At 36.9% G+C, this 57671-nt stretch carries 65 protein-coding genes and 1 riboswitch (2 of these 66 cut by a window edge); of the genes, 53 read left to right on the top strand and 12 right to left on the bottom strand.

The window, feature by feature from the left end; translation table 11 throughout:
* Positions 1-125: the 5' portion of an MltG/YceG/YrrL family protein gene (locus BN986_RS27820; RefSeq protein WP_040985276.1), read on the bottom strand. 505 nt of this gene lie to the left of the window's left edge; 125 of the gene's 630 nt are visible here — the first part of the coding sequence; the start codon lies at positions 123-125; the stop codon falls past the left edge of the window.
* 12 nt (positions 126-137) lie between these two features.
* Complete coding sequence (locus tag BN986_RS24635) at positions 138-368, bottom strand: hypothetical protein (protein WP_040985419.1); 231 nt, start codon at positions 366-368, stop codon at positions 138-140.
* Positions 369-606: 238 nt separating this feature from the next.
* On the opposite strand from BN986_RS24635, the gene rpmG reads away from it, so the two are divergent.
* The 8 genes from rpmG (at position 607) to BN986_RS24670 (ending at position 8754) form a co-directional block, all read left to right on the top strand.
* The gene (gene rpmG, locus BN986_RS24640) at positions 607-756 is read left to right on the top strand and encodes a 50S ribosomal protein L33 (protein ID WP_040985278.1); all 150 of its coding nucleotides are present in this window, start codon (positions 607-609) and stop codon (positions 754-756) included.
* A 69-nt stretch (positions 757-825) separates the two neighbouring features.
* Positions 826-1395 (top strand): 5-formyltetrahydrofolate cyclo-ligase, encoded by a 570-nt coding sequence (locus BN986_RS24645; protein ID WP_040985280.1) that lies wholly within the window; start codon positions 826-828, stop codon positions 1393-1395.
* Between the two features lie 92 nt (positions 1396-1487).
* Positions 1488-1658: a hypothetical protein gene (locus tag BN986_RS27245; protein WP_157037105.1), complete on the top strand. Its 171-nt coding sequence runs from the start codon at positions 1488-1490 to the stop codon at positions 1656-1658.
* A gap of 201 nt (positions 1659-1859) precedes the next feature.
* Positions 1860-3404, top strand: coding sequence for a rhomboid family intramembrane serine protease (locus BN986_RS24650; RefSeq protein ID WP_052401151.1), 1545 nt, complete (start codon positions 1860-1862; stop codon positions 3402-3404).
* A gap of 513 nt (positions 3405-3917) precedes the next feature.
* Positions 3918-5363: a spore germination protein gene (locus BN986_RS24655; protein ID WP_040985283.1), complete on the top strand. Its 1446-nt coding sequence runs from the start codon at positions 3918-3920 to the stop codon at positions 5361-5363.
* Between the two features lie 67 nt (positions 5364-5430).
* Entirely contained in the window at positions 5431-5643 is a 213-nt protein-coding gene (locus BN986_RS24660; RefSeq protein ID WP_040985285.1) for a YqgQ family protein, read from the top strand.
* Positions 5636-6595 (top strand): ROK family glucokinase, encoded by a 960-nt coding sequence (locus BN986_RS24665; protein ID WP_040985288.1) that lies wholly within the window; start codon positions 5636-5638, stop codon positions 6593-6595. The genes BN986_RS24660 and BN986_RS24665 overlap by 8 nt, the downstream gene beginning before the upstream one ends.
* A gap of 221 nt (positions 6596-6816) precedes the next feature.
* On the top strand, positions 6817-8754 hold the full coding sequence (locus tag BN986_RS24670) for an LTA synthase family protein (RefSeq protein WP_040985290.1): 1938 nt from the start codon (positions 6817-6819) through the stop codon (positions 8752-8754).
* Positions 8755-8855: 101 nt separating this feature from the next.
* Here the strand turns inward: BN986_RS24670 and BN986_RS24675 are convergent, their stop codons facing one another.
* Positions 8856-9059 (bottom strand): YqzE family protein, encoded by a 204-nt coding sequence (locus tag BN986_RS24675; RefSeq protein ID WP_040985292.1) that lies wholly within the window; start codon positions 9057-9059, stop codon positions 8856-8858.
* 207 nt (positions 9060-9266) lie between these two features.
* On the opposite strand from BN986_RS24675, the gene comGA reads away from it, so the two are divergent.
* The 8 genes from comGA to BN986_RS24715 all read left to right on the top strand — a co-directional run bounded on the left by comGA (position 9267) and on the right by BN986_RS24715 (position 13727).
* Entirely contained in the window at positions 9267-10262 is a 996-nt protein-coding gene (gene comGA, locus BN986_RS24680) for a competence type IV pilus ATPase ComGA (RefSeq protein ID WP_040985294.1), read from the top strand.
* Positions 10234-11274 carry a type II secretion system F family protein gene (locus BN986_RS24685; protein WP_052401152.1) on the top strand — a complete coding sequence of 347 codons (1041 nt, stop codon included), beginning with the start codon at positions 10234-10236 and terminating at the stop codon, positions 11272-11274. Before comGA ends, BN986_RS24685 begins: the two co-directional genes overlap by 29 nt.
* 13 nt (positions 11275-11287) lie before the next feature.
* Positions 11288-11593: a competence type IV pilus major pilin ComGC gene (gene comGC / locus BN986_RS24690; RefSeq protein ID WP_040985296.1), complete on the top strand. Its 306-nt coding sequence runs from the start codon at positions 11288-11290 to the stop codon at positions 11591-11593.
* Entirely contained in the window at positions 11580-12011 is a 432-nt protein-coding gene (gene comGD, locus BN986_RS24695) for a competence type IV pilus minor pilin ComGD (protein WP_040985298.1), read from the top strand. The genes comGC and comGD overlap by 14 nt, the downstream gene beginning before the upstream one ends.
* A complete protein-coding gene (locus tag BN986_RS24700) occupies positions 11995-12333 on the top strand; it encodes a hypothetical protein (RefSeq protein ID WP_040985299.1) in 339 nt (112 codons plus the stop codon). Before comGD ends, BN986_RS24700 begins: the two co-directional genes overlap by 17 nt.
* On the top strand, positions 12284-12751 hold the full coding sequence (comGF, locus tag BN986_RS24705) for a competence type IV pilus minor pilin ComGF (RefSeq protein ID WP_040985300.1): 468 nt from the start codon (positions 12284-12286) through the stop codon (positions 12749-12751). Before BN986_RS24700 ends, comGF begins: the two co-directional genes overlap by 50 nt.
* Positions 12723-13091, top strand: coding sequence for a hypothetical protein (locus BN986_RS24710; protein ID WP_040985301.1), 369 nt, complete (start codon positions 12723-12725; stop codon positions 13089-13091). Before comGF ends, BN986_RS24710 begins: the two co-directional genes overlap by 29 nt.
* A 393-nt stretch (positions 13092-13484) precedes the next feature.
* The gene (locus BN986_RS24715) at positions 13485-13727 is read left to right on the top strand and encodes a DUF2626 domain-containing protein (protein ID WP_040985302.1); all 243 of its coding nucleotides are present in this window, start codon (positions 13485-13487) and stop codon (positions 13725-13727) included.
* A gap of 70 nt (positions 13728-13797) precedes the next feature.
* Here BN986_RS24715 and BN986_RS24720 read toward each other — a convergent pair whose 3' ends face one another.
* Positions 13798-14427, bottom strand: a complete 630-nt coding sequence (locus BN986_RS24720; RefSeq protein WP_040985303.1) for an MBL fold metallo-hydrolase — start codon at positions 14425-14427, stop codon at positions 13798-13800.
* A 142-nt stretch (positions 14428-14569) separates the two neighbouring features.
* On the opposite strand from BN986_RS24720, the gene BN986_RS26575 reads away from it, so the two are divergent.
* A complete protein-coding gene (locus BN986_RS26575) occupies positions 14570-14743 on the top strand; it encodes a DUF2759 family protein (protein ID WP_074435748.1) in 174 nt (57 codons plus the stop codon).
* 226 nt (positions 14744-14969) lie between these two features.
* Here the strand turns inward: BN986_RS26575 and BN986_RS24725 are convergent, their stop codons facing one another.
* Positions 14970-15758 carry a YqhG family protein gene (locus BN986_RS24725; protein ID WP_040985304.1) on the bottom strand — a complete coding sequence of 263 codons (789 nt, stop codon included), beginning with the start codon at positions 15756-15758 and terminating at the stop codon, positions 14970-14972.
* Positions 15742-17406, bottom strand: a complete 1665-nt coding sequence (locus BN986_RS24730) for a DEAD/DEAH box helicase (RefSeq protein WP_040985305.1) — start codon at positions 17404-17406, stop codon at positions 15742-15744. Before BN986_RS24730 ends, BN986_RS24725 begins: the two co-directional genes overlap by 17 nt.
* A 218-nt stretch (positions 17407-17624) precedes the next feature.
* Positions 17625-17714: riboswitch (glycine riboswitch) on the top strand.
* Between the two features lie 203 nt (positions 17715-17917).
* On the opposite strand from BN986_RS24730, the gene gcvT reads away from it, so the two are divergent.
* The 3 genes from gcvT (at position 17918) to gcvPB (ending at position 21915) form a co-directional block, all read left to right on the top strand.
* Positions 17918-19021 carry a glycine cleavage system aminomethyltransferase GcvT gene (gene gcvT, locus BN986_RS24735; protein ID WP_040985425.1) on the top strand — a complete coding sequence of 368 codons (1104 nt, stop codon included), beginning with the start codon at positions 17918-17920 and terminating at the stop codon, positions 19019-19021.
* Between the two features lie 91 nt (positions 19022-19112).
* Positions 19113-20462, top strand: coding sequence for an aminomethyl-transferring glycine dehydrogenase subunit GcvPA (gene gcvPA / locus BN986_RS24740; protein WP_040985306.1), 1350 nt, complete (start codon positions 19113-19115; stop codon positions 20460-20462).
* A complete protein-coding gene (gene gcvPB, locus BN986_RS24745) occupies positions 20455-21915 on the top strand; it encodes an aminomethyl-transferring glycine dehydrogenase subunit GcvPB (protein ID WP_040985307.1) in 1461 nt (486 codons plus the stop codon). Before gcvPA ends, gcvPB begins: the two co-directional genes overlap by 8 nt.
* Before the next feature lie 106 nt (positions 21916-22021).
* Here the strand turns inward: gcvPB and BN986_RS24750 are convergent, their stop codons facing one another.
* Positions 22022-22396, bottom strand: coding sequence for a rhodanese-like domain-containing protein (locus BN986_RS24750; RefSeq protein ID WP_040985308.1), 375 nt, complete (start codon positions 22394-22396; stop codon positions 22022-22024).
* Positions 22397-23009: 613 nt separating this feature from the next.
* Between BN986_RS24750 and BN986_RS24755 the strand changes: the two genes are divergently transcribed.
* Positions 23010-25574, top strand: coding sequence for a vitamin B12-dependent ribonucleotide reductase (locus tag BN986_RS24755; RefSeq protein WP_040985309.1), 2565 nt, complete (start codon positions 23010-23012; stop codon positions 25572-25574).
* A gap of 44 nt (positions 25575-25618) precedes the next feature.
* On the opposite strand, the gene BN986_RS24760 is transcribed toward BN986_RS24755, so the two are convergent.
* Both BN986_RS24760 and BN986_RS24765 read right to left on the bottom strand, forming a co-directional pair.
* A complete protein-coding gene (locus tag BN986_RS24760) occupies positions 25619-26392 on the bottom strand; it encodes an ABC transporter permease (RefSeq protein WP_040985310.1) in 774 nt (257 codons plus the stop codon).
* A complete protein-coding gene (locus tag BN986_RS24765; RefSeq protein ID WP_040985311.1) occupies positions 26379-27353 on the bottom strand; it encodes an ABC transporter ATP-binding protein in 975 nt (324 codons plus the stop codon). The genes BN986_RS24760 and BN986_RS24765 overlap by 14 nt, the downstream gene beginning before the upstream one ends.
* 301 nt (positions 27354-27654) lie before the next feature.
* On the opposite strand from BN986_RS24765, the gene mntR reads away from it, so the two are divergent.
* Together mntR and BN986_RS24775 are read left to right on the top strand one after the other, a co-directional pair.
* Positions 27655-28074: a transcriptional regulator MntR gene (gene mntR / locus BN986_RS24770; protein ID WP_040985312.1), complete on the top strand. Its 420-nt coding sequence runs from the start codon at positions 27655-27657 to the stop codon at positions 28072-28074.
* 194 nt (positions 28075-28268) lie between these two features.
* Entirely contained in the window at positions 28269-29159 is an 891-nt protein-coding gene (locus tag BN986_RS24775) for a patatin-like phospholipase family protein (RefSeq protein WP_040985314.1), read from the top strand.
* 168 nt (positions 29160-29327) lie between these two features.
* Here BN986_RS24775 and BN986_RS24780 read toward each other — a convergent pair whose 3' ends face one another.
* Positions 29328-29711: an SA1362 family protein gene (locus tag BN986_RS24780; RefSeq protein WP_040985316.1), complete on the bottom strand. Its 384-nt coding sequence runs from the start codon at positions 29709-29711 to the stop codon at positions 29328-29330.
* Between the two features lie 300 nt (positions 29712-30011).
* Here BN986_RS24780 and BN986_RS24785 point away from each other — a divergent pair, with 300 nt between their 5' ends.
* From BN986_RS24785 to spo0A, 24 genes are all read left to right on the top strand, one after another.
* The gene (locus BN986_RS24785) at positions 30012-30518 is read left to right on the top strand and encodes a YqhR family membrane protein (RefSeq protein ID WP_052401153.1); all 507 of its coding nucleotides are present in this window, start codon (positions 30012-30014) and stop codon (positions 30516-30518) included.
* An 82-nt stretch (positions 30519-30600) separates the two neighbouring features.
* Positions 30601-31662 (top strand): M24 family metallopeptidase, encoded by a 1062-nt coding sequence (locus BN986_RS24790; RefSeq protein ID WP_040985318.1) that lies wholly within the window; start codon positions 30601-30603, stop codon positions 31660-31662.
* Positions 31663-31700: 38 nt separating this feature from the next.
* On the top strand, positions 31701-32258 hold the full coding sequence (efp, locus tag BN986_RS24795) for an elongation factor P (protein WP_040985320.1): 558 nt from the start codon (positions 31701-31703) through the stop codon (positions 32256-32258).
* Positions 32259-32643: 385 nt separating this feature from the next.
* Positions 32644-33597 carry a stage III sporulation protein AA gene (spoIIIAA, locus tag BN986_RS24800; protein ID WP_040985322.1) on the top strand — a complete coding sequence of 318 codons (954 nt, stop codon included), beginning with the start codon at positions 32644-32646 and terminating at the stop codon, positions 33595-33597.
* Entirely contained in the window at positions 33560-34078 is a 519-nt protein-coding gene (spoIIIAB, locus tag BN986_RS24805) for a stage III sporulation protein SpoIIIAB (RefSeq protein WP_244445098.1), read from the top strand. The genes spoIIIAA and spoIIIAB overlap by 38 nt, the downstream gene beginning before the upstream one ends.
* 33 nt (positions 34079-34111) lie before the next feature.
* Entirely contained in the window at positions 34112-34312 is a 201-nt protein-coding gene (gene spoIIIAC, locus BN986_RS24810) for a stage III sporulation protein AC (RefSeq protein WP_040985326.1), read from the top strand.
* Between the two features lie 11 nt (positions 34313-34323).
* Positions 34324-34716 carry a stage III sporulation protein AD gene (gene spoIIIAD, locus BN986_RS24815; protein ID WP_040985328.1) on the top strand — a complete coding sequence of 131 codons (393 nt, stop codon included), beginning with the start codon at positions 34324-34326 and terminating at the stop codon, positions 34714-34716.
* 364 nt (positions 34717-35080) lie between these two features.
* Complete coding sequence (gene spoIIIAE / locus BN986_RS24820) at positions 35081-36265, top strand: stage III sporulation protein AE (protein ID WP_040985429.1); 1185 nt, start codon at positions 35081-35083, stop codon at positions 36263-36265.
* 7 nt (positions 36266-36272) lie between these two features.
* Positions 36273-36899, top strand: a complete 627-nt coding sequence (gene spoIIIAF / locus BN986_RS24825; RefSeq protein ID WP_244445101.1) for a stage III sporulation protein AF — start codon at positions 36273-36275, stop codon at positions 36897-36899.
* A complete protein-coding gene (spoIIIAG, locus tag BN986_RS24830) occupies positions 36896-37534 on the top strand; it encodes a stage III sporulation protein AG (RefSeq protein WP_040985330.1) in 639 nt (212 codons plus the stop codon). The genes spoIIIAF and spoIIIAG overlap by 4 nt, the downstream gene beginning before the upstream one ends.
* Before the next feature lie 13 nt (positions 37535-37547).
* Positions 37548-38201, top strand: a complete 654-nt coding sequence (locus BN986_RS24835) for a SpoIIIAH-like family protein (RefSeq protein WP_081922329.1) — start codon at positions 37548-37550, stop codon at positions 38199-38201.
* Positions 38202-38661: 460 nt separating this feature from the next.
* Positions 38662-39147, top strand: a complete 486-nt coding sequence (gene accB, locus BN986_RS24840) for an acetyl-CoA carboxylase biotin carboxyl carrier protein (protein ID WP_040985332.1) — start codon at positions 38662-38664, stop codon at positions 39145-39147.
* A gap of 13 nt (positions 39148-39160) precedes the next feature.
* Positions 39161-40534: an acetyl-CoA carboxylase biotin carboxylase subunit gene (gene accC, locus BN986_RS24845; RefSeq protein ID WP_040985334.1), complete on the top strand. Its 1374-nt coding sequence runs from the start codon at positions 39161-39163 to the stop codon at positions 40532-40534.
* A 12-nt stretch (positions 40535-40546) separates the two neighbouring features.
* A complete protein-coding gene (locus tag BN986_RS24850) occupies positions 40547-40930 on the top strand; it encodes an Asp23/Gls24 family envelope stress response protein (protein WP_040985336.1) in 384 nt (127 codons plus the stop codon).
* A gap of 310 nt (positions 40931-41240) precedes the next feature.
* On the top strand, positions 41241-41621 hold the full coding sequence (nusB, locus tag BN986_RS24855) for a transcription antitermination factor NusB (RefSeq protein ID WP_040985337.1): 381 nt from the start codon (positions 41241-41243) through the stop codon (positions 41619-41621).
* Positions 41622-41635: 14 nt separating this feature from the next.
* On the top strand, positions 41636-42490 hold the full coding sequence (gene folD, locus BN986_RS24860) for a bifunctional methylenetetrahydrofolate dehydrogenase/methenyltetrahydrofolate cyclohydrolase FolD (protein ID WP_040985339.1): 855 nt from the start codon (positions 41636-41638) through the stop codon (positions 42488-42490).
* The gene (gene xseA, locus BN986_RS24865; RefSeq protein ID WP_040985341.1) at positions 42487-43857 is read left to right on the top strand and encodes an exodeoxyribonuclease VII large subunit; all 1371 of its coding nucleotides are present in this window, start codon (positions 42487-42489) and stop codon (positions 43855-43857) included. Before folD ends, xseA begins: the two co-directional genes overlap by 4 nt.
* Positions 43835-44077, top strand: a complete 243-nt coding sequence (locus tag BN986_RS24870) for an exodeoxyribonuclease VII small subunit (protein WP_040985344.1) — start codon at positions 43835-43837, stop codon at positions 44075-44077. The genes xseA and BN986_RS24870 overlap by 23 nt, the downstream gene beginning before the upstream one ends.
* A 4-nt stretch (positions 44078-44081) precedes the next feature.
* Complete coding sequence (locus BN986_RS24875) at positions 44082-44966, top strand: polyprenyl synthetase family protein (protein ID WP_040985346.1); 885 nt, start codon at positions 44082-44084, stop codon at positions 44964-44966.
* Between the two features lie 40 nt (positions 44967-45006).
* Positions 45007-45816: a TlyA family RNA methyltransferase gene (locus tag BN986_RS24880; protein WP_040985348.1), complete on the top strand. Its 810-nt coding sequence runs from the start codon at positions 45007-45009 to the stop codon at positions 45814-45816.
* Between the two features lie 35 nt (positions 45817-45851).
* The gene (ahrC, locus tag BN986_RS24885) at positions 45852-46301 is read left to right on the top strand and encodes a transcriptional regulator AhrC/ArgR (RefSeq protein WP_040985350.1); all 450 of its coding nucleotides are present in this window, start codon (positions 45852-45854) and stop codon (positions 46299-46301) included.
* A 24-nt stretch (positions 46302-46325) separates the two neighbouring features.
* Complete coding sequence (recN, locus tag BN986_RS24890; protein WP_040985351.1) at positions 46326-48020, top strand: DNA repair protein RecN; 1695 nt, start codon at positions 46326-46328, stop codon at positions 48018-48020.
* A 247-nt stretch (positions 48021-48267) separates the two neighbouring features.
* Positions 48268-49467, top strand: coding sequence for a SpoIVB peptidase (gene spoIVB, locus BN986_RS24895; RefSeq protein ID WP_081922330.1), 1200 nt, complete (start codon positions 48268-48270; stop codon positions 49465-49467).
* Between the two features lie 323 nt (positions 49468-49790).
* Entirely contained in the window at positions 49791-50573 is a 783-nt protein-coding gene (spo0A, locus tag BN986_RS24900; RefSeq protein ID WP_040985353.1) for a sporulation transcription factor Spo0A, read from the top strand.
* Between the two features lie 334 nt (positions 50574-50907).
* On the opposite strand, the gene BN986_RS24905 is transcribed toward spo0A, so the two are convergent.
* The gene (locus tag BN986_RS24905) at positions 50908-51171 is read right to left on the bottom strand and encodes a hypothetical protein (RefSeq protein ID WP_040985355.1); all 264 of its coding nucleotides are present in this window, start codon (positions 51169-51171) and stop codon (positions 50908-50910) included.
* A 175-nt stretch (positions 51172-51346) separates the two neighbouring features.
* Positions 51347-51967: a transcriptional repressor LexA gene (gene lexA / locus BN986_RS24910; RefSeq protein ID WP_040985357.1), complete on the bottom strand. Its 621-nt coding sequence runs from the start codon at positions 51965-51967 to the stop codon at positions 51347-51349.
* Positions 51968-53272: 1305 nt separating this feature from the next.
* Between lexA and BN986_RS24915 the strand changes: the two genes are divergently transcribed.
* The 6 genes from BN986_RS24915 to BN986_RS24940 form a co-directional block, all read left to right on the top strand.
* On the top strand, positions 53273-53923 hold the full coding sequence (locus BN986_RS24915; RefSeq protein ID WP_040985360.1) for a YneB family resolvase-like protein: 651 nt from the start codon (positions 53273-53275) through the stop codon (positions 53921-53923).
* A gap of 188 nt (positions 53924-54111) precedes the next feature.
* The gene (locus tag BN986_RS24920; protein ID WP_040985361.1) at positions 54112-54345 is read left to right on the top strand and encodes a DUF896 domain-containing protein; all 234 of its coding nucleotides are present in this window, start codon (positions 54112-54114) and stop codon (positions 54343-54345) included.
* Positions 54346-54438: 93 nt separating this feature from the next.
* Positions 54439-56439: a transketolase gene (gene tkt, locus BN986_RS24925; protein WP_040985363.1), complete on the top strand. Its 2001-nt coding sequence runs from the start codon at positions 54439-54441 to the stop codon at positions 56437-56439.
* Positions 56440-56585: 146 nt separating this feature from the next.
* A complete protein-coding gene (sirA, locus tag BN986_RS24930; RefSeq protein ID WP_040985365.1) occupies positions 56586-57044 on the top strand; it encodes a sporulation inhibitor of replication protein SirA in 459 nt (152 codons plus the stop codon).
* 47 nt (positions 57045-57091) lie between these two features.
* Positions 57092-57319 (top strand): YneF family protein, encoded by a 228-nt coding sequence (locus BN986_RS24935; RefSeq protein WP_040985367.1) that lies wholly within the window; start codon positions 57092-57094, stop codon positions 57317-57319.
* A 272-nt stretch (positions 57320-57591) separates the two neighbouring features.
* Positions 57592-57671: the 5' portion of a cytochrome c biogenesis CcdA family protein gene (locus BN986_RS24940; protein ID WP_040985369.1), read on the top strand. The gene runs 625 nt beyond the window's last position; the window shows 80 of its 705 coding nt (coding positions 1-80); it begins with the start codon at positions 57592-57594; its stop codon lies beyond the right edge, outside the window.

Raw genomic sequence — 57671 nt, forward strand, 5'->3', positions numbered from 1 at the left:
ATCAACTCTTCTGGTTCCGTATCTTCCAGATTACCGGATGAGGTATTACCAAATAGATAGATAGCGAGAAGCAAGGCACCACTGGTTAACAAACCGACAGCAAACGCTCTTACATGTTGTTTCATGTTAATACTCCTCTAATTATTATTTTTAGGATGAGGCGGTACGGCGTCATCAGATATTTTTTGAGGTAATAATTCTTCTTCTAAAACAGATACTTTCTTTTTCAATTGATATGTATCCTGCATCGTTGTAATGGACAATTGTTCAAGCTGACTTTCCACTTCTTCAAGCCGGTCGTTGATAAAGAATGATAGAATAAATAGAACTATCCCAATTACTACAACTGCCAAAATGGCGAATAACATTTTCATTCCCTCCCTTTATGTATCATTTATAGTTATACCATAAATTAAAAGAAGTGACTACGCTAAAAGTAAGAGAAATCATTATAAGAACTGGTTTTATTCCTTATAAAACAGTCGCAGGAAAAGTTTTATAGTTCTTTTAAGAAACATTCTTGATAAATTGGAGAAACTTTGATAGTATAATAAAAGTCTGTACAGTTATGTAAAAAGGCAAGTTGAAAAGTTTGGAGGGATAGATATGCGCGTAAATATAACGTTAGCTTGCACGGAAACAGGAGATCGTAACTATATTTCTACAAAAAACAAACGTAATAACCCTGAGCGTATTGAGCTTATGAAGTACTCACCACGTCTTAAAAAACATACCCTACACCGTGAAACAAAATAAGCAATCATAAAAAAACTCTTATCTGATCGTATTGGATAAGAGTTTTTTACAAATGGGGGTGAATGTACGATGTCAGAAAAAAAGATACTACGTCAAAAAATGTTGAAGTATTTAAGCGGGCTGCCTGAGCATGAGAAAAAAGAAATGGCAGAAAAATTACAGAAGAAATTATATACAAGTCCTCTATTTCAGAAAGCAGAAACGATAGGAATTACTATTTCTACTGACATAGAATGGAATACATATGAAATTATTGAAAAAGCTCGCGAAGAAGGAAAGAAGATAGCTTCTCCTAAATGTATAGTGAAAACAAAAGAAATGCAATATTACGTCTGGGATCAACAAGATCAAATTCAAGTTGGTTACGCAGGCATAAAAGAACCAATACCAGAAAAAGCAACACCGATTGCGGCAAATGATATCGATTTACTTCTCGTACCAGGAATTATTTTTGATAAGAGCGGCTATCGGATTGGTTACGGCGGCGGTTATTATGACAGGATGCTGGCTGATTATACAGGAACAACACTTTCACTTTGTATTGAAAAGCAAATAGTTGACCAAATACCAAGAGAACATTATGATTTGCCTGTAGAACAGCTTATTACAGAAAAACGTATGATAAAAATACCCAAGTAAAATATCTCATGCATAAGATTTCTCCTTCCGTCGACAATAAATGATGTAAAAGAAATATCGGATAACATCATTTATCAGAGGAGGTTGGAAAAATGATGCGTATGATTTTCGTAATGGCCATGATTCTCTCCATTTTCATTATCTTTATAAAATGGAGGTATCGAATTCTAAATAGCTTATTAAATTGGAAGCCAGGAAGAAAGTTCTTGGTTCCGCTTATCGGGAATGTTATTTTGTCGAAAAAGAAAAAGGAAACGGTTTAACCGTTGTATAATTGCTGCCATCCTCTTTATTTAAAAAGATTCCCTCTTTGCTGCTTATTATCATCGAAAGATATTCATCCATTTCTTAAACAGGGCAGAAATACGTTTTTCACAATATTAAACACTTAAACACGGGTACCTATACCAATGTTGCGCTTGATTATAAACATTTGGTATGCTTCAAAGAGGGGAGGATGACTTATGGACACACATATGTATAGAGCGTATGAGCAAGTGGAAAAATTGACAGAACAAGGGTTTCGAATCATTGCCGGTGATTATAAAAAAGACGAGGTTTGGCTGGAGCGGAAAGCGGATAGAAAATCAGCTATTGTTCGTGTGAAGGCACAAACTTTTGATTGGTCTAATCACCTTCGACTAGATGCGCAGGTTGCTTATCAACAAATGCAGCGAATCAGGCAGGCTATTGCAGCCCCGAATGCTGAATTTTACTCCATTTACATAGCGAATGAATATCCAGTTGATGACTGGGAACATGTTAAACATCCGCAGGGAGAAGGAACGAAGAAATCGCCGCGGATGCATATATATTATCTTGTTGAAGAAAATGAAGAGGAAGAGATTAATCAGTTAAATCGTGATTTACATCTATCGATGTCTTTCAATCATGAAAAGCATTTAACGGATGAGGAAAAAGAAGAAGCAGGCAATCATTTGAAAAATAATTTATTTCAAGAAATACAGGAAGAACAAGATGAACGGAAGAAAATATTTTCATTTTCAACCCCGTTATTTACATACATATTAATTGCTTTAAATATACTTGTCTTTATTTTTCAAATAACTAATGGAGATTCGGAAAATACACAGGATTTAATTGATATGGGGGCAAACTTTAACCTGCTTGTTATGGAAGGGGAATGGTGGAGATTTGTCACTTCCATGTTTTTACATCTTCATTTTCTCCATTTGATTATGAACATGCTTGCCTTATTTTACCTGGGTACAGCGATTGAACGGATATTTGGAAGAATACGATTTCTATTTATCTACTTCCTTGGCGGTATTGCGGGGTCTATTGCAAGCTTTGCATTTTCTATCAATGTATCAGCAGGGGCATCCGGCGCAATATTCGCGTTATTTGGAGCACTTCTCCTGTTTGGGCTTATTTATAAGCAAATATTTTTCCAGACAATGGGCGTCAACATACTTCTTATTTTAGGGGTAAACCTTCTGCTTGGATTCAGTGTTCCGGAAATAGATATGGGAGCACATCTTGGCGGGTTAACAGGAGGATTTTTAATCGCTGCCGCTGTCTATGTTCCGCGCAAAAAAAATCAAAAGAACCAATTGCTTGCGTTTATTGGTTTTATTATTCTCAGTCTTGGATTATTTATTTATGGTTGGACTGTTAATTCATCATCTCTAGAGATGAAATTAGTTGAAGCAGAAACACAAATTGAAGAAGAGAATTTTAGTGAGGTTATTGTCATTACAACAGAAGCTCTGGATGAAACGGACGACCAGGCGCTAATTCCATACTTTCTATTTCATCGTTCCTATGCTTATATTCAAGAATTTGAATATGCCAAAGCTACAGAGGATCTGGAAGAAGCTATTCAATATGATGACAGGCTGCCCGAAATGTACAATAACCTGGCAGTATTGTATTCAGAGCAAGGAGCAGATACGACAGAAATCGAAGCTATTATTGACGAAGGCTTAGAATATTTTCCTGATAATGAAGATTTAACCGATTTAAAAAATGAATTACAATCTTATTAAATGAAAACCAGGCTGAGAGATAAAATACAGCCTGGTTTTTTATCGTAGTTAAAGATTCATTTCCACCCCATGATTTTTTGTTCGACCGGATAATCTAAAGTTTTGTTGCGGATAAGAAGTCAGGAAAGCTTTGGACCGGTTTTATTTCACTTTAAGAAAGCATAAAGAATTCAAGGAATAAAGTATAAGTGCAACGGTTTTGATGGGACGAGTAATCGCAGTTCCAGTCCCAACTAAGGCATTCGCAAAAGGCTTGCACTCGAGAGTATAAGGGATATTAGCAATCTTGGTTGTCACCAAGCCTTTAGGTGACAACCTTAGTTACACTTATGTAGTAAGAAAATTTAAACTTTCTTAACTGCCTAAGAAAGCAAAATACGCTTTTAAGTCTCCCTTTAACGAATGCCAAGTTTTCTTTAATATCTTTTAGTTTGTGCATATGTATAGTTTTTATCTGGTGATACAAACTATCTACATCCTAATGATGTTAAGGTGATAAAGGTGACCAATCAGATGAAAAAAGTAGCAACAAGTCTTGAAAAAAATGTTTCTTATCTTAAGTCTTATTTAGCAGTTGATAAAAGCTTTGATCTAATTTATTTAGATTTGAACTATGCTGGTAAGGATATGGCTATGTTTATGGTTGACGGCTTTGTAAAAGACGATGTAATGGTATATATTATGCAGTCTCTCCAAAGACTTCAACCGAATGCGCTCGATACAGATACCTTACGAAAACTAATGAAAAGAGATATTCCTTATATTGAAGTAGAAGAAATGAAAGAGATGGATAAATTAGTTGATTTTATCCTTTCTGGAGCAACTGTTTTATTCGTAGATGAATTGGATAAAGCAATTATTATTGATGCAAGGGAATATCCAGCACGGTCTCCGGAAGAACCTGATTTAGAGAGAGTTGTCAGAGGGCCGCGTGATGGATTTGTGGAAACACTTGTTTTTAATACAGCATTAACAAGGCGCCGGGTTAGGGACCGCTCCCTGAGAATGGAATTTACTCAGGTGGGTAGGCGTTCTAAAACAGATGTTGTCATTAGTTACATAGAAGATATAGCTGATCCCGAACAAGTAGAGAAATTAAAAAAAATGCTTGACGGGATAGATACAGATGGACTTCCGATGGCAGAAAAGACGATTGAAGAGTTTTTTAGTGACCGTTATTGGAATCCATATCCGGCAGTACGCTATACAGAGCGCCCGGATACAGCAGCTTCTCATCTTTTGGAGGGACATATTGTTCTTATCATTGATGGAACACCAAGTGTGATGATTACGCAGACAACGTTTTGGCAACACCTGCAGCATGCCGAAGAATATCGTCAAAAACCAACTGTTGGAGCTTATTTACGAATTGTTCGATTTATTGCCATATTTCTCTCCCTTGTCCTTCTTCCGTTATATTATTTATTTTCGGTACAGCCAGAACTGTTGCCGCCAGCTTATTCTTTCATAGGGCCTGAGGATGAAGGTGTTATCCCGTTGCTGGTTCAATTTTTAATTGCTGAATTAGGGCTGGATGTTTTAAGGATGGCTTCGATTCATACTCCATCAGCACTCGCTACAGCGCTTGGACTAGTAGCAGCCATTATGATTGGAGAGGTTTCTGTAGAAGTTGGTTGGTTTTCACATGAAGTAGTGTTATATATTGCCACTGCTGCTATTGGTTCTTATGCAACACCAAGTTATGAATTAGGAATGGCAAACCGTTTGGTTCGTTTATTTTTACTATTTTCCACGGCTTTATTTGGGGTCAGTGGATATGTTGTCGGGGTTACCATTTGGCTGTTATTTTTAATCAGAATGAGAACACTGGACACTCCCTATTTTTGGCCTTTAGTTCCGTTTTCAGCAAAGAATATGCGTGATACCTTTATTCGATTTCCGTTACCAGTCAGGCATCTTCGCCCGTCTATATTACGACCAAAAGATCCAGATCGTTAATTCGATTTGGGTCTTATTCTCATTTCCCATTTTCATGCCGTTTTGATATAATATTTTTGGTGATAGCATGAAAAATATACATGATGTTCGGAAATTGCTGATGAAGTTCGGCACATTGATTTATACAAAAGACCGTTTAGGTGATTTAGAATTAATGATGATGGAAATAAATGAACTATATGAGTGGAAATTAATTGATGTACAACAATTCCAGCAAGCAGTATTGCTTCTAAAAAAAGAGATAAGGGAATATAAGAAGGGGACAGGGATAAATGAATGAACTATTAGTAGGCGTAGATATTGGAGGAACGACAGTAAAAATTGGTTTTATTACAGAGGATGGGAATATCAAAGAAAAATGGGAGATCCCAACTGATTTAACGAATGAAGGTACCAATATTATTTCAGATGTTTGGGCAAGCATTGAATCAAAATTACGGGAACCATTATTTAACAACTCTTTCATAAAAGGAATCGGTGTTGGAGCACCAGGCTTTGTAGATGCGCATGCTGGCGTTATTGCAGAAGCCGTTAATATTGGATGGAAAGATATTAATTTGGCTGAAGAGCTTGAAAAATTAGCAAATGTTCCTGTTTATGTTGAAAACGATGCTAATATTGCGGTATTAGGAGAAAATTGGGTTGGTGCAGGGAACCAATCAAGGAATTTAATCGCGATTACATTAGGTACAGGCGTCGGTGGAGGAATTATCGCGAATGGCTCCATATTAAATGGCGCTAACGGAATGGCAGGTGAGATCGGCCATATTGAAGTATTGGAAGATGGCCACTTATGTAATTGTGGGAAAAGAGGGTGTCTGGAAACCATTGCATCTGCCACTGGCATTGTCAGGCAAGGAATGGAAATGATACAAAAACATCCAGAATCACGATTGGCTAAATTATTTCAATCAGAGGGAAGTATTACCACGCAGCATATTTTTGAATTGGCAAAACAAGGAGATAAAGCTTCTAAGAAAATTATAGACTATACGACAGATGTTTTAGGGAAAGCATTGTCAAATATGTCAATGGTTATCAATCCTTCCAATATTTTAATAGGCGGTGGCGTCTCAAATGCTGGGGACTATTTGACCAGCGCAGTGACAAAAGCATTTAGAAAGCATGCTTTGCCAAGAGTAAGCGAGGTATGTACCATTAAGATTTGTCAGCTTGGGAATGATGCAGGTATTATTGGAGGAGCATATTTAGTGTATGAAAAAAATAGTTAATTGATTTTCAGACTTGATTTTTTTAGATTATCTACTAAAATAGTAATTTATGAACGGGTATTAAAATAAAATGATTAAATGTGAAACCTTTCTCTTGCCAAATCGTATGAAAGAGATGTAAAATTCTTTAATTGTAGGTTTACATTAGTTTATAAAATGGGAAGTAATAAGTTAAAGAACAAATTCGTATTCCTGTTTTTATTATTTAGGAGAGGATATAAATGAAACGATTTAAAAAGCCAAAGATACCGCTCTATGTTATTGCGGCATTATTACTTGGTCTGAAAACGTATATTGTCTACCGGTTTGTATTTAATATTGAACTTGATAACTCCATGCAGGAATTAATTTTGTTTATTAATCCATTTGTGTCAGCATTCTTAATTCTGGCGTTAGGAGTCTGGTTTAAAAAGTCTTCAAGACAAATGAAATACATTCGATATGCGATGTTGGCGATGTCCTTGCTTGTTTGGGCAAATCTGGTATTCTATCGCCAATTTACAGATTTTATTACTATCCCGCAATTATTTATGGGAAGTAACATGACAGATTTAGGATCCAGTATCTTAACTTTAATCAAACCATGGGATCTGTTCATATTTGCTGATGTTGCGATTGTCTGGTATTTAAGTAAAAAATACGAAGGGAATTTATCTGTACTGTATCCCAGAAGTGGGAAAGTTGGCGTTTTAGCTTTTTCATTAGTTTTACTTGCAGGTAACTTTTTCCTGGCAGAAATGGAAAGACCACAACTATTCACCCGTGGTTTTGACCGCGAATATTTAGTGAAAAATATTGGGCTATTTAACTATCACGTCTATGATGTTGTTGTTCATTCTAAAAATGAATCACAACGTGTTTTTGCAGACGGAAATGAAATTCCTGAAATACAAGAATATATAAAAGAGAATATAGATCATGAGCGCAGTGAAGAAATGAATGGCGTTGCAAAAGATAAAAATATTATTTTCCTTAACGCAGAGTCATTACAGCATTTTGTAATGGATAGTGAAGTAAATGGAGAAGAGGTTACACCATTCCTTAATGATTTAGCTCAAGATGAAGATACGTATTACTTTGACAACTTTTATGAGCAAACTGGTCAGGGGAATACATCCGATTCAGAGTTCTTAGTAGAAAATTCATTATACCCATTATCCCGTGGTGCTGTATTCTTTACACACGGCGGCAATGATTATCATTCGTTCCCGGAAATGATTAAAGAAGCCGGCTATACTTCTTCTGTATTGCATGCCAATAACAAAAGCTTCTGGAACCGGGATGCTATGTATGACAGCTTAAATATTGATGAATTCCTTGGTGAGGAATCTTATGATGTAACACCGGAAGATTCTGTAGGCTGGGGACTGAAGGATAAGCCGTTCTTTGAACAGTCTATCCCGCTTCTTGAAGATTTGGAAGAGCCGTTCTATTCAAAAATGATTTTACTGACAAACCACTTCCCGTTTGAATTAGATGAGGAAGATGCAACGATTGATAAATTCGATTCTAACTCCAATACGTTAAACAGCTATGTTCCAACTGTGCGCTATATGGATGAAGCGATCGAAGAATTCTTTGATGAACTGAAAGAATCTGGACTGTATGAGGATTCTATTATCGTGATTATGGGTGACCACATTGGAATCAGTGCGAACCATAATAAAGCGATGGCTCAGTATTTAGATCAGGATGAGATTACACCTTATGATCAAGTACAATTACAACGTGTACCATTATTTATCCATATTCCTGGAGATGGAAATGGGGAAGTAATTGATGAGGTTACTGGTCAAATTGACTTGAAACCAACGATGTTAAACATGCTTGATGTTGATCCTGGTGAAGATATCTATTTCGGTAATGACTTATTCAGTGATGACAGAAAAGGTTATGTAGCGTTGCGTAATGGAGATTTCGTCAGCGATGATTTTGTAAGTACAGCTGGTGTTTGCTACGATCGCGAAACTGGTGAACCAATGGATCAAGCGATTGAAGAAGAGGCCGATTCAGAGGAAGAGGCAAGTGAAGAATTAGAAGAAGTAGAAAGTGCTTGTGATTCCATTCAGGAACAAGTAGACACAGAACTTTCTTACTCGGACTCCATCATTTACGGAGACTTATTCCGATTTGTTGACTTTGGAGATGAGGAAGAATAATAAAAAACGATGCAGGCGAAAATTGCCTGTGTCGTTTTTTTTATATTAAGATAGGGAAAAGCTAATGGAATAAAGTTTCTCTTTATGACACGTGATGAAGACTAGTTGGATTCATTCCGGCTATTTTTTCTTTTACGGTACCAGGACTGAATCGAAAAAGGAATAACTCCTAGCCATTTGTTGCTGTACAATTGGCTAGATGAGTTTTTCTTTTTTTGCTTACGTTCTTCTTTTTCTTCCGAAGATAAATTCATGTATTTTACCATTTCTTCTGTTAAAAAACGGATATAATCATTGCTTTTCATAATCTCTTCAACGCTCCTTTTAAAAGCAGTTTTATCACAGTTCTATGCCACTTGAAGTAAGGGGAAAGCAAAAGGTATGAAGTTTCACTTTATGTATAGTGTAAACAATTGAAAAATATTTTATTCTTTTTTATAAAAAAGAAGGATAATCGGAAAAGGTGTCGAACTATAAATTATGTCAGAAATATTTGTGAAGGAGGTGAGTAAATGAATCATGTCACAAAATTATCTGACGACCTCTTTCAGTCAGCGACGAAGCAGGGGGCTTCTGACATTCACTTCTATCCTTACGACCAGGAAACAGAAATCTATTTTCGTATTCACGGTAAGCGTACCTTTATCCGAACTATCCTAACAAAGCAATACGAGCTGCTAAGAACTTTTTTTAAATTCAGTGCGAATATGGATATTGGGGAAAGCAGAAAGCCCCAGACAGGGATAATAATATGGAATTTTGGGTCGAAAGATTATGCGCTACGTATTTCTACACTTCCTCATCATCAACAAGAAACAATTGCTATCCGAATACTTCCTCAAAACGATGCTTTACCGCTAGATTATTTATTTCTTTTTCAAAATCAAACGGAGCAAATGCGAAGATGGATGAGTCATGAATCGGGGCTTATCTTGATAACCGGGGCAACTGGAAGTGGGAAATCATCCACTCTATATGCTTTGTTAGAAATGGCAATGAAGGAAAGACCTTGCCAAATTATCTCCTTAGAAGATCCCATCGAGAGAAAAATAAAGAAAATTTTACAAGTACAAATTAATGAACGTGCAGGGATTTCTTATCAAGCAGGCTTAAAAGCAGCTTTACGTCATGACCCGGATATTCTGATGGTTGGGGAAATTCGAGATAAAGAGACTGCACAATTTGCTGTGGAGGCTGCCTTGACTGGTCATCTTGTTCTAAGTACGCTGCATGCAAAAAACGCTGTCGGTACTATTTTTCGTTTGAAAGAGATGGGGATCAAACCAGCTGATCTTCATCAAATTTTAATCGGGGTTGGAGCTCTACGATTAATTCCGATTATAAGAAAAAATAAACAACAACGGAGTGCTATCGGGGAACTAATTGAAGGGGGGCATTTGACAGAAGCGATTGAAGGCACACTGCAAACCCTGCCGGAAAAGCAGCAATTTAAAAATTTACAAAGAAAGGCATTTGCTTATGGCTTTAGTGAAACCATTTTTCCGTAATAAACAAAAGATATCAATTGCTGTACAACTGCAATTTCTACATGTTCTGCAGCGTATGCTTTCAAGAGGTCTTACACTCACCCATTCTTTAGATACAATGAAATACTATGGGGAATTGGAACATATTTCTGGGCAAATTTTGAGCAGCTTAGAAGCAGGAGAGCATTTGGATGAAGCATTAGATAAGGCAGGTTTTCATCATTCGGTGGTTTCTTATCTTTTTGTTGTACGAGAAAAATCGGATATCCACGAACGGATTGAACATTGCTATCAATTATTCCAGCAACGTGTTCAATACATCCGTAAATTCCAGCAAACGGTACGTTATCCGGTTATATTATTGTTGATTTTTAGCGCACTGTTGTTTTTTATTTACTCCTATGTCATCCCTTCCTTTCAGCAGCTTTTATTCGGAGAGCTACCTATACTGCTTCAGATCGTAATTTTTCTTTCCTCATGGCTCGGATACGTGATCCTTGTACTACTTCTTTTCCTCATCACAGGTACACTTATTTGGATTTTTATAAGAAAAAATATTTCTTTAGAAACAAAAATGAATTGGTATAAAAGGGCTCCTCTATACCGTTCGTACCTCAGGAAACAAACATCCTTTCATTTTGCCACTTTATACAGTTCTCTCTTACAAACAGGTATGCCAATGAAAGAAATTTTGAATTATATGTCCAAGCAGAGAAAGCTTCCGATTATCTCTTATTACGCAAAACAAATGCAATTAGAATACTTTAAAGGGCGGTCAATTCACGGTTTGTTAACCACGATGGGATTTTTAGAAAGTCACCTGACTGATATTTTATCTTCTAATATGGACGCTAAAAGTTTATCGAAAGATTTAGCTATTTATGCCGATGTTTCTATCGATACGATGTATCAGAGACTTCAAAAAAGAATTGTTTATATCCAGCCTATTTTTTTCTCGATCATTGGTGCCTTTATCATATTTATCTATATTAGTTTGATGTCGCCGATGTTTGAATTAATGAATACGATGTAAAGGAGAGTACAATATGTTAAAAAATGAGAAAGCGTTTACATTGATAGAAATGTTAATTGTGCTGATGGTTATCTCAGTAATCATGATTTTAATTATACCGAATTTAGGCAAGAAAACAGGGGATGTTCATTCAAAAGGCTGTGATGCTTTAATAAGTGTAGTACAAGCTCAAGCAGATGCGTATCACATTGATACAGGTAATTTACCATCCAGCCTGAATCAGCTTGTAAGTGCCGATTATATTACAGACGACCAGACAACATGCTCCAATGGGAATGCGCTATCTATTTCTAATGGTGTGGTAAATGCCTCAGGCTGAACGGGGTTTCACTTTGATTGAAACATTATTTGCTTTATCTATTTTAGCGATCATTCTCGTGCTCGTTCCGAAACTACAAGTGGAACAAACAGATAAATTAGAACTGGAACATTTTCTTGATACGTTAGAAATGGATGTACTTTATTTACAGAATACGGCAAGTACTCAGGAGATTGATATACCTTATGTTTTAAAATTTCATCCGGATAGTTACAGTATTGTGCTTAACCGATCTACTCAAATAAAGAGAGAATATCCATCTCAATTTACTTTGGAGAGTTCTTATCCAAGAGATGTGGCTTTTTATGTAAGAGGTGTTATAAGAAATCCGCAAACCATATTGGTAACCTTAGCAGGGGAGCCATACCAGATTGTATTTCCATTAGGGAAAGGCAGATTTTATGTGGAAAAAAGATAAAGGATTTACCTTATTTGAAACTGTCATTGCATCATTACTTTTATTCTCTATGCTTACCATGCTTTTACCACTTCTCTCCTTAATTGCTAAAGAACAGTACAACTCGATCGAAAAAGTCCGAATAACAAGTAAATTACATGATGATTTGCAAGGAGTCTTGATTGGAACGACGCCTTATCCAAGCAATTATACAATAACTCCTTACAGGGCTGCAGCAGAATTTTCGTTTATTTTGGAGGGGGACTATTTGAAAGGATGTGCAGAATGGACTAATGCCAAACAAAAAACAGAAACGAAATGTCTTTATGCCATTTTGGAATGATCAAAAAGGGTTTACTTTCATCTCTATGCTTGTTTCACTAACAATTCTGGCATTAACATTACCTTTTGTGCATTACGCGCTGTCTACATTACAATTAAAACAAACGTATACAGAAGCCTTATCCGTACAACAATTTTTAATTCATTTACACGACGATTTAATTTCATCTTCCTCTGTTCATGTTGCTAATAATCAATTGCATATTCGTTTTCTCGATCGAAATGATAATATAGAAAAAACGGCAACACTTAGTCAATATAATAACTCCATACGAAGGCAAGTAGATCGGAAAGGTCATGAAATATATCTTCACCAAGTTTCTGATGTTATTTTTGAAGAACAGACAGATGCTATTTTTTTAACGATTACCAAAGAGTCAGGTGAGGTATATGAAAAAACAATTTACAATGCTCCATAATCAACAAGGTTTTTTATTATTGCATGTTGTCTGGATCATTCTTATTATCTTTCTTTCCATTCATTTTTTGCTCTCTCAGTATCAGACCGCTAAAGAAATTGTTCATAATCAATTATACCACATTGAAGTAGAAACACTGTCGCAAATGGCATATCAAAAAGCGCGTAAAGAAATAGATGAAGATGAGATTTCCTCGTCATTTCAAGCTATATATGATTTTCCACAAGGAGAAGTTACGATATCGTTTCGAAAAGAGTTAGACGAAAATATCTATATTCTTTTGTTTATTAAACAAAAGGACAGCAAACATGTTTATCAGTTAAACAAACCATTTTTCTAACGAATATTCTTTTTTAGATTTTCTCATCGTGCAACTGGCTGTAGGACTTTCACTACAAGAATAAAGGAGATTTAAAAATTGGAAGGAAGAGATCAAGCAGTCAGTAACAACCCCATTCGGTTAATGGTCCTTAGGAAATGCATTTTTGTGGTATTAACTTTCTTTCAGAGGGGAGGAAGCAGACTAAGTTAGTGATATTTTGGTGCCGGATCTTGCTTGTTCGTATGCCGAAAACTCCCGCGAGTTGATCCTCCCATTTAAAAAATTCATTTTATCATTGTTTTAAATAAAATAAATATCATTGGGGGATGATATTTATAAGAATCGTTTACAATCCTTTCATGCTCGTATATAATAACTATGAGAACGTTACCTATAAAGGAGGGGGAAGACATGGACCGCATGTTTCGTGTTCTTGCCTTTTGGACAGGTATTTTTACAGTTATGTTTTATGTAGGTGACATGCTGAATACTGCACTATTATTCCTTGTTCAAACGGCGTTTTTCCTTACATTGAGTTACTTAAAGCTGTCTGAACGTATGTACATGTACTTATTTGGTGCATATTGTACGGTATTTATTGTTGGATATACTTGGTATTCAGAGTTTATCCTAGTACCTGGATTTGGACATTAAAAAAACAATGAAAAAAAGACCTCTGTGTATAAACAGGCGGTCTTTTTTTCTTTATTAAGCAAGTTACCTTCTATGCAGGGAAAAAAGGGTTATTTTTCTTTTCATACTCGATAGTTGTTGCCGGTCCATGGCCGGGAAGCACTGTTAAATCTGCTGGCAAACGATATAATTTCTCTTTTATAGAATGTTCCAGGATATTTATATCCCCTTCGATTAAATCTGTTCTGCCAATGCCCTGTTGAAATAACACATCCCCGCAAACAGCAAAGTTTTCGTCTCGGAAAACAAAGCTGATACTTCCTGGAGAATGTCCTGGAGTATGGATCGTTTCTATTGAAAATCCTCCAATATCCAATGATCCTTCTGTTAGTTCTTTGTCTGCCTCTTGGGCAGTCACTGTCTGTCCCATTAGTTTCGCTGATCCATTTAATGCAGGCTCATCTAACCAAGTCCACTCAGCTTTATGAAGATAAACGGGTGCATTGGTGAGTTCCCGGACACGGTCCAATCCTCCGATATGATCAAAATGGGCATGTGTCAGCAAAATGGCTTTCACATTTAGCTGATTGCTTTCAATGGCCTCCATTATTTTCTCTGGCTCGCCACCAGGGTCAATGACTAAAGCGTCTTTTTCCTCTTTTTTGTAAACGATATAACAATTTGCTTGGACAAAACCTACTGGCATTGCGATAATTTCCATAAACCTCTCTCCATTCTTTTATAATAACTCGACAAACGCTTGGAAATACTATAAAATATAAATAGTTTAGCGATAATTACATAGTAGTAAATACTGACATTTTACACAAGATTCTTTACCTTGAAAAGGAGGAGTTTTTCGGATGGGCCATATTGTATTAGGTATCTTATTTTTACTAGTTGCATTATTAGCGGTTGTATCCGTAGTTCGCCAGTTGAAATATAAAAATATACTGGCACTGTTATTCTCTGGTCTGACTGCTGTTGTTTTTGGATTCTTTTCCATTGCAACGATTATTTCAGAAATTATAGGCTAAAAACAAGACTGAACAATAAATATTTCAGCTAAAGAAAATCCGAACAATTATTTTGAATTCTTTAATATAAATTCAGATAAGTTCGGATTTTCTTTATTTCACAATACAAATGCATAAGAAAACGATCAGTATAAAGGAACTTCGACTACGTTCCTTGAAACGTAGTCGAAGTCAGTACAGCTTTGGACCAATAAAAGATGAACGTTTTAACACACGATGTTATCATTTACTGATCCATTTGACGGTGAGTTAAATAAAAAATACCCCCATTAATAACTTGAAAAGAAATCGTTGGTTTAAAACGCTTTTCCAGTGCATCTAATTCTTCTAAATATCGTGGATGGTCCATTTCACCCTCATAAAAGTGCTTTAATGTAACTTTTTCTGTTTCCAGTTGTTTTATAGATGCAGCAGCCCAAGCATTATCTTGTTTTTGTACATGCTGTAACAAGACATTTTGAGTGCGAAGAAATCCGCTTTTAGGATGAATCATCGGTGTCAGCGTATAACAATAATCTGAGATAGATCTTTCAAGAGGCATATCCTCTAAAAAATCCATCATGTTTAAAGTCATATGACCATGGAGCAACTGCAGACCAATGGAAAATACTTCATCTTTATGCTGCACACCACGATAACTGATTTTTACATTGACCACTAGCCAAGGATATAGCGGTGTATTTTCTAATGTACGAATTTGCTCAAATAACCTCGTATATCGCTCTTTTTCTCTTAGTTTATTGATAATTTGATGAAGTCTGGGACTACCAAAATGAATCCATTCACCAGGTTCACTTGCTTTTTCTTGGTCTGTAATCAGGCGAAGTACTTGAGGTTCGCCTTCCCGTCCTATTTTTTTAATATAATGCCAATAGAAAGGGCGATTCATTAATTCTTTATCCATTTCTTCGGTAAGCTGAATATGAATTTGTCCCTCGTCTTTAGAAAGTATTGTACATTGCTTTGCTTCAAAATAGTTGGTGAGAAAATCGGATAAATCAATTTGCTGTTCCATCTCTATACTGCCCTCCCTCGCGTATTTCCAGATTTGCTTGCTCAATAACGGATGTCAGGTTATCTAGTTTAATACGAACTTCTCCAGCTGAAGTGGATTCCTGATAGATAGACTCGATTTCTTTTTCCATACTATCTACTTTTAACTCTGCTAAAATGGCATCTAAATTACCAATCACATTTTCAAATAAATTAATTTTTTCATAAAGCATAGACAACACATGCTCTTCAATCGTCTGTTTTGTAACAATATTATAAATGTGTACATCTGATTCTTGGCCAAAACGGTGAATACGGCCAATTCGCTGTTCCAACCGCATTGGGTTCCAAGGCAAATCATAGTTAATCAGATGATGACAAAATTGTAGATTAATTCCTTCCCCGCCAGCTTCTGTAGCGATAAGAACCTGTGCATGGTCTCTAAATAATTGTTTCATCCAATCCTTTTTTCCTTTTTTAAAACCACCGCGAAAAGGAACCGAAGAGATACCATGTTGCTGTAAGTACCATTGCAGGTAATACTGCGTCGCACGATATTCTGTAAAAACAATTACTTTTTCCCCATTCAGCGACTCAATCTGATTGGTTAATGCTTCTGCTTTCGGATGCTGCTCCAGCTGTTCAATATTTCCGATTACTTCTTGAATAGCTTCATGATTTTCATCAGCACCTAATTTTATAAGAGAAGTAAAACAAGCTTCCCTTGAAGAACAGAATTCGCGTAAATAGGTAATTTTAGCAAATGATGCCATACCAAAGGATAACTCCATTAGTTGCTGATATACCTTCTGATAGTTATCCGGAAGAGTTGTCCAGATGGTTTCTATCTTTCTTTTGGAATTATTTAAGGTTGTATCTTTTCTTGTATTACGAACCATCACCTGCTGAACAAGTTTTTTCAGGTAAGGATCCTGCTCCATTTTTTTACGATCCTTCCCATACTTTTCTGTAAAACTTTTATAATTGCCTAAATGTCCAGGTTTTAAAAGACTGACAAGGTTAAATAATTCCAATAGCTTATTCTGAACAGGCGTAGCAGTTAATAAGAGACAATATTTTTTCTTTAGTTCTTGAACAAACTGATAGTTTTTAGTTTGTTCATTTTTTAATTTATGTGCTTCATCTACTAAAATAAAATCATAATCTAAATCTAAGATTGCCTCCCGATGTGGAGAACGTTTTGCTGAATCAATAGAAGATATAATAATTGGATTGTCATCCCAGCTGTAATTTTTTCTATGGGCAATAGCAGGAATTAAAAATTTTTCATTTAATTCTTTTTCCCATTGATTGACGAGAGAAGCTGGAACGAGAATTAATGCTTTTTTAACGAGCCCTCTGACCATATATTCTTTTAAAACGAGACCTGCTTCAATGGTTTTTCCCAGACCTACCTCATCTGCCAAAATAGCACGGCCATGCATCGATTCAATTACTTGTTCAGCTGCTTGCAACTGATGATCTAAAATATCTAAATGTGGCAAATAGGCTAGTGCTTGCAGTCCTCTGAAAGAAGGACGTTTTGTTACATTTACAGCCTGATAAGCCATACGGAAAAGCTCCCAATTTGTTAAATCATTTTCGTCACGAAAAGCGGACTCCAGGTCATTTATAAATTGATTATCTTGTTGAATTTGAATAGAATCCATATATTCAATGCACATCCTTTCGAGTAAAATATGGGTTTTTATCAATTACTTTTTTAAAGAGATATGATATACTTTTGACAAATAGATTTTCCTGCTAACATATATAGAAATAAATGTTTCATCGTACGGTAACAAAGCTAATAATTTGCTGCACCATTTTTTACTGTACATGTTGTACATTCTTTAGTATAACCAACATGAATATATTCAATCAGCGGATGAATACAAGGGGAGAGCTTACAGTTTATGTAACGCCGAAGGAGCAAGTTAAGAGCGAATCTCTCAGGCAAAAAGACTCTTGTAGGACGCTACTCTGGAGAGTGTTTAAAAGTTTTAAAACTTTTAAACCACCCACGAAGCAAGTATTCACATTTATTTGATCATTATTGTTACATGTGGATACGCAACTTTCTGGTTTGAGGACAGAGACTTCTTTTAGGAGGAGTCTCTATTTTTGTGCCAAAAATTAATTTCTTTGTTTTACCAGCAGATTGTAAAAGGAGAGAATCAGATGAGTGAATTAAAACGTACACCAATCTTCCCAGCTTATGAAAAGGTTGCCAAAACGATTGATTTTGGTGGATGGGATTTGCCAGTTCAGTTTTCGGGTATTAAAGAGGAGCATGAAGCGGTCCGAACAAAAGCTGGTCTGTTCGATGTGTCTCATATGGGAGAGATCTTGGTAACTGGTCCAGAAAGTGCGGACTTTTTACAGACTACATTAACAAATGATATTACTAAACTTGCCCCAAACAAAGCGCAATATACGTTTATGTGCTATGAAAATGGGGGAACGGTCGATGATTTAATTGTTTATATGCTTGATAAAAATGAATACTTGCTCGTTGTAAATGCTGCTAATACAGAAAAAGACTTTGCATGGCTGCAGGAACAAAATAACTTTAATCCCAATGTAACGGTAGAAAATATTTCGGAAAATTACGCACAATTAGCTTTACAAGGACCGAATGCTGAACAAATTTTACAAAAGGTTGTAGATGAGTCGCTCAGTGAAATCTCTTTCTTTCGTTTTAAAAAGGATGTTGTTATGAAAGGGATAGACGGAACAGCTCTCATTTCAAGAACAGGCTATACAGGAGAAGATGGTTTTGAAATTTATTTAAATTCGGAAAATGGAAAAGATTTGTGGAATATTTTGCTTGATAAAGGGATAGAAGAAGGAATTCAGCCTATTGGCTTAGGAGCACGTGATACATTGCGGTTTGAAGCGAATCTTGCTTTATATGGCCAAGAGCTGGCTGCGGATATTTCACCGTTAGAGGCTGGTTTAGGCTTTGCTGTGAAATTAAATAAAGAGGCAGATTTTATTGGGAAAGAAGCACTTAAACAACAAGCAGACAACGGAGTAAAGAGACAGTTAATCGGGATTGAAATGATAGATAAAGGTATTCCAAGACATGGCTATTCTGTATACCAGGGGGATACCGAAATTGGATTTGTTACTTCCGGTACACAATCACCGACATTAAACAAAAATATTGGTTTGGCACTGGTTCAATCAACTTCTACAGAGGTTGGCACAGAGGTCGAAGTGCAGGTACGTAAGCGCCGTTTAAAAGCAAAAGTGGTTAAGACGCCATTTTATCGTAGGTGACTGAGAAGCGTTTCCTGATTTCATTCTATGAAAACAGAGCTTATGAAAAAATGTTTCACTTTATCAGTGTAAGAAATAAGGGGGAGAAAAGATGGAGTTTCGTTATTTACCGATGACAAAGGAAGATAAACAAGAAATGCTGGACGCAATAGGCATTAAAGATACAGATGAGTTATTCGCTGATATTCCAAACAGCGTCCGCTTACAGCAGGAGCTGGATTTAAAAGCGCCTGTAAACGAGTATGCTTTAACGAAAGAATTAACCATGATGGCAAATAAAAATGTTTCAACGAAAGACGTTGTGTCCTTTCTTGGAGCAGGGGTATATGATCACTATATTCCTTCCATTGTTGACCATGTTATTTCAAAATCTGAATTTTATACGGCTTATACGCCTTATCAACCGGAAATATCTCAAGGGGAATTACAAGCTATTTTTGAATTCCAAACGATGATTTCTGAGCTGGCTGGTTTACCAGTTGCGAATTCTTCGATGTATGACGGGGGAACAGCTCTAGCGGAAGCAGTTAATTTAAGTGCAGCACAGACAAAGCGAAAGAAAGTATTGGTTTCAGAGGCTGTGCATCCGGAATATATGCAGGTCATCCATACGTATGCGAAGGGGCAGAATGTAGAAATTGTACCGGTTAAATTAGATCAAGGAAAAACAGACCTTCATCATTTAGAAGCATTGCTGGACGATGAGATTGCAGGCGTTGTTGTACAATACCCAAACTTTTTAGGACAAATTGAACCTATGGAATCAATCCAAAAGCTGTTAGAAGATCAAAAGAAAACAATGTTTATTGTATCCAGTAATCCGCTTGCTCTAGGCTACTTAACGCCGCCGGGAGAATTTGGTGCAGATATTGTCACGGGTGATACACAGGTATTTGGTATCCCAGCCCAATTTGGCGGACCGCATTGTGGGTACTTTGCAACTAGCAAAAAATTAATGCGGAAAGTTCCAGGACGTCTAGTCGGGCAGACCAAAGATGAAAATGGTGTCAGAGGTTATGTATTAACTTTACAAGCCCGTGAGCAGCATATCCGTCGCGATAAGGCAACATCCAACATCTGTTCTAATCAGGCGCTCAATGCTTTAGCCAGCTCTGTTGCAATGAGTTCTATTGGTAAGCATGGGATACGGAAAATGTCTGAGATGAATATGCAAAAAGCCCGCTATGCGAAAAAGAAATTTGAAGAAAACGGGATTTCTGTTGTCTATGATGGTTCTTTCTTCAATGAATTTGTTATCCATCTAAATCAGGATATTTCACAGGTGAATGCTGCATTACTTGAAAAAGGATTCCTTGGCGGATTTGATCTGGGTAAGGTTGATGAAGCCTACCAAGGGCAAATGCTTGTCGCAGTGACAGAAATTCGTACAAAACAAGAAATTGATCAACTTGCTGAAGAATTGGGGGATATGCATGTCTGATAAAAACTTTCCATTATTATTTGAACGAAGTAAAGAAGGCAGAACGAGCTACAGCTTGCCGGAATTAGAAATAGAAGCCTTTGATTTAGAAGAAGAATTAGAGGATATTTATATTCGAAAAGAGCCGCCGAAGCTTCCAGAAGTAAGTGAATTGGACATTATTCGTCATTATACGGGGCTTGCATCCCGCAATTATGGTGTTGATTCCGGGTTCTATCCGCTGGGCTCCTGTACGATGAAGTATAATCCAAAAATCAATGAAGATGTTGCTCGCTTGCAAGGGTTTAGTCACATTCATCCATATCAGGACCCAAGTACAGTACAAGGTGCTTTAGAGATGCTCTATGATTTACAGGAATCTTTAAAAGAAATTACAGGCATGCATGAAGTTTCTCTACAATCAGCTGCTGGTGCGCAGGGTGAATGGACCGCATTAATGATGATTCGGGCTTTTCATGAAGCAAATGGCGACCACCATCGAACAAAAGTCATTGTACCGGATTCCGCGCATGGAACTAATCCAGCATCTGCTGCAGTAGCTGGTTTTGAAGCAGTTACTGTAAAATCAAATGAAGAAGGGCTTGTAGATCTGGATGATTTACGTCGTGTTGTCGGGGAGGACACAGCTGCATTAATGCTTACCAATCCGAATACATTAGGGTTATTTGAAAAAGATATTTTAGAAATGGCAGAAATTGTGCATGGTGTCGGTGGAAAGCTTTATTATGATGGTGCCAATTTAAATGCAATTATGGGCTATGTAAGACCCGGAGATATGGGATTCGATGCAGTGCATTTAAATCTTCATAAAACGTTCACAGGTCCTCATGGTGGCGGCGGACCTGGCTCAGGGCCGGTTGGAGTAAGCGAGGAGCTGGCAGCTTATTTACCAAAGCCATTAATCATAAAGGAAAATAACACCTTTCGTTTTGATTACGACAGGCCACAGTCTATCGGCCGGATAAAGCCGTTTTATGGAAACTTTGGTATTAACTTACGTGCGTATACGTATATTCGGACGATGGGAGCAGAAGGGCTGAAAAAGGTTAGTGAATTTGCCGTGTTAAACGCAAACTACATGATGCGTAAATTAGAAAAAGCATTTCAAATGCCCTATCCGCAGCATTGTAAACATGAATTTGTATTATCCGGAAGTATCCAGAAAAAACTGGGTGCCCGCACATTGGATATGGCGAAAAGGCTGTTAGACTTTAATTTTCATCCGCCTACGATTTACTTTCCATTAAATGTGGAAGAGGGGATGATGATTGAACCGACGGAAACAGAGTCAAAAGAAACGCTTGACTTATTTATTGATACGATGATTCATATTGCAAAAGAAGTGGAAGAAGATCCGGAAACCGTCCAAGAGGCTCCGCATCATACAATCGTAAAGCGGATGGACGAAGCAACAGCAGCACGTAAACCAATCCTAAGGTACGAAGAGGAGTAAGGTATAATAACGAAACATTAATAAAAAAGCTGATTCAGAACAATACTGAATCAGCTTTTCATATTATAAAATGATTTAACAGCTCTCATATGAAGGGGAAAATTATTTATTTTTTCATTTTAATCTTTCCAGTCCACTTTTTAAATCCGCCTTTAAGCTGATAAATATCCTCAAACCCTTTTTTATGCAACAGCTGAGCAGCTCTTGCGGAACGGCTGCTATTTTGACAATACAGGTATACTGGCTTGTCCTTTCTTAATTCGACAAGTCTTTGCTTCATTTGTGTTACCGGTATATTACGTGCTCCCAGAATATGACCTTTATCAAATTCCTGCGGCTCACGTACATCAATTAACTGCGCTTTACGATATCCTTCTACAAATTGGTCTTCTGTCAGTACATTTAAATAAGTCCGTTGTCTATAAAAGCGAAAAATAGTTATCGCAAGCAGAACAACTAAAGCAATGAGTAAAAATGTCATTTTGTTTCCCCCGTCTATCTTTATATTCTACATCTTTATTATATGGGCAGTGATTTTATTTTTCAAAGTTTTTATTTGGCAAACGGATATTTATCCAAAAATAAATCATTTTTTAAGTCAAAGATATCGTTTTTTATAAATGAGGCGTTTTTTCTCTGGCTGGAAGGGAATAAAATAAGTAAACAGCTATAAAACGAAACTTCATTCAGTGGGAGTTTTTCGACGCACAACTCTTTACGATGGGACGAGTAATCGCAGTCCCAGTGGGAAGACCCCGCAGAAAAAAGTGGTCTTCTTTTTTCGAGGAGGCTGAGCTCAAGCCCATGGAAAGTGTAGTGTTTTCTGGGGTTGCGATTACTCACCCCACCATAACCCGTCGCAGCGGTCGGTTAACCTGACAACAATGGTAATCGTAGTCCCAGCCCCAGCTCCAGGACGTCGCGAACTTAGTCTGCTTCCTTAATTCTCCGTGATAAAATAAAAAGTTACTTGCTATTCTGATAATTTACTATATATTGTGTCGGATTGATGAAATAAGTACTATATATTGTTTTTTGGAAAGAGGATATGATAAACTAATAAGTAATCAATCGTAAGACAAGGAGCGATAACATTGACGATCCATTTAGAATCATTAAGACAGGTTAATATTGGTGCGCTTAATGAAGATATAAAAAAATTCGAAGCTGTCCATCCAATTACAGAAGAAATGCATATTACACACCAAGGTGTGTCCAGATTAGTTATGCTGGACCGGTATGCGTTTAAAGATACGGAGAAAAAGACGTTAAAACAAGGCGATTTTGTCGTTCTGACTGTGAAAGCAGATCCGAAATTTCCAGCACGCGGTCTAGGATTTATTATAGATATAAATTGGGAAGATAACAAGGCTAAAGTAGCTGTTGAATCAGATTATGTAGGAGTGTTAGATAAAGAAGAAGAACGAGAGAGCGGTATAATTACGCGATCTCTTGATGTGATTGAAAAACCATTAGAAATTTATTATGAACAAATTGCAAAAAGAAATGCGACGGGACTTTCAGAAGTAGAAGAAACAGAAGAAAGAAAATCCAGATCATTTGATGCATTCTATAATCAACTGGCGTCTATGAACTTTATTCCGGCAGGGCGTGTGCTCTATGGAGCAGGTGCTGAAACGGATGTAACCTACTTTAATTGTTATGTGATGCCGTTTGTACAGGATTCAAGAGAAGGGATATCGGATCACCGTAAACAGGTGATGGAGATTATGTCACGAGGCGGTGGTGTCGGTACGAATGGTTCTACATTAAGACCGCGTAATGCATTAGCCAGAGGAGTGAACGGAAAATCTTCAGGCAGTGTTTCGTGGCTGGATGATATCGCTAAGCTGACAAATTTGGTTGAACAGGGCGGTTCCAGACGCGGCGCACAAATGATTATGCTTGTTGATTCGCATCCGGATATTGTTGAATTTATTATTTCTAAAATGCAAAATCCGCGTATTTTACGTTATTTAATGGAAAACACCGAGGATGAACAAATTAAGCAGCTGGCAAATGAGAAACTGAAATTTACTCCATTGAGTGAAACAGAATTTGACTTATATCAAGGAATTGTGAATTACAAAGCTATACCTGGTCAAGGCGGGTTTACAGATGCTTCCATGAAGCAGGCAACGGATAAATTGCGTGATGGAGGGACTTATTCCGTCCATAACCCAGAATTTCTGGCAGGTGCTAATATCTCCGTTTGTATTACAAAAGAATTTATGGAAGCAGTAGAAAAAGACGATTATTATGAGCTGCGTTTTCCAGATGTAGAAAATTATACAGCAGAAGAAATGAAAGCTTATAATGCACAGTGGCATGAAATAGGAGATGTCCGTCAGTGGGAAGAAATGGGCTATGGCGTTCGTGTTTACCGAAAAGTCAAAGCAAAAGAGCTGTGGAACTTAATCAATATTTGTGCTACGTATTCTGCAGAACCGGGTATTTTCTTTATTGATAATGCGAATGACATGACAAATGCAAAAGCGTATGGTCAACAGGTTGTCGCGACAAATCCTTGTGGAGAACAGCCGCTTGCACCATTTTCTGTTTGTAATTTAGCTGCTGTCAACCTTGCGGAAATGGCAGATAAAAAGACCAAAACGGTAAATGTAGAAAAATTAAAAGATACGGTGGAGACCGGTGTACGGATGCAAGATAATGTGATTGATGCAACGCCATATTTCCTGGCTGAAAATAGAAAGCAGGCTTTAGGTGAGAGACGTGTCGGTTTAGGCGTGATGGGGCTGCATGATTTATTAATTTATTGCGAAACAGCTTACGGTTCAGAAGAAGGAAATAATCTGGTGGATCAAGTGTTTGAAATCATTGCAACAACTGCCTATCGCACATCCATTGAGTTAGCGAAAGAAAAAGGAAGTTTCCCGTTTTTAGTTGGTGAAACAGAAGAGGAAACCAAAACATTGCGTGAACGTTTTATCCAAACAGGTTATATGCAAAAAATGCCTGCAGATATCCGTGAAGACGTGTTAGAATACGGTATCCGCAACTCACACTTGTTGACTGTCGCTCCGACCGGAAGCACAGGTACAATGGTTGGCGTAAGTACAGGCCTTGAACCGTACTTCTCCTTTTCTTATTATAGAAGTGGACGATTAGGCAAATTTATTGAAGTAAAAGCAGATATTGTTGAGGAATATTTAAAAGAACATCCGGAAGCAGCAGACAAAGACTTACCAGATTGGTTTGTTACTGCAATGGATCTGAGCCCTGAAGCGCATGCTGATACACAATGTGTGATTCAGCGCTGGGTAGACAGTTCCATTTCCAAAACAGTAAATGCACCGAAAGGGTATACGGTCGATCAAGTAGAAAGCGTATATCGTCGTCTTTACAATGGCGGTGCAAAAGGCGGTACAGTCTATGTGGATGGAAGCAGAGATTCTCAAGTATTAACCTTAAAAGCAGAAGATAACCAAGCAGGGGAGCAGACAGAATTATTCCCGGATGAGGAAGAAGATAAAAAGGTTGTCCTTATGGACACCATTCAGGAATTGGATAAAACGAATGTAACGATTGGTTCCGAGGTAGGAGATACGTGTCCAGTTTGCCGAGAGGGAAGCGTGGAAGATATCGGCGGTTGTAATACTTGCACCAGCTGTGGAGCGCAATTGAAATGTGGATTGTAAATAAGAAAGAGAGCGGTTCTGTACCGTTCTCTTTTTGTCATATATTAATATTGTCCTAACAATCCTTTTTTCATTGCTATGCGTTCACAGTATTTAAAAAATAGAAGACCGACAATAAAATAAACAGAAGCATTTATCAATAAAAGTACTAACGGAAGCCAACCAATATCCATCAATGTTTGCCCATCAATCATAATATCTCTGACTAAATCAACGCCGATCACAAAAGGCAGAAAATACATGAACGGAGATGCTGCAAGCGGAATAAAGGTCAGCCCTGCCAATAGAAATTGTAGGATCTGTAAAAAAGCTTGAATTTGTTTGTAAACAATGGCCAGTCCTCCAACCATCAATCCAACACCATACATCCCGAAAACGGTTAAAACAAACACTGGAAAAATAGATAACACATCAATATTAAGCCATTGTCCTGCTGTTAGCATGGTAATAACTAACAAAGCAAAAATAATAATTCCGTAAATAATCGTAGTGGCAATTAATCGTGTGCTTAAAATTCGCCAGATACCCATTGGGGACATCGATAATTGTTCAAGCGTACCGCGAATTGCTTCATTTACAATTTCAAAACCAAACATTTGAATGACACTAAGTGCTAAAAACCAGAAGATATAGTTAACAATCACGAATTGAATATTTGCATCCTGTGTCGACGGATCACCAAAAAAATGAATGACTCCAAATAATCCTAAAAAAATAAAGTAAAAAGTTAAAACAAGAGCGATGGTATTAGGTAGATAACGTTTCAGCTCCAGGTATTCTTTCCGCAGATTAGCACGAAACAGGTTAATCCATTGCATGTTGGCAGTCTCCCTCTATAATTTTTAAAAATACTTCATCAAATCGAATTGCTTTCCGGTCAATCGAATCAATTGGCGTACGATTCAATTGCAATACTTGAAAAATCTGATAAATATCTTCACTTTTCTCCAGCTGTACAGTAAGATAACTGTATGCTTGATCCTCCACATATTCATTCGTCGGAAAGCGTGCTGTAATTGCTTCCTGCTGTTCAAGGGACAAAGGTTCATTTAAAGTGAGTTTGTAAGAGCGCACTTCAAATAATTTTATTAATTCGTCCACTCTCTGATCGATAACGACGGTTCCTTGGTTAATAATGACGGTGCGATCGCAAATATCCTGGATAACTTCCATATCGTGGGAGCTGATGATAATGGTACGCTGATAATTTTTAACGATTGATTTTAATATCTCTCTAACCTCTAATCCTGTCTGTACATCCAGCCCCAGAGTCGGTTCATCTAAGAGCATTACTTCTGTATTAGCAAGCATTGCCACGGCTATCGCTAATTTTTGCTGCATGCCGCGGGAAAGCCGATTTACCAATTCATTTTCTTTATCTTTCAGTCGGAACATCTCCAGTAATTCGTCAATTTCCTCTTTGACTTCCTTTCTTGACTTGCCCCTGTTTCCAGCAAAATACTCCAGGTTTTCTTTGACGGTAAGCCGCCAATATAAATTACGATTTCCTTCTAGTACAGCGCTGATATGATGTAACGATTCTAAGCGTTTCTCCGTGTTAGGTACTTCTTTTATCTTTATTTCACCACTATCCGGATATAACAAACCACAGATTAATTTTATTGTAGTCGTTTTTCCCGCTCCATTGGGTCCAAGTAGGCCAAGTATTTCTCCTTTATATACATTAAAATGAACATCCTTGACCGCTTGAATCACTTTTTTTGATTTTCTTTTCCGGTAGGTTTTATTTAAATAGTTAATTTCGATTATTTTCTCCACCTTATCCCTCCTCTTTCTGAAATAATTGTAGCAATTGTCAAAAATCCGAACAACAATCCAACGAAGGAAATAAGCTCCGTCTTAAGACGTATAGTAAAGAATTAAATTCTGTTCTTTTTAATTTGCTTAGATAACAAAAGAGTTGTAATAATGGATGCATGAAAAAGACAATAACTTGAGTTTTATAGAAAAATCAGCTATTATTGAAATAGAAAAAAAGTTTCCTTTGATAAAAAAAATTAATATTCTTATTAAAGGTGTTCATGTTTCCTGATGAAAAAACATAGAAAGGAGCTTTTTTATGCCTACACCAAGCATGGAAGACTACATTGAAATCATTTATAATTTAATAGAAGCTAAAGGATACGCCAGAGTATCATCCATTGCAGAAGCATTAGAAGTGCATCCTTCCTCTGTGACAAAAATGGTACAGAAATTGGACAAGGATAATTATTTAGATTATGAAAAGTATCGTGGATTTGTATTAACATCGAAGGGTAAGAAGATCGGTGAACGACTTGTTTTCAGACACGAGCTGTTAGAAGATTTTCTGGAGCTGATTGGAGTAGATGAAGAACATATATATAATGATGTGGAGGGGATCGAGCATCATCTTAGCTGGAATTCCATTGACAGAATAGCAGATGTGGTTGCTTATTTTAAGGAAGATGAAGAACGGAGAAATGAGTTACAAAAAATAAGCGAAGCAAATAAAGCATAGCCGGTTGTTCAAAGAACGACTGGTTTTTTGATTTCTTTTTTTACATATGGTATAGATTTAATTTGCTTAAGTGACTTAATAAGTAGAGCCATTACAATAGCCTTTTCCCTATCCTCAGATTAAACCAGTACGCATAATGAACAAGCTAAGAAACGTATAAATCAATAAGCACCTAAATGGGATGGAGCGATGTGATGAAAATTGATGCTGTGTTTTCAGGCGGGGGAGTGAAGGGGTTTGCTTATGTTGGCGTATTAGAATCTTGGGAAGAGAAAAATTTACAAGTAGAGCGTGCTGCTGGAACTTCTGCTGGTGCTATTATAGCAGGACTCCTTGCTGCGGGTTATCACAGTAAAGATATTAAAGAATTAATGAAATCTTTGGATGTCCAAAATTTAGCTGATCAGCCACTATTATCAAAGCTATTACCGGTGACAAAGTGGCTATTTCTCTATTTTCAATTAGGATTATATAAAGGAGAGACACTGGAAACGTGGTTGAGAGAAGTACTGGCCAAGCAAAATATATACCAATTTGGTGATTTAAAACCAGGCGCGTTAAAGGTTGTAGTCAGTGATCTATCTTTAGGGAAATTGGTTGTTATTCCAGATGATTTGGAACGTGTTTATGGGTTACATCCGGATACGTTCTCTGTAGCAGCAGCTATTCGTATGAGTGCAGGGTTTCCGTATTTTTTTATGCCAAAAAGAATACAAGGAAAAAATAAAGAAAAAAGTGTTATCGTGGACGGAGGCTTACTCAGCAATTTTCCCTTATGGATTTTTTCAGAAGATGAGGAGAAGAAAACACGTCCAATCATTGGGGTAAGATTAACAGACCCTTCTTCATCTCTGGAACCACGTGAAATTCGAAATGCTCTCCATATGTTTCCTTCCCTTTTTGCAACGATGAAACAGGCACATGATAATCGGTATATTTCCAAACATCAAGCAGACCATATTATTTTTGTTCCCACTCCTGAACAGAACTCCATGAATTTTAATATTACGGAGGAAAGCAGAGAAAAGCTTCGGCAAATAGGGAAAGAGTCCAGTGAGAAATTTTTACGTACATGGAGTGGTTAGGCTTAGTTCTATAAGAAAAGATAATGTGACAGATAAATTAGAAGAAAAAGTGCATTCAAATAAAAGATCTATTTGAATGCACTTTTTCTTAGTGAAAATGAAATTTTAGGAGAAATGAAAAAGGAGCTCAATGTCCAAGCTCCTGCATCTATCGTATTAAAATCTCTTTTAAGATGAAACACGGTTCTTTTTCTTCGCTTTGTTTCCTTCAATGACACGTAAATGACTTGCTTTTTTAGGATTTCTTTTCTTTTGGCTTACTTTTTGAGAACTGGACCCAGTTCGCTTTACAGCCTGCTGGTGACCATATTTAGATTTAGATTGCTTTACAGCCTGCTTATATTTTTTCATATTATCTCGCTGCCGCCCGGATGGTTGCTGCCTGCGTATGAGAAAGAAATAAACCAATCCAAAAATAGCTGCCCCTATTCCAATCGAAATCAATAATCTTGATAGAAATGCGGCTGTATTACCAAATAACTGTGTAAATAACCCGAAAGCCGCAAAAGCAATAATTACATAAACAAAAATAGATACTGCTTTATTTCTCAATTGAAATCCTCCTTTCTCACACATTATTTATGCTTTTATTTTACCATATTATGCTAGAGTACGTCTGTTAAGAGACTTCTACTGAAGCGACATTTATTCGTTCTGTCTAAAAGCGCTGTATCTACTTTGTTCTGTTGAAAACATTTGGGGACGTAGAAGTCATCATCTCCAGCAATAACTGCTCTCTTGTTACTTATTTATTCCCTCTTTCATGAAAAATATTCCCACAGATTTTCAGAAAGATTATTTCATCATACTAGTTTCCCTATTTGGTCATACTAGAGGTGGAGGTGTGTGATAATGAGACGTATGTCAAAAAAACAACAACTAAATGATAATGAAGAATCTGTGTTAAAAAAATCAATGTATACGGGCTTTATCGGAGGAGTTCTATTTAGCTTACTTGCAAGCGCGATGTACTACTTTAATTTTTTGGAGGTTAATCCAAAGTCATATCTGCTAACTTCCTGGGTGTCGAACGCATGGACAGATACATGGTTGGGGGTGCTTTTTACAACGATTCTGGCTGGAGTAGTTTCTTTGCTTGTTGCTTTTCTATATTATTTGGTTTTCAGAAAAATAAAGTATATGTGGGTAGGGATAGTATATGGTTTTATTTTATGGACAATTCTATTTCTTTTATTCCGTCCGATATTTAGTGATATCCCTGCTGTCATGGAGTGGTCACTAAATACCTGGATAACCACGATATGTTTATTCATATTATATGGAACATTTATAGGCTATTCCATCTCCTATGATTATATGGATTCGAAGCAGACCGAAGATATCATCAATAAAAGCTAGCATCTTCCTAGGGTTATTCAAATGAAACGATATATGATAAAATGACTAATGACACTTGAGATTTTGGAGAGGATGAAGCCTTTTGACGAAAATTGATCGCTTACGTGAAACATTAGACGAAAACAAAGTGGATGCCATGATTATTGATAGCCCATATAACAGACGTTATATTACTAATTTTACCGGGTCAGCTGGAACGGCGTTAATTACAGCGGATAAAGCTTTATTTATTACAGATTTTCGTTATACGGAACAAGCTGCTGAGCAGGCAGCGGCATTTGAAATTATTGAACATAAACATGGGATGAATCAAGAAATTGCAAATCAACTCGACAAGCTTGGAGTGAAAAGGTTAGCTTTTGAGAAAAACTATACGACTTATAGTCAATTTGAAGCGTTTCAAAGTCAATTTTCTCAAGAATTAGTTCCTGTGGAAGGAATCATTGAAACATTGCGTATGATTAAAAAGCCTGATGAGTTGGAGATTATGAAAAAAGCTGCGAAAATTGCTGATGATGCATTTGCACATATTCAATCATTTATCGAGCCTGGGGTACCAGAAATTGAGATATCGAATGAATTAGAGTTCTTTATGCGTCGACAGGGTGCGACTTCATCAAGCTTTGATACGATTGTAGCTTCCGGGTTACGCTCTGCTTTGCCACATGGCGTAGCATCCGCTAAAAAAATTGGGGAAGGCGAGCTTGTGACACTGGATTATGGTGCATTATATAATGGTTATTGCTCTGATATCACAAGAACGGTAGCTGTTGGAGAAATTTCTGTAGAGTTACGCGAAATTTATGATATAGTATTAGAGGCGAACCTTCGTGGAGTAAAAGGAACGAAATCCGGTATGACTGGGAAAGAGGCAGATGCTTTAACCAGAGATTATATTACGGAAAAAGGATTTGGTGATCGTTTCGGGCATTCGACAGGTCACGCATTAGGAATGGAAGTACATGAAAGTCCTGGATTGTCGACCCGCTCTGAAGCAGTATTAGAGCCTGGGATGGTAGTTACGGTAGAGCCTGGAATATACGTTCCAGGGTTAGGCGGTTGCCGTATTGAAGACGATATTGTTATTACAGAAGAGGGTAATGAACGGCTGACATTTGCTCCCAAAGAATTAATCCAATTATAATAGGAAGTACATTAACCAAGGGTACAGGAGGAAAAATGATGATTTCAGTAAATGAATTTAAAACAGGTTTAACCATTGAAGTGGACAATGATATTTGGCAAGTTGTTGAATTTCAGCACGTAAAACCAGGAAAAGGAGCAGCATTTGTACGTTCGAAGCTACGTAATTTACGTAATGGAAACATTCAGGAAAAAACGTTTCGTGCTGGTGAAAAAGTAGGGAAAGCACACATTGAAAATAACAAAATGCAGTATTTATATGCTTCTGGCGATGCGCATGCATTTATGGATACATCGACGTATGAACAAATTGAAATTCCTGCAAACCAAATCAAAGAACAGTTAAAGTTTATTAAAGAAAATATGGAAGTTTCCGTGGTCAGCTATCAAGGAGAGATCATTGGTGTTGACCTTCCAAATAATGTTGAGCTTACCGTAACAGAAACAGAGCCTGGAATAAAAGGTGACACAGCAAGCGGTGGTTCAAAACCGGCAACATTAGAAACTGGACATATTGTACAAGTTCCTTTCTTTATTAACGAAGGTGACGTTCTTGTAATTAACACAGCTGACGGAAAATATGTTTCCAGAGCATAATGAATTTTAATAAAGAAAACTAGGCATTCGCCAGGCCTTTTGCGAATGCCTTAGTTGGGGCTGAGGCTGGGGCTGCGATTACTCGCCCCATCAAAAGCATTGCACTTATGCTTTCTTAAAGTGTAAAAAAAGCAGTTTGCTAATCTTAGCAGGCTGCTTTTTTATGAGAAAAATTAAATTGCAGCGTTTCCATCCCTTACTTTATCTCCTTTTTATCAACTTTTAAATTATATCACGGAGAACCGCCGGTAAAACTCCCACTGAATGAAGTTTCAATTTATATCCCTCCCATAAAGAAACAGTCCTCAGGGCATAATTTCATTTTAAAATCATATATCTCTAAGTAAAACAAGCTAATTGTATTTTTTAAAAGCGGGGTTTTACGATGAATGAAATTTTGCGGCTTTTCCCACCATCTTTTCAAGGACGAATAGAAGATTTAGTAGGTTATCGTTGGCCACAGCTCCAAGAAATTCGAGTACGTATTCATCAAAAAATAGAATTTATTTTTGATTCCTCTATATGCTGGCTGGACGAGCCATTACCGGATAAAAAGGAAGTTATTTATATCCTGAATCAGCTGAGTGAATATTCATTATATCGAATGGAAGAAGAATTGCGTAATGGATTTATAACGATTGAAGGCGGCCACCGTGTCGGAATTGCAGGAGGAATTATCACTGCGGATAAAAAAGTAAAAGCGATTCAACCTGTATCCTTTTTCAATATTCGGATTGCCAAGCAAAAAAAAGGTTGTGCAGATATACTAATGCCTTATATCTATGATGGAGCGTATCATCATACTATGATTCTTGGAGCTCCGCAATCTGGAAAAACAACGATGATACGAGATATTTGCAGGCAAATAGCTAGCGAGACTAATACGAGCCGTTCTAAAAAGGTAACGATTGTGGATGAGCGTTCAGAAATAGCGGCATCTATTCGAGGCGTTCCACAACATGATATAGGGGTAAGAACAGATGTTTTAGATGCTTGTCCAAAAGCAGAAGGGATGATGATGGCGATTCGTACGTTATCTCCTGATATTTTAATCGTTGATGAAATCGGAACGGAGAAGGATGTAGAAGCGATTATAGAGGCATCGCAGGCAGGAGTAAAAGTTATTTGCACGTTGCATGCAGGAAGTATAGCTGATTTATACCGCCGTCTATCCATCCAAAAAATATTGCAGGAATCTATTTTTGAGCGATTTTTACTCCTTGGGCAAGGAAGAAAAATAGGTAAACTGATCGATGCTTTTGATAGTGAAGGGAAAAAAATGAGTCTTAAGCAAAGAGGTGGTGAAGTTGAAGTGGATTGGCGTGCTGCTTTTAATTAGTATGTCTACCATACTTGGATGGGAATGGGGAAGAGCATTAAAACAACGTCCAAAGCATATTCAATTACTATTACAATCGCTTCAGATTTTAGAGGCGGAAATGGTTTATAGCCAGGTTCCATTACAAGAAGCCTTTCAAATAATTAGTAAAAAATTAAGAGGTCCCATCGCGATATTTTATCAAGAGCTTGCAGAGGAGCTAAAGAATAAAGAAAAAGTTTTTGATGATATATGGGAAGTGTGTACACAAAGATTAATTGGACAATCTTCGCTGCAAAAAAGTGAGCAGGAAATATTGATTCAATTTGGAAGAACGCTTGGCCAGCATGATATTGAGCAACAACAAAAACACTTAAAATTAACGAATCTTTATCTAGAAGAGCAATGGAAAAATGCCACAGAACGCTTTCAAACGTACGGAAAGTTGTCAAATGTGTTGGGATTACTGTGTGGTATTTTTTTGGCACTTTTGTTTATGTAAAGATAATGGCGGCATGAGGGAAGGGGCAAGGACATGTTTGTGGATGCATTAATTCTATTTCAGATTGCTGGTATAGGCATTATTGTTGCGCTTATCCATACAATTTTAAAACAAATGGGCAAGGAAGAAATCGCCCAATTTGCCACGTTAATTGGTTTTATAATTGTTTTACTTATTGTGGTTAATGGGCTCTCTGATTTATTTCAACAAATTAGATCTGTATTTCTATTTTAAGGGGATTAGATATGGATATTCTCCAGATTACGGTTTTAGGTGTATTAGCAAGCATATTATATATCCTTCTAAAAGAAGTCCATGCTTCTATTGCTTTTTTTATCATTCTTATTACGGGAATTGTTATCTTTTTCTCGATTATTCAGCAAGTCCAATTAATATTTGAAACGATTCAGAGGCTAGGAGATCAAGCAAATGTACAGGGACTTTATTTGACGACCATTTTAAAAATTATTGGTATTTCCTATATTGCAGAAATTGGTGCACATCTGACCAAGGATGCTGGTCTTAACTCTGTGTCCAAATATATTGAATTAGCAGGAAAAATATTTATTTTACTACTTGCTGTTCCTATTATTACAGCGGTAATTGAAGCGATTATTGGTTTTATCCCTAATGTTTAACCGGTGAGAAAGAAAAGACAGAAATGAAACGTGTAGCGCACTTGCTTAAGGATTACGATTACTCATTCCTTGGAGCTCAGTTTAAGTAGAGTCTGAAGTAGTACCCGAAGTCGTTTATATAAAGTGAAACTTCCTTCAGTGGGGGTTTTTCGACACACTACTCTTTACAATGGGACGAGTAATCGCAATGGTTTTCGGTGGGGCGAGTAATCGCAAAAGTTCTTCGATGGGGCGAGTAATCGCAGCCCCAGTCCCAGCCAGTTACACTGCGATAAAATATTCATGTCAAATTTAATACTTTCTAATACCACCACCAGGAAAGGGAGTATCCAGATTGTCTAGAAGACCTGCCAAGTTACTCCGGATGATATACATGTTGTTGATTGCCTTTGTTGTTATCCAAGGAGATTCAATTGTTGTTCAAGCTGAGGATGAGGATGCTCCGATTACAGTTGAGGAGGAGGAAAAGCTTCAAAATACATTGTTAGATGAAATTTCGTTAGATGAAATTCAATCTTATTGGGATCAGCTAATCATGGAATATGGTGATAACCTACCTGATTTACAAAAAATCAGTATATATGAATGGATAAAAAATGGAGATAGTTTCTCGATTCAAGATATTTTAATGCACTTTTTACGCTATCTTTTACATGAGCTGATTATCAATGGAAAGCTTTTAGGAACGCTTTTGATGCTGACACTATTTGCGGTTGTTCTCCAGTCGATTCAATCTGCATTTGAACAGACAACGGTTAGTAAGGTTGCTTATTTTGTTGTATTTTTAGTCTTATTATTTATTGTATTGAATAGTTTTTATCTGGCGACCTCCTATACAAAAGAGGCGATTGATACGATGCAAAGTTTTATGATTGCACTTCTGCCTCTCGTACTGGGGATGATGGCGAGCTTTGGAAATGTAATCTCTGTCTCTTTTTTTCATCCGATTATTATATTTTTTATTCATTTTAGTGGTGTGTTTATCTCAGCATTTGTCTTACCTTTATTGTTCCTCTCAGCTATGTTGATTATTATCAGCAGTTTAAATAGTCATTTTAAAGTAACACATTTAGCTAATCTTTTTAGAAATGTTGCTGTTGGCAGTCTTGGTGTTTTCTTAACTATTTTCTTAGGAGTTATTTCTGTTCAAGGTACGGCGACAGCGGTTCAAGACGGAGTAGCGATGAAGACAGCTAAATTTGTAACAGGAAATTTTATACCGGTATTAGGGAGAACCTTTACTGATGCTGCGGATACCATTCTTAGTGCGTCTCTTATTTTAAAAAATGCTGTAGGGATGATTGGTCTCTTTATCATATTATTTATTGTCGCCTTTCCAGCTTTAAAAGTAGGCGTGATTGCGATTATTTATAAACTGGCAGCGGCGATATTACAACCGCTTGGCGGGGGACCAATTGTACAATGCTTAAATACAGTAAGTACGTATATCCTATTTATTTTAGCCTGTCTATTGGCTGTATCTCTTATGTTCTTTTTAGGGATTGTCATTATCATTGCAGCAAGTAATTTAACCGTTTTACTAAGATAGGGGGTTGATGAGAATCGAAATATTTACAGATTGGGTTACACAGATCATTTTATTTATTATTCTGGCTTCCGTGATTGATTTGCTCATTCCAGCAAATCATCTGCAAAAATATGTGCGGTTAGCGACTAGTTTAATCTTAATTTTGATTCTACTTCAGCCTGTTTTTTATTTATTTAATACGGACATAAATACAGCCATATCAAGCTCGATGAATAAAATTGAGAGTCAGTTTCAAGGACAACCGTCGATAGAAAATCAAATAGATTTAGAAAAAAAAGAAATAGAAAGTGGACAAGATGCATATATTTTAGAACAAATGGCTATTGAATTGGAAAATATAGCGGCAGATTCATTGAAAGAAGAATTTGACGCGGAGATTGTCTCCATTGATTTCCAATTCTCTGTAGTGGACTCCGTATCCTACGAGGAGTTAACAGAGGTCATTGTTTATATAACAGAATCAGAACCAGGGGAAGGAGCGATGAACACGGTTGAAGATGTTGTTATTGAATGGGGCAATGAGGAGGAAGAGCATTCAGAAGAGTTGTTACAAGAGATGGAGGCCAGTTTAAGAGAACTTTGGGAAATTGAGGATAAAGAAATAACGGTCTATTGGGAAGGAGAGGGATTTTGAAAAATAAACTGACTCACTTTTTAAAACAGACCACGGATAGCGAACATGCTTCAGGTAAAGAACAAAAACAGCCGTCTAAAAAAATAGGATTTATCGTCATTTTAGGTCTGGTGGGAATCCTATTTATGATTATTAGTAATGTTTTAAAACCAGAAGAGGAGGTCCAGCCTGTTCCTTATGATGATTCTCAGATGGAAATTACAGAAGAAACAGCATCAGAACCTACAGGGGACGAGATAAAAGAATTGGAGGATGAGCTGGGGGAGCACCTAGCCAGCATGCTAAACCAGATGGATGGTGTTTCAGACACAGAAGTAATGATTAATTTAGAAGCAACCAGTGAGCATGTCTATGAAAAAAATAGAACAACGGGACAACAGACGACGGATGAAACAGATCGAAATGGGGGATCCAGAACAGTCGAAGATCAGACGGATGATCATCAGGTTGTACTTTACCGTCAAGGAGATCAGGAAACACCTTTACTTGTACAAACAAAACAGCCAGAAGTACGGGGCGTATTCATTGTTGCAGGGGGGATGGAAAGTCAGTCGATGAAAAGTCAAGTGATTGAAGCGGTATCCAGGGTACTAGATGTCCCTTCACATAAAATTTCAGTGATGCCTAAAAATTAAGGAGGTAGAATGTATGTTAAAAAAACAAACAGTATGGTTACTCACAATGTTAAGCTTAATGGTTGTTTTAAGTGTTTATTACATCTTTTCCGCAGGTGGGAATGATTTAGCATTTGTAGATGATGGACAAGAAGCAACTACAGAAGAAGCGGTACCTGCAACACAATCGGAAGAAGGAATTGAAGTCGAGAATATCGAAAACGTAGATAGTGATGAATTATTTACAACCATTCGTATGGAAATTCAAGATGAACGCAGCCGGAAAAAAAGCCAGTTAACGGATGTAGTTGCTTCAGCAAATGCATCAGCAACTGAAAAGGATGAAGCATTGCAGGAAATTGATAGTTTAGAGGAATTAGCGAGCAAAGAAACCATTCTACAGGAACAACTCTTGGCAGCTACAGAATACGAAGACGTGCTAGTCCGTTCCAACGATGGAAAAGTCCATATCCATGTAAAAACGGAGGAATTACCTGTAACAGAAGCAGCGAATATTATGCAGATGGCCCGTGATGAATTTGGAGAAGATGTCAAAGCAGAAGTTAATTTTCAACCAACTACAGAAACCTCAGAACCAACAGAAACAGAAGGAATAGAAGGAACAGAAGAACCAACAGAAACAGAAGAGGCAGAAGAACCAGCAGAAACAGAGGGAACGGAAGAGTAAATAACAAGCCAGCAGCCCATTTTCGAGCTGCTGGCTTTACGAATGTAAAAAATAGTTTATCACGGAGAACCGCCCGTAAAACTCCCGCCTCCAAATAAAATGGGAGAATACATTTATTCAGGAGGGAGATCAGGTGAGCTAACCTCCTGAATCACTCAGGCTAATTCAGTGGGAGAAAAGCAGCAGACTAAGTTCGCGACGTCCTGGAGCCTAAGATTACTCGTCCCACCGTAAAGAGTTGTGCGTCGAAAACTCCCACTGAATAAAGTAGCGTTTTATACCAACATCCACAGGCATTAACTGTTATAATAAAGATGAAAGGCTAATGAATCTTACCATCTTAAAATACGTTTTACGGTAGACTTGAAGTTTTTGTTCATTTTATCGTAATATATTAGAAGGTAATAAAATAGCCAACATGAAACAGAAAAAGATTTTAATTGAAATGAGGAGTGCCAACATGTTACAAGTAGATGAAATTAGAGAAATTATTCAAATGGTCGATAAATCATCATTAACGGAATTTTCTTATGAGGCAAACGGTGCAATGATAGCTATGAAAAAAAATACAGGCTCTACTACCGTTCAAACACAGCCTCAAGTATCAGCAGAACGTCAAGCTCCGGTAATGCAAGAGTCACAGTCTGAAACAAGTGCTCAAACAGAAGTGAAGCCGGAAGAAACATCACAAGCTTCAGCGGACTATGATTATGAAATTGTTTCCCCAATGGTTGGAACGTTTTATGCTTCTTCTTCTCCGGACAGCGATCCTTTTGTGACAAAAGGAAGCACAGTGGATAGCAGTACAGTGGTATGTATTGTAGAAGCAATGAAACTATTTAATGAAATTGAAGCTGAAACTAATGGAGAGATTGTGGAAGTTTTAGTTGAAAATGGTGAGCTTGTAGAATATGGTCAGCCATTATTTAGAGTAAAGAAGAAGTAAGGGGATGGAATAATTGATTAAAAAGCTATTAGTTGCCAATCGTGGAGAAATAGCTGTCCGAATTATCCGGGCCTGTAAAGAGATGGGCATAGAGACAGTCGCAATATATTCTGAAGCAGACCAGGAGTCATTACATGTGGAGTTAGCGGATGAAGCATATTGTGTCGGTCCCAAATTAAGTAAAGATAGCTATTTAAATATAACTAATATTATGAGTGTTGCGTTGTCGACAGAGGTTGATGCGATACACCCAGGATATGGATTCTTGGCAGAAAATGCTGACTTTGCGGAGATCTGCAGAGCATGCAATGTGACGTTCGTCGGTCCAACGCCAGAAGCTATTCAAAAAATGGGAATTAAGGATGTTGCCAAAGAAACAATGAAATCTGCGGATGTTCCTGTTGTTCCAGGTTCAGAAGGGATTGTGGAAGGTGCAGAACATGCAAAAGAAATCGCTGCTGAAATAGGGTATCCTGTAATTATTAAAGCGACTGCTGGCGGCGGTGGTAAAGGAATTCGCGTAGCCCGATCTGAAGAGGAATTGATGAAAGGAATGGAGTTAACGCAAAAAGAAGCGGAAACGGCTTTTGGTAATCCGGGCGTCTATATCGAAAAATATATTGAAGATTTTAGACATGTGGAAATTCAAGTCCTGGCTGATACACATGGAAATGTCGTGCATCTTGGCGAAAGGGACTGCTCGATTCAACGCCGTTTGCAAAAGCTGGTGGAGGAATCTCCATCACCTGCAATTAATGAAACACTCAGAGAACGGATGGGAGAAGCTTCTGTAAAAGCAGCTCAGGCAGTAGATTATGTTGGTGCAGGAACAATTGAATACATTTTTGACAGACAATCGAATGAATTTTACTTTATGGAAATGAACACCCGTATTCAAGTAGAGCACCCCGTAACAGAAATGGTTACTGGAGTAGATTTAATTAAAGAACAAATTCGTATTGCTGACGGCAGAGAGCTTGCATTTACGCAAGCAGATATTACATTTGAAGGGCATGCCATTGAGTGTCGTATCAATGCAGAAGATCCATATAAGGATTTCATGCCTTCTGCAGGAGAAATTGAAATGTACTTGCCACCTGGTGGATTAGGAGTCCGGGTGGACTCTGGTGCCTATAGCGGATATAGAATTCCGCCATACTATGATTCCATGATCGCTAAGCTTATCGTCTATGCTTCAACAAGAAATGAGGCAGTAGAGCGTATGAGGCGTGCATTAGAAGAGTTTGTTGTTGAAGGGGTGCACACAACTATCCCATTTCAATATCAAATTATGAGTCACCCTGTGTTTAAAGAGGGAGACTTCAATACAAATTTCTTAACTGAATATCCAATCATCGAGGAAAAGGAAGATGAGGATAGCGAATAAGGAGTGAGGGCAATGAGTGATCAACAATTATTAGATATTCTTGAGGATGACAGCTTAGGCAGTGTACAGATTGTACCGGAAGTCCTTGAGGTTATTGCAGGATTCGCTGCAACAGAAGTAGATGGAGTAAAATCGATGCATGGCAGTTTTGCAACAGGTGTTGCTGAAAAATTTGGCAGGAAGTCACATGGCAAAGGCGTACGTGTTGAACTGACGGATAATGGTGCTATTATTGATATTTATGTCATACTTACGTTTGGAAAATCAATTCCAGAAGTTGCGGCAAAACTGCAAACAAACATTAAGCAAAATGTCCATACGATGACATCTATTCAGGTTGAAGAAGTAAATGTTCATGTAGCAGGTATCCAAATGGAAAATCAGGAAATTGTATAAATGCTTTAAACAAAAACTCATGCCTTAAAAATTTCAAATTGGAGATAAAGCCACATGTATGAATATACATCTTGATATGCAATGAAAAACACAGGCCATAGCCTGTGTTTTTCTATGTACGTAATAGAAAAGATAAAGAAAACGATTGATTTAAAGGAATATCAGAATTAGCATATTCTTATACCAGCAAAAGATAAGTGAATGCTAAGTTTTCTTCACAAAAAAGCGGGCATACTGTATCCTAGCCAAAAATAAGGAAAACGTGTTATGATTTTAACAGTAAATGAAAGAATGTAGAAGGAGCTGCGTGATGAACCGACATAAAGCCAGAGAAAAAGCATTTCAAACACTTTTTCAGTTAGATATGAATGAAGAGGAAGTAAGCTTAGCGATGGAATCTCTGAAAGAAGAAGAGCGGAAAGATGTATTCTTATCCATGCTGATTGAAGGAGTAATTACTTATAAAGAAACCATTGACTTAAAAATAGCAGAGAACCTTGAGAATTGGTCACTCGACCGCATTGCAGCAGTAGAACGTACCATTTTAAGACTTGCTGTTTATGAATTATTATACATGGAGGACATTCCACCAAATGTATCAATTAATGAAGCAGTAGAGCTGGCACATACATTTGGAGACGAACAGTCCGGTAAATTTATTAACGGTGTATTATCAAAGGTTATTTCTTAAGGGGGAGAACGAACATGACCGCAGAATTGTTAAACGGAAGAGAATTATCTGATCAATTGAAAGAAGAAATGAAACAAGAAGTAGAGCTGTTAAAGCAGAAGGACATCCATCCTCATTTAACGGTAATTTTAGTAGGAGACAACCCTGCCTCAAAATCTTATGTAAAAGGGAAAGAAAAAGCTTGTGCTGTAACTGGTATTTCGTCTGATTTGATTGAACTTCCCGGATCAGTATCTGAGGAAGAATTATTACAGGTTATTGAAAACCAAAATAATGATAAACATGTACATGGCATTCTTGTACAATTACCATTACCTGATCATATTGATGAACAGAAGGTTATCCATGCGATTACACCTTTAAAAGATGTAGATGGTTTTCATCCCATTAATATTGGAAAGCTTGTAAATGGAGAAGAAACCTTTTTACCATGTACTCCATTTGGGATTCTCACGATGCTTGAATCTAAAAATATTGACATTGAAGGAAAGCATGCAGTAATTATTGGGCGTAGTAATATTGTCGGGAAGCCAATGGGATTATTACTATTAGAAAGAAATGCAACAGTTACATATTGCCATTCCCGTACCAAAAATCTCCGTGAAATGGCTTCTGAGGCAGATATTCTAGTGGTTGCAATGGGCAGGCAGCATGCTGTTGATGGAAGTTATGTGAAAGAAGGAGCAGTTGTTATTGATGTTGGGATCAACCGCATGGATAATGGAAAGCTGACAGGCGACGTGGACTTTGAAAGCGCGAAGGAAAAAGCGTCTTATATTACACCTGTTCCCCGTGGTGTTGGCCCGATGACGATTACAATGCTTTTAAAAAATACAATTAAAGCTGCAAAAGGATTGTCTGAAAAGTGAAAGACAATTATCTAACAGTTACTGCACTGACCAGGTATGTGAAACGTAAGATAGACACAGACCCTCATTTACGGCAGGTTTGGCTGCGCGGGGAAATATCTAATTTTAAACACCATAGCCGCGGACATATGTATATGACTATAAAAGATGATAATGCCCGTATTCAAGCAGTGATGTTTTCTTCTAATAACAGCAAGCTTTTATTTCGCCCGGAAAATGGAATGAGTGTACTTATTCGCGGAGAAGTAAGTGTGTACGAGGCAAATGGGCAATATCAGCTCTATATTCGTGAAATGGAACCAGATGGCATCGGCGCATTGTATCAAGCTTTTGAGCAATTGAAAGAAAAATTGCAAACAGAAGGCTTGTTTCTTGATGAACAAAAAAAGGAAATCCCTGCATATCCGAATCATGTCGGCGTCATCACCTCACCAACAGGGGCGGCTGTTCGTGATATTGTAACAACGATTGAAAGAAGGTCACCTGCCGTAAAAATTACGGTTCTGCCTGTCTCTGTACAAGGACCACAGGCTGTCGATTCCATTGTCAAAAAAATTCAATATGCAAATGCATTTCCAGATACGTATGATGTTTTAATTGTTGGTCGCGGTGGAGGTTCTATTGAGGAATTATGGAGCTTTAATGAGGAAGCTGTAGCAAGAGCAATTTATGCGTCGGATATTCCTATTATTTCTGCAGTAGGACATGAGACAGATACAACCATTGCTGATTTTGTATCTGACTTACGTGCTCCTACACCAACAGGTGCTGCTGAATTAGCTGTTCCTTCTCAGGCAGAGCAGCTTGATAAAGTTTCCTATTTAAAGCAGCGGTTGACACAATTCATGCGTACAGACATACAAATGCATATGAAACGTTTAGAATCTTTAAGCCAAACGTATGCATTTAAATATCCAAAACAATTGATTGCTCAAAAAGAGCAAGAGCTGGATAATATGTTGGATACATTAAATAAGTCCTTAAAATCAAGAATAGAACAGAAGCAAATTCGTTATACACATTTAAAACAGAGATTGGATACACAGCATCCAGAGCAGGAAATAAAAATGGCAGCTGAAAAAAATAATAAATTATTGTCAGAGTTAAACAGGTCTATGAAACAGATGTTTACAAAATCAGAAAATGAGTTACAAGCTTCTATCAATAAATTAACATTGGTTAACCCGCTTGCTATTATGGCTCGCGGTTACGGAATCAGCTACAACTCGAATGGTGATGTTGTTAAATCCATCAAGGATGTACGTGAGGGAGAAACCATGGACGTACGATTGAAAGATGGATACATCCAAACAAATGTACAAAAACTAAAGGAGGTAGAGCAGCATGACGGAAGAGAAGAATTATGATGAATTAAGTTTTGAGCAAGCAATGGAGAAGCTGGAAGTTATTGTAAACAAGCTTGAAGAGGGCGATGTTCCACTGGAACAAGCGATTGAATATTATCATGATGGCATGAAGCTTTCTAAATTATGTAATGAAAAACTAACAAATGTACAGGAAAAAATGGTGCATATTTTAAATGAACAGGGTGAATTAGAGCCGTTTGATGTAGAGGAGGACAAATAAAATTATGCATAAACGATTGCAAGCTTATCTGGAGTATTATCGGGAAGAACTGCAAAAAGCATATAAGAGCTACTTTAATAAGCTTGAGATACCGGGCAATCTCAAAGAGTCTATGCTGTACTCTTTAGACGCAGGAGGAAAAAGGTTACGTCCTATTTTATTATTTGCAAGCTATGAAGTATACAGTGAAGATGTTCAAAAAGCAATGTCATCAGCTGTTGCTCTTGAGATGATACATACCTATTCTCTCATTCATGATGATTTGCCGGCAATGGATAATGATGACTACCGCCGGGGTATGTTAACGAATCATAAAAAATTTGATGAAGCAACAGCGATTCTTGCAGGTGACGCACTATTAACATACAGCTTTGAATTGATTTTGAATGATCCTTCGCTTACTCCAGATGAAAAGGTGACACTTACGAAAGAGTTGACGGCATGCAGCGGCCCTAAAGGGATGGTTGGTGGACAAATTCTTGATATGGAAGCGGAAAAACAATCTGTTTCTTTAGAAGAAATGGAAGAAATTCATACGTTAAAAACAGGAGAGCTTATCCGATTTGCCATATTTGCAGGGGCTTATTTAGCAAATGCTACAGATAAACAATTACATTATTTAGAGAAGTACGCGTATTATTTAGGACTTATTTTTCAAGTTCAGGATGATATTCTCGATGTTTCCGGTGAGGAAGAAAAACTGGGCAAGCGAGTAGGCAGTGATGAACTAAATGAAAAAAGCACATATCCGAAATTATTAGGATTGGATGGAGCCATTGCTCAAAAAGAAAAATATGTTCAAAAAGCGTATGAGAACTTAAAATTAGCTGATGCAGAAGACTCTCTTTTGAAGGCATTGACGGATTATTTTAGTGAAAGAGACCACTAAATAGGATCTTCATGAATTAAATAAGTAAAGGAAAAAGTTTATGAAAAAAAAGAAAAGAATTGCTGAGCTATTAGTGGAACGAGAACTAGTGGAAGATATAGAGAAAGCAAAACGAGCTGTGATGGCGGGACTGGTTTATTCAGGGGAAGAACGTATTGACAAGCCTGGAAGTCTTATTCCTGTTGAGAAGCCGCTTCGAATCAAAGACAAACAATTAAAATATGTAGGTCGTGGCGGATATAAGCTTGAAAAAGCACTTCAATTATTTTCAATTCATGTTTCAGGTAAAATCTTTATGGATATCGGCTCATCCACAGGTGGTTTTACAGATTGTGCTTTAAAAAATGGTGCTGAAAAATGCTATGCGATTGATGTCGGTTATAATCAATTAGATTGGAAACTCCGTAACGATCCAAGAGTAATTGAGATGGAGCGGACAAACTTCAGACATGTTACACCAGATATGCTCGGGTACGGTCTGCCTGAAGTGGCTTCTATTGATGTATCTTTCATTTCTTTAAAGCATATTTTCCCTGTCCTTGCTACCTTGCTGCATGAAAAAAATGATGTGATTGCATTAATAAAGCCTCAATTTGAAGCGTTTAGAGATCAGGTTGGTGAAAAAGGAATCGTAAGAGATTCAGCAATTCATCTGGAGGTTTTGGAGAAAGTCGTTAATTATGCTGCAGATGCATTCTTTACTTTAGTGGACATAACTTATTCACCTATTAAAGGAACAGAAGGAAACATTGAATTTTTGGCGCATTTTAGGTGCGAAAATCAAGAAACGCCGAAGAACATGGACTTAGAAGAAGTTGTTAGGGAAGCGCAACAGGCATTGACCCCATAATTTTTGACAGCATTACGATAAAGGAGGGCTTGTACATGAGTAAAATACAACGTCATATTAAAATTCGTGAACTGATTACAGAAAATATCATTGAAACACAGGATGAGCTTGTTGATTCATTGAAAAATCTTGGCTATAACGTTACACAGGCAACTGTATCACGAGATATTAAGGAATTACAATTGGTAAAGGTTCCAACAAATACAGGTCAGTATAAATATAGCCTGCCAGCTGATCAACGGTTTAATCCACTGCAAAAACTGCAGCGGTTAATTGTGGATACATTTGTCAAAATTGAAAATGCAAGCCATTTTATTATTTTGAAAACACTCCCTGGTAATGCCCATGCTGTTGGCGTCTTGATTGATAACTTGGATTGGGAAGAGATAATGGGAACGATCTGCGGTGATGATACTTGCTTAATTATATGCAGGACACCTGAACATGCGGAAGATATTAAAAATCGATTAATTGGAATGCTTTAAAATATTTAATCGGGGTGAGTAAGCATGTTAACAGAATTATCGATAAAAAACTTTGCGATTATTGAGGAATTGTCCTTAAGCTTTCAAGAAGGACTTACAGTGCTGACTGGGGAAACAGGTGCAGGAAAATCCATTATTATTGATGCGATCCAATTGTTAGCTGGAGCAAGAGGATCTGTTGACTTTGTTCGACATGGATCGAATAAAGCAGAGATTGAGGGACTGTTTTTCATCGATCACGAAAAACATCCAATTTACCGAGTAGGCAAAGCATATGGGATTGAAATTAGTGATGAGCAAATTGTACTCCAAAGAACAATAACTTCTTCTGGAAAAAGCATTTGTCGTGTAAATAGTAAATTGGTGACATTGGCTATTCTCAGGGAATTCGGAAAGACATTGATTGATATTCATAGTCAGCATGAAACACAATCGTTGATGGATAATGAGCAGCATATTGACTTTTTAGATCTTTATCTCGGAGACGTGATGAAAGAAGCTAAAAAGGATTATCAGGAAATTTATTATCGTCTGGAAAATTTGAAAAAGAAATACCGCAGTCTAAATGACAATGAACAGGAAATGGCACAGCGTCTTGATTTACTCCAATTCCAACAGCAGGAGTTAACTGAGGCACAGCTTATCCCTAATGAAGATAGGGATCTGGAAGAAGAACGTAATCAACTGTCTAACTACGAAAAACTGCATCAATCCCTTTCGGATGCGTATTTTGCTTTATATGGGGAGCAGCATGGGTTAGATTTAATTAGTCAAGCACAGCAGTCATTACAGGATGGGGCAGATTTAGATCCCTTTATCGCTGAAAAATTAGATAGTATATCTAATCATTATTATATGCTGGAGGAAATTACTTATGATATGCGTAATTATCTTGATCAGCTACAATACAATCCAGAACGGTTAAATGAAATTGAACAGCGAATCGATGAATTAAATCGATTAAAACGTAAATATGGTCCAACTGTTGAAGAAATGTTAGACTACTTAGGCCGTGTCGAAGAAGAAATGGAACAGATTACCAATAGGGAATCCCATTTAAATACACTGGTAACTGAAATCGATGAGCTGGAAAAGGATGCTTTGTTGGAAGCAGATCAGCTTCATCATTTAAGAAAACAGGCAGCTGAACATCTAACAAAGGATATTTACCGGGAATTAAAAGACCTTTATTTGGAAAAAACCACTTTTTCCATCGATTTTGAGGATTCTGCACAACGAAAACTAAAATTAAATGGCTATGATAAAATACTATTCCGCATTTCAACCAATGTAGGTGAACCGTTAAAAGACCTTACAAAGATTGCGTCAGGTGGGGAGTTATCACGAATTATGCTTGCTTTAAAGAAGATTTTCTCCAAACATCAAGGCATCACAAGTGTTATTTTTGATGAAGTGGATACAGGTGTTAGCGGAAGAGTTGCGCAGGCAATTGCTGAAAAAATTCAGGAGATTTCGATTGAATCACAAGTATTATGTATTACACATCTTCCGCAAGTTGCTGCAATGGCGGATACACATAAATTCATCCAGAAAAAAGAAAAGGAAAACCGCACTTTTACGTCTGTTATTGAATTAAATGATAAAGAACTTATTGAAGAATTAAGCAGGATGATTACCGGAACAAAATTAACGGCTACTGCAAAAGATCATGCGAAGGAAATGTTAGCCTTAGCAGACCGTTTTAAAAAATCAAATTAAAGGGATAAAAACGTAAAAAAATCGGACAATAAATGTACCGGTTTTTTTCTTTTTCCTATACTTACAATTTCCGTCAATCACATGTCCTTTTGCATCTGAAGAACAACACACTATACATACGTTTATCCAAATTTTTAGAGGAAAAGATACACATATCACATAGGTTGTTCCAGTTTAAACTGCCCTCCAACTGCAAAAAGTATATGTACAGAAAGAAAATATTTTTTGTAAGAGGAGGAGACGATTTATGAGCAGACCAAGTAAGAGCCAGTGGATATATAGAATTAGTTCGCTCTTATCGCTAATTTTTATGTTGTTTTTTATTTCCCCTTCCTTTATCCACGCAGAAACTTCCATGCAAGGGTATAAAGAGGTATTTCATGACCATCCAATCATTCCTTTTTTTAATAATGAAGAAAGTACAAATAATGAGGATGAAAAAGATAAAGAACAATATCAACGTTTAGAAGATGTAAGAGTAGTGCCAGGTGGACAATCCATCGGAGTGCAGTTAGAGACAAAAGGAGTTCTGGTTGTTGGCCACCATCAGGTAAAAGCATCAGAAGGAGCAAAATCTCCGGGGGAAGCTGCTAAAATAAATGTTGGCGATACAATTGTTGAAATAAACGGACAAAAAATCAATCATATGACAGATATTAAACCAATTGTGGATCATAGTGGCAAAGAAAACAAAAAACTGCAAGTTAAACTGAAACGCGGAAATGAATTTATTGAAACGAACTTACAGCCAATTTTTGATAAGAAAGAAAATGCGTATAAAATTGGCTTATATATCAGAGATACAGCTGCTGGAATTGGAACCATGACATTTTATGATCCAGAAACAGGCAGATACGGTGCTTTAGGGCATGTTATTTCGGATATGGATACAAAAAAACCGATTGATATCAAACAAGGTTCCATTATTCATTCATCTGTAACATCCATTGAAAAGGGAGATAATGGTTTGCCAGGAGAAAAGCAAGCTTCCTTTCAAACACAAGAAAAAAGAATTGGTAACATCACAAGAAATACGGATTTTGGGATTTTTGGAAAATTGGAGAAAGAGGTTAATCATGAAAAATATGAAGAGACCTTTCCTGTCGCATTATCCCATGAGGTGAAAGAAGGTCCTGCGAAAATTCTGAACGTTGTTGATGAGGAAAAAATTGAAGAATTTGACATTGAAATTATTAGCAGTGTTCCTCAAAAATCAGCATCGACAAAAGGAATGGTTATTCAAATCACAGATCCGAAGTTGTTGGAATTAACGGGGGGGATCGTACAGGGAATGAGCGGCAGCCCAATTATTCAAAATGACAAGATTATTGGTGCCGTAACGCACGTGTTTGTAAATGATCCTACTTCTGGCTATGGTGTTCATATTGAATGGATGCTTGAAGATGCCGGTATAATCCAACCAGAAGATAATGAATCTGCGGCATAAAGTTAAACTTCATTTGATCGGGATCTTTTTATCCCTCTAATAAATGTTTGTGAAGCTGAGATAAAAAATACTTGGAATGATGTGTATATCATTCCAAGTATTTTTTATTTTTGTGAAAAAAAACAAGCATATATCTGTTATAATGAAAACGGATACAATAAAGTTATAAAGAATTTGTCGAAGGTTGTTGAAAAATAAAGGAAAAAGGAGAATACTTAAGAAAATCGAAATAAATCAAAAGTTTTTTTAATTTAAAGAGGATATTCTTATTTTTTGTAGAATAAGTAATAGGTGCATTAAAAAGCAAAAGGGAGGATTTTTTAGTGAATAAAATATCAGTATGTTTTGTAGATGATAATCGTGAGCTAATTCAATTAATGGAGGACTTTTTTGGACAGCAAGAGGAAATTGAAGTGGTTGGGACTGCGTTAAACGGCAAGGATTGCATCTCTTTAATTGAGGAAAAGACACCAGACGTTCTGGTATTGGATATTATCATGCCACATATGGATGGCATTGCTGTATTAAATGAAATTAAAAAAATGGAATTAACTAAAAAACCGCATGTAATCATGCTGACAGCTTTTGGCCAAGAAGAGGTAATGAAGAAAGCCGTTGATTTAGGAGCTTCTTATTTTATTTTAAAGCCATTTGATATTCAGAATTTGGCTGATCAAATATTACAGGTACGGGGAACCAGTGCTCCAAGAGCGACGAATGTAACGAAAACGAATATAGATGATAAAAGGAAACAGGATTTGGAAGCAAATATAACAAATATTATTCATGAAATAGGTGTACCTGCACATATTAAAGGATACATGTATTTAAGAGAAGCGATTACAATGGTTTATAATGATATTGATCTTTTGGGATCCATTACGAAAGTGCTGTATCCTGATATTGCTAAAAAATTCAACACAACTGCTTCACGTGTAGAAAGAGCGATTCGTCATGCAATAGAAGTTGCCTGGAGCAGAGGAAATATTGACTCTATCTCCGCTTTATTTGGTTACACCATCAATATTTCCAAAGCAAAACCGACAAATAGCGAGTTTATTGCAATGGTGGCTGATCGGTTGAGATTGGAGCATAAGGTGTCCTAATTGGTTAATTAAAGTATGGTGGGTTATATTTACTGGTCTGGTCTATCTCTTACTTTTTACTGATACAAAAATAATTTATGTTAAATCAGTGAAAAATCTGAATAAATAAATTACATTAGAAGCAGGAGATTAAAACTTGTAACTGGATTAATTCGCTTTAGAACGCATATATTTCAAGGTATTATTTGATGAAAGGATTTATTATAATTTTGAATGAAGGCAAAATAATACTTAATAAAGTTGCTGATAATGGTTTGACATGAAGTTATCATTCGTTTAGTTTAAAGAAAACCTGTGATCACCTGTAAGATATTAGTAAGAAGTTAAATGCTATTTATCCGAGGATAAAAACAGCAATTTGATACCATAGGGCAAGAGCAATAACTAAAATAGCAGAGATCATTTTAATTAAATTGCCTTTAGAAAAATAGTTTTTACTTGGATAAACTTCCAGAAAAGTAAGAATCAATAAAAGTAAGGATAAAAATGGAAGTGTTAAATAGTCGGCAACTTTTGTTAAATAAAAAAGTCCTAATATAAAGCTGATAATTATGATTGGAAGATAGAGCCATCTTTTCTTTTTTAATATATCGGTCATTGTAATACACCCCTCTTGTCCTTTATACAAACGTATGAAGAACAAGCAAGTATTATGTTAAAAAGGTTAACAGACACATTTTAGATGTGATATCTGTTAACCTTTTTTATAAACAGCTATTTGCACATTTGAATAAGACATTATGCTCTGGCAAAGATATATTGATGATTATTGTTTAATGAATATTGCGGTATAGTCCGATAACCTTACCGAGGATGGATACATTTTCGTAATATAAAGGTTCCATTGTTGCATTTTCAGGCTGTAGGCGGAAACGGTTTTTCTCTTTGAAAAATCGTTTAACAGTAGCTTCATCATCTTCTGTCATTGCCACAACAATATCTCCATTATCTGCAGAACTCTGTTGTTTAACAATAACCATATCATTGTCTAAAATACCTGCCTCAATCATACTTTCTCCATCAATAACAAGTACAAAAAGATTTTCATCTGGCCCAGCCGTAGAGCTGGGAACTGGAATGAATTCTTCAATGTTTTCAATTGCAGTGATAGGAATTCCAGCTGTAACTTTTCCGATTACAGGAACATAGACGGCCTTATCTTTAGGTGCACTGTTTTCATTGCCGTATATAATCTCAATTGCACGGGGTTTAGTCGGGTCTCTCCGAATATACCCTTTGTTTTCTAATCGCTCCAAATGTCCGTGAACAGTAGAACTTGAAGCTAATCCGACAGCCACTGCGATTTCACGTACGGAAGGCGGGTACCCTTTTTGTTCCACTTGATCTTTAATAAAGTCAAAAATCATCTGCTGTCTTTTTGATAGTTTTGTCATGACTTACTCCCCTCTAGCATAGATATTTGTTATTCATAGTATAGCATTTAACAAATTATTTTACAAACAAATGTTCTAAAAGTATTGACAGGAACAGTTGTTCTAAATATACTATAATAAGAACAACTGTTCCGGAACTTTATAAATTACTAAAGGGGAGTTTTAATATGTTTGAAAAACTAATGAAGTCTGATGCATTTTATATTGTAGCTTTTATTATTGCGTTAATATTTTTATATACAATGATGGTTACGACGGTGTAAGTTTTAAACTGAATAACATATTTTCCTGCTTATTTTATTAAACAGGTAAGCATACTCTTGACTTTGGCCGTCCGAGTAAATACGATTTGTGATGGAATCTATTTTCAAATAAGAATTTTTTAAGATGAATATAAATATTGATATAGAAGCCGCCGCAGCAAATTTAGTGAGAAATGAAGCGGCGGGAGCGTTCATCATGCTTAACGATTTATGAATAACTCAACTATCTCACCTAAAAATAAGCATATATATCTTGCTGTTTCAGGATTATCAAGTTCTTCTTTATTATGCTTGCTTTTTAGTTAAATCAGCTTTTTTTGAACGAATGATAGTGCATAGCTTCCGCTCCGGCCAACCACTCCGCTCTGATAGGATTCTACAGCGAATATAAGAAATAACATCCTGTTGGGTTGGACGAAATAGTTTCTCTATCGTTTGATGACACGATCATTCCGGTATTTCAAATGGATGGTTTAGCAGTTCGAATCAAAATAGCATGGATAATTAACAACAGGAATAGCTTTCATGCACAGAAAGTAATCTGTTGGAACTTTTACCATGCAGCATAAAAAATATGTTCTGCCTAATCTACTTTTATTTGTTCAGCTATTCCACGTATAGAACATTTAACTAGCGGAGGCGGACCGTTTTGACTCCTGTGGGATCAGCACGCTCTTCAGCTAACTTTTGCCAAGAAGAGCGCTTGGCAAAAGTTAGCTGAAGAGCGTGCCCCTAGGCAGACTAAAACCGCAACGTCCTGGGGGTGGGGCTGCGATTACTCGCCCCATCGAAAACATTTGTACGTCGGAAAGCAAAACGGTCCGCCGCAGCGGTGCCTTACACTTTACCTTCTCACTTTTGTCATGATTTAGGGGAGAAACGATCAACTCCTGCTTCTATGGAAATGAAGTTTCTTATTAGGTGCGAAAGTTGAGTGAATAAGAACAAAAGATCTTGACAGGATAATCGCGACAGATTAGATTATTTAAAAAATACGATTTAAAATGTAGACAAGAACCGTTTATAATTGGAGGACAAGACATTGAGAACGATAATTTATTGTCGGGTAAGTACAGAAAAAGAAACACAAGAAACATCACTTCAAAGACAATATGAGGAATTAACAAGGCTAGCTGAAAACTTACATTTTACTGTAGTGGACTGTATTCAGGAAAAGGCCAGTGGCTATGACATAGATAGAGATGGTATATTTAAGCTTCTTGACTATTTTTCCCATCAAGAAGCTGATTGCCTTTGTATTCAAGATGAAACAAGGCTGGGGCGAGGAAATACAAAAATTGCTTTATTTCATCAGTTACGAAAAATGAATGTTCCAATTTATACGATTACCCATGAAGGTGAACTTGAGCTGAATGAAGCGGATTCTATGGTATTAAATATTGTCGGTATAGTAGAAGAATATCAGCGTAAACTACATAATATGAAAATAAAACGAGGAATGCGCCGTGCTGTATTAAATGGATATAATCCACAAGAAAATTTAAATCATATCAATCAGTCTCCGGGAAGAGAACGCACTGAAATCCCAATTGAAGAGATTGTTCGATTACGACAAAATAAGTTAACGTTTCAAGAAATTACTACTGTTTTAAAAGGACTCGGATTTAATGCATCAAAGGCAACCATCCATCGCCGCTATCAGGAATATATTAATTCCTTGAATGAAAATTAATCGTGACGTAATATAGAGAAACAGGAAGGTTATTTTAATTCCTGTTTTTTTTACGGAGAACCGCCTGTAAAACCCCCATTTCCAAATAAAGAGGGAGAATACATTTATTTAGGTGGGAGATAACGGGCGCTAATTCCTTGAATCACTCAACTAATATGATTTTTTTCTAATAGAAGGAGGAACAAGCTATGTTGTCTAAAGACAAATTAGATAGAATAAATGTGCTGGCTAATAAAGCAAAAAGTGAAGGGTTAACAGAAGAAGAAAAAAAAGAACAGCAAGAACTTCGTAAAGAATATCTGGCAAATGTACGGGGATCTTTCAAAAATCATTTAAAAGGGATGACAGTAATTGATCCAGAAGGTAATGATGTAACCCCACAAAAACTTCGTGATTACCAGGAGCGTAATAAGAAACATTAATTCGTCACATTAACTTAGCTTGTATAGTATGGGATTTCATTATAAAATAGAATAAGGAATTGAATATGTTTTTGAAGTGGAAGGAGAAAAATAATGACACAACAAATTGAAGAACTATCTATTAATACGATTCGCACCTTATCCATTGATGCGATTGAAAAAGCAAATTCAGGACACCCTGGCTTACCGATGGGCGCAGCCCCAATGGCTTATACACTTTGGACAGATTTCATGGACCATAATCCAAAGAATTCAAAATGGTTTAATCGTGACCGATTTGTATTATCAGCGGGTCATGGATCTATGTTGCTTTATAGTTTGTTACACTTATCTGGCTATAAAGTATCTATTGATGATTTAAAAGAATTCCGTCAATGGGACTCTAAAACTCCAGGACATCCAGAAGTACATCATACTGACGGGGTTGAAGCTACAACTGGTCCATTAGGACAAGGTATCGCTATGTCAGTTGGAATGGCAATGGCTGAAGCGCATCTTGGCGCTACTTATAATAAAGAAGAATATAATGTGGTTGATCATTATACTTACGCTATTGTCAGCGATGGAGATCTGATGGAAGGGATTTCTCATGAGGCTGCATCTTTAGCTGGTCACATGGGATTAGGTAAGCTTATTGCACTATATGATTCTAACGATATTTCATTAGATGGAGATTTAGATCGTTCCTTCTCTGAAAATACAGAACAACGCTTTAAAGCATATGGCTGGCAAGTATTGCGGGTGGATGACGGAAATGATATCGATGCGATTCGCCAGGCGATTAAAGACGCGCAGCAAAATAAAGATCAGCCTACATTAATTGAAGTAAAAACAGTTATTGGTTACGGCTCTCCCAATAAATCCGCTTCTAGTGCTTCCCATGGAGCTCCACTTGGAACAGATGAAGTGAAACTAACCAAGGAAACTTATAAATGGACTCATGATGATTTCCATGTACCTGATGAAGTATATGCAGATTTCAAAGAAAAAATTGTTGATGATGGATCAGCTAAAGAAGAAGCATGGAATAAACTTGTTTCCGCTTATAAAGAAGCTTATCCAGAGTTAGGTCAACAGTTTGATCTTGCATTAAATGGAGAACTTCCTGAAAATTGGCATGAAAGTCTACCAGTTTTTGAAGAAGGTTCCAAACTAGCTACACGTGCATCTTCTGGACAAGTACTAAATGCAGTAGCAAAAACTATTCCAAACTTCTTTGGAGGCAGTGCGGACCTTGCTGGTTCTAACAAAACAACCATTAATGATGAAGAAGACTTTACAAAAGAAGGTTATGCCGGACGTAATGTTTGGTTTGGTGTACGTGAACATGCAATGGGAGCAGCATTAAATGGTATGGCGCTTCACGGAGGACTTAATGTCTTCGGTGGAACATTCTTCGTATTTAGTGACTATTTACGTCCATCTATTCGCCTTGCATCAATTATGAATGCGCCAGTAACTTATGTGTTTACACATGATTCTATTGCTGTTGGTGAAGACGGTCCAACACATGAACCAATTGAACATTTAGCTGCTTTACGTGCAATGCCACATTTATCTTTAATCCGTCCAGCAGATGCCAATGAGGTACAAGCAGCATGGAGACTGGCTCTAGAATCAACAAATCAGCCTACAGCTTTAGTATTGACTCGTCAAAACCTTCCAACATTAGCTAATACTGCAGAATTAGCATATGAAGGGGTTAAGAAAGGTGCTTATATTGTAAGTAAATCTGAAAAAGAAACACCAGATGCACTTCTTTTAGCTACTGGTTCTGAAGTTCAATTAGCTGTTGCAGCTCAAGAAGCACTTAAAGCAAAAAATATTGATGCTCAGGTAGTAAGTATGCCTTCATGGGATCGTTTTGAAGCACAAGACGAAGCTTATAAAAATGAAGTTCTTCCTAAAGAGGTAACTGCCAGAGTTGGACTTGAAATGGCCGCATCATTTGGTTGGGATCGCTATGTTGGCCTAGAAGGTAAGACACTTACAATTGACCGTTTTGGAGCTTCTGCTAATGGTGATCTATTAATTGAGAAATATGGATTTACTGTTGATAACGTTGTTCAATTAGTAGAAGAAGTAACAAAATAAAAAAGGTATATTATATCTGGAAAGAGAGAGGTGTCTATCATCTCTCTTTATTCTTGATTCGACAAAAGAAGTTGTTCTTTGCACTCTATTATGACAACTTTCGGAAATAGATTCCTCTATACTGTTAGGTAAAGGGGGAATACGTGATGAATGAATACGCAATTTATTGGATTGAAGAAAATGTGGCAAAAAACTATTTTCATAAGAGTGATTTATTACATCGTTTCTTTTTAGAATGTGCTGAAAAAAAGGATGAAATTATCATTAGAAAGCAATTTCGATATATAACGCGAAAAATTCACTTTTATAAGTTTGCGATGCATTTAAAGACGTTTTCTTCGCCTGATATTAATGTAAAAAGAATTGGAAATAGAGTTCTCGTTAAAAAAGGGGAAGAAGCACTTTGCCTGTACATTGAGAACGGAGAGTTAATTTTAAAATGTAATCATTTAGTTACGGCGATGTCACTGCTTTTTCCTGTATTAGAAGATATTCATCCTTATTTCTTCGTACAAGGAAAAGACACTTCACAATATGGATGGATTTCTCCAAAGCCGATAAAAGCTCAGAAGGATGAAAGTCAAGTGTTGTATAATTTCCTCTAATCTAATATACTGTATTAGAGACAACACGAAGGAGGAAATTTTGTAACATGAGTACGATATGGGTAGTATTAATTGCAATTGCAGCTTTAATTGCTGGTGTTGCTCTTGGATTTTTCATTGCCAGAAAATATATGATGAGCTATTTGAAAAAGAATCCGCCGATCAATGAGCAAATGCTTCGTACATTGATGATGCAAATGGGCCAAAAGCCGTCACAGAAGAAAATTAATCAAATGATGCGAGCGATGAATAACCAGAATCAGTCTGGAAAATAATTGTGATTATTTTATGGACAAGTACTAAAACCACTTTTTTGAAGGTGGTTTTTCTTATTGGTGTGAAAATGTATTTGGAACAGAAAATATAATCAGTAGAAGGATTAATTTAATACATGAAGGCAAGACGCTTCAAATATATTTACGATAGTAAAAGACAAAGTGATTTTTCTGAAATCTGTATCATAAAATGTATATAGATTGTCATAATTTTAACTTTTATTTTTTTATATCTCTGTTAAAATAGAAATGATTGATTAAGGGGGGGTTATATGGAGGAAATTAATATTTTTCTGGCCTTTGCAGCTGGGTTTCTTTCATTCATTTCGCCTTGTGTTCTTCCTCTATATCC

Origin of the sequence: Oceanobacillus jeddahensis, from assembly GCF_000750635.1 — a bacterium.
In the GTDB taxonomy this organism is placed as follows: domain Bacteria; phylum Bacillota; class Bacilli; order Bacillales; family Amphibacillaceae; genus Oceanobacillus; species Oceanobacillus jeddahense.

Bases quoted from the DNA above. Each gene is read 5' to 3' on its own strand.
- BN986_RS24700 (WP_040985299.1), top strand. From the start codon at position 11,995: ATGTGGAAAAAAGATAAAGGATTTACCTTATTTGAAACTGTCATTGCA.
- BN986_RS24730 (WP_040985305.1), bottom strand. From the start codon at position 17,406: ATGGATTCTATTCAAATTCAACAAGATAATCAATTTATAAATGACCTG.
- sirA (WP_040985365.1), top strand. From the start codon at position 56,586: ATGAATGAATACGCAATTTATTGGATTGAAGAAAATGTGGCAAAAAAC.
- mntR (WP_040985312.1), top strand. From the start codon at position 27,655: ATGCCTACACCAAGCATGGAAGACTACATTGAAATCATTTATAATTTA.
- BN986_RS24850 (WP_040985336.1), top strand. From the start codon at position 40,547: ATGAGTGATCAACAATTATTAGATATTCTTGAGGATGACAGCTTAGGC.
- spoIVB (WP_081922330.1), top strand. From the start codon at position 48,268: ATGAGCAGACCAAGTAAGAGCCAGTGGATATATAGAATTAGTTCGCTC.
- comGD (WP_040985298.1), top strand. From the start codon at position 11,580: ATGCCTCAGGCTGAACGGGGTTTCACTTTGATTGAAACATTATTTGCT.
- BN986_RS24785 (WP_052401153.1), top strand. From the start codon at position 30,012: ATGAGACGTATGTCAAAAAAACAACAACTAAATGATAATGAAGAATCT.
- spoIIIAF (WP_244445101.1), top strand. From the start codon at position 36,273: ATGAGAATCGAAATATTTACAGATTGGGTTACACAGATCATTTTATTT.
- comGC (WP_040985296.1), top strand. From the start codon at position 11,288: ATGTTAAAAAATGAGAAAGCGTTTACATTGATAGAAATGTTAATTGTG.
- BN986_RS24935 (WP_040985367.1), top strand. From the start codon at position 57,092: ATGAGTACGATATGGGTAGTATTAATTGCAATTGCAGCTTTAATTGCT.
- BN986_RS24670 (WP_040985290.1), top strand. From the start codon at position 6,817: ATGAAACGATTTAAAAAGCCAAAGATACCGCTCTATGTTATTGCGGCA.
- BN986_RS24635 (WP_040985419.1), bottom strand. From the start codon at position 368: ATGTTATTCGCCATTTTGGCAGTTGTAGTAATTGGGATAGTTCTATTT.
- BN986_RS24675 (WP_040985292.1), bottom strand. From the start codon at position 9,059: ATGAAAAGCAATGATTATATCCGTTTTTTAACAGAAGAAATGGTAAAA.
- comGF (WP_040985300.1), top strand. From the start codon at position 12,284: ATGCCAAACAAAAAACAGAAACGAAATGTCTTTATGCCATTTTGGAAT.
- rpmG (WP_040985278.1), top strand. From the start codon at position 607: ATGCGCGTAAATATAACGTTAGCTTGCACGGAAACAGGAGATCGTAAC.
- nusB (WP_040985337.1), top strand. From the start codon at position 41,241: ATGAACCGACATAAAGCCAGAGAAAAAGCATTTCAAACACTTTTTCAG.
- efp (WP_040985320.1), top strand. From the start codon at position 31,701: ATGATTTCAGTAAATGAATTTAAAACAGGTTTAACCATTGAAGTGGAC.
- gcvT (WP_040985425.1), top strand. From the start codon at position 17,918: ATGAGTGAATTAAAACGTACACCAATCTTCCCAGCTTATGAAAAGGTT.
- BN986_RS24710 (WP_040985301.1), top strand. From the start codon at position 12,723: ATGAAAAAACAATTTACAATGCTCCATAATCAACAAGGTTTTTTATTA.
- lexA (WP_040985357.1), bottom strand. From the start codon at position 51,967: ATGACAAAACTATCAAAAAGACAGCAGATGATTTTTGACTTTATTAAA.
- BN986_RS24880 (WP_040985348.1), top strand. From the start codon at position 45,007: ATGAAAAAAAAGAAAAGAATTGCTGAGCTATTAGTGGAACGAGAACTA.
- spoIIIAA (WP_040985322.1), top strand. From the start codon at position 32,644: ATGAATGAAATTTTGCGGCTTTTCCCACCATCTTTTCAAGGACGAATA.
- BN986_RS26575 (WP_074435748.1), top strand. From the start codon at position 14,570: ATGGGCCATATTGTATTAGGTATCTTATTTTTACTAGTTGCATTATTA.
- gcvPB (WP_040985307.1), top strand. From the start codon at position 20,455: ATGTCTGATAAAAACTTTCCATTATTATTTGAACGAAGTAAAGAAGGC.
- BN986_RS24650 (WP_052401151.1), top strand. From the start codon at position 1,860: ATGGACACACATATGTATAGAGCGTATGAGCAAGTGGAAAAATTGACA.
- BN986_RS24725 (WP_040985304.1), bottom strand. From the start codon at position 15,758: ATGGAACAGCAAATTGATTTATCCGATTTTCTCACCAACTATTTTGAA.
- folD (WP_040985339.1), top strand. From the start codon at position 41,636: ATGACCGCAGAATTGTTAAACGGAAGAGAATTATCTGATCAATTGAAA.
- BN986_RS24775 (WP_040985314.1), top strand. From the start codon at position 28,269: ATGAAAATTGATGCTGTGTTTTCAGGCGGGGGAGTGAAGGGGTTTGCT.
- gcvPA (WP_040985306.1), top strand. From the start codon at position 19,113: ATGGAGTTTCGTTATTTACCGATGACAAAGGAAGATAAACAAGAAATG.
- BN986_RS24905 (WP_040985355.1), bottom strand. From the start codon at position 51,171: ATGACCGATATATTAAAAAAGAAAAGATGGCTCTATCTTCCAATCATA.
- BN986_RS24660 (WP_040985285.1), top strand. From the start codon at position 5,431: ATGAAAAATATACATGATGTTCGGAAATTGCTGATGAAGTTCGGCACA.
- BN986_RS24750 (WP_040985308.1), bottom strand. From the start codon at position 22,396: ATGACATTTTTACTCATTGCTTTAGTTGTTCTGCTTGCGATAACTATT.
- BN986_RS24835 (WP_081922329.1), top strand. From the start codon at position 37,548: ATGTTAAAAAAACAAACAGTATGGTTACTCACAATGTTAAGCTTAATG.
- BN986_RS24665 (WP_040985288.1), top strand. From the start codon at position 5,636: ATGAATGAACTATTAGTAGGCGTAGATATTGGAGGAACGACAGTAAAA.
- spoIIIAE (WP_040985429.1), top strand. From the start codon at position 35,081: ATGATATACATGTTGTTGATTGCCTTTGTTGTTATCCAAGGAGATTCA.
- tkt (WP_040985363.1), top strand. From the start codon at position 54,439: ATGACACAACAAATTGAAGAACTATCTATTAATACGATTCGCACCTTA.
- BN986_RS24655 (WP_040985283.1), top strand. From the start codon at position 3,918: ATGAAAAAAGTAGCAACAAGTCTTGAAAAAAATGTTTCTTATCTTAAG.
- BN986_RS24875 (WP_040985346.1), top strand. From the start codon at position 44,082: ATGCATAAACGATTGCAAGCTTATCTGGAGTATTATCGGGAAGAACTG.
- BN986_RS24715 (WP_040985302.1), top strand. From the start codon at position 13,485: ATGGACCGCATGTTTCGTGTTCTTGCCTTTTGGACAGGTATTTTTACA.
- BN986_RS24720 (WP_040985303.1), bottom strand. From the start codon at position 14,427: ATGGAAATTATCGCAATGCCAGTAGGTTTTGTCCAAGCAAATTGTTAT.
- spoIIIAD (WP_040985328.1), top strand. From the start codon at position 34,324: ATGGATATTCTCCAGATTACGGTTTTAGGTGTATTAGCAAGCATATTA.
- accB (WP_040985332.1), top strand. From the start codon at position 38,662: ATGTTACAAGTAGATGAAATTAGAGAAATTATTCAAATGGTCGATAAA.
- BN986_RS24760 (WP_040985310.1), bottom strand. From the start codon at position 26,392: ATGCAATGGATTAACCTGTTTCGTGCTAATCTGCGGAAAGAATACCTG.
- comGA (WP_040985294.1), top strand. From the start codon at position 9,267: ATGAATCATGTCACAAAATTATCTGACGACCTCTTTCAGTCAGCGACG.
- BN986_RS24685 (WP_052401152.1), top strand. From the start codon at position 10,234: ATGGCTTTAGTGAAACCATTTTTCCGTAATAAACAAAAGATATCAATT.
- recN (WP_040985351.1), top strand. From the start codon at position 46,326: ATGTTAACAGAATTATCGATAAAAAACTTTGCGATTATTGAGGAATTG.
- BN986_RS24870 (WP_040985344.1), top strand. From the start codon at position 43,835: ATGACGGAAGAGAAGAATTATGATGAATTAAGTTTTGAGCAAGCAATG.
- ahrC (WP_040985350.1), top strand. From the start codon at position 45,852: ATGAGTAAAATACAACGTCATATTAAAATTCGTGAACTGATTACAGAA.
- spoIIIAC (WP_040985326.1), top strand. From the start codon at position 34,112: ATGTTTGTGGATGCATTAATTCTATTTCAGATTGCTGGTATAGGCATT.
- BN986_RS27245 (WP_157037105.1), top strand. From the start codon at position 1,488: ATGATGCGTATGATTTTCGTAATGGCCATGATTCTCTCCATTTTCATT.
- BN986_RS24920 (WP_040985361.1), top strand. From the start codon at position 54,112: ATGTTGTCTAAAGACAAATTAGATAGAATAAATGTGCTGGCTAATAAA.
- BN986_RS24645 (WP_040985280.1), top strand. From the start codon at position 826: ATGTCAGAAAAAAAGATACTACGTCAAAAAATGTTGAAGTATTTAAGC.